Here is a 57,671-nt window from a genome sequence, read left to right as displayed (position 1 = left end):
GAGCATAGTCAGAAAAAGAATCTGGTTATGCTCTTTTGCAATTGGCGGGACTATAGAAGAGTGGAGTGAATTCAAATGAATCAGGTAAAAGGAGAAAAGCATTCGTTAATGGTGTTACTTGTTCTATTTATAGGCTACACCAGTGTATACGTGGATAAATATACTATTGGAATTTCGCTTGTGACTGTTTCTCAGGATTTAGGATTTGATCCAAGTCAAAAGGGGTTGATTTTAAGTGCCTTCTTTCTTGGTTACACACTTTTTCAAATTCCAATGGGGTATTTAAACAATCGGATTGGTGCTCGCCCTGTTCTTGCTATATCGATAATTATCGTTGGGTTGTTTCTTATTATTTTTGGTTTCGGCTATTCCTTGTTGTTTTTGGTTGTTATTCGTTTCTTATCCGGAGCGCTTGGACACGCAGGTTATCCCCCGTCTGTCAGCAATTATATTTCACTTCATATTCCGTTAAACAAGCGAGGTTTTGCTCAGTCCGCAATGCTTGCTTCCTCTGGTTTTGCGGCATTTATTGGGCCATTGTTAATCGCGCAACTGTTGCTATCAGTGGGTTGGCGCAATACATATTACTGGATTGGTATTGCGGTGATTTTGATTGGCTTTCTGATTTTAATTGTCGTACCTAAAGCGCCGAAAATAGACCTAAATGCTCAAAAAGAAAAAATCAAAGTACCTTTCTCAGAACTTTTGAAAGATAAACAGCTTTGGATTCTTTTGCTATCAGCGCTTTTTATAAATGCAGCGAACTACGGTTTAACAAGTTGGCTTGCTTCTTATTTGAATGAGGTTAGAGGGATTTCTATTAGCGAAGTGAGCTATATTAGCTCTTTAGCTGGCCTTTGTATTTTAATTGCAGGAGTTGTCGGTGGCTATTTCATTAGTCGTTTTTTCAAAGGAAAAGAGCCGATTATTATTTTCGCATTTTGTGTGCTTGGAGCGTTCGCGGTATACGGGGTGTATTTATTTGAACAATTAGCGCTATCGGTTATTTGCTTGTGTTTATGTAATATATTCCTAATCATGGCCTTTACAACGCTAATGGGATTGCCGCACAAGTTGTTTCAGCAGAGCCACATTGCAACAAAATACGCGGCTATAAACTCGGGCGGAGTTTTAGGTGGCTTTTTTGCACCGATGATTATAGGGGATTTGGTAAACGCGACTAACTCTTATCAATCGGCTTTTCTGTTCTTGGCGTTAACTTTATTAGCATCGGGATTGATTGTTTTAGCGATTAAAAAAGACCAATAAAATAAAAGGAGGAAAACCAGATAGCTCTGTTTTCCTCCTTTTTTAATTAAGCTAATCCTCCATTGGTGAAAATGACTTGACCATTCACCCAGCGTGCAGGTCCGGCTAAAAATGCTACGGTTTCTGCGATATCTTCAGGTTGTCCTAGGCGTTCTAAAGGTGTGGCTTTTGCTAAGTTGTCAATTGTTTTATCGTCTTTTCCAGTCAAAAATAACGGAGTGGCGGTCGGGCCAGGTGCTACTGCATTAACGGTTATATCTTTCCCACGAAGCTCGCGCGCCAGAATTAATGTGAGTGACTCAACCCCGGCCTTACTAGCAACGTAGGCCCCGTAAGTCGGAAAACTGGTTCGCGTTACCGAAGTGGAGAAATTGATAATCGCGCCGCCATCTCGAACTCTGAGGGCAGCTTGCTTGGAAACGACAAAAGTGCCCCGGACATTGGTTCGCTGAATCAGGTCAAATTCATCCATATCCAAAGTAGCAATCGGACTTAATTTCATAATACCTGCCGTGTTAATGACAACATCAATTCCACCAAACTGGCTTTCAATGAAATCAAATGCACGAATCATCTGCGCCTCGTCAGCAACATCGCCGCCAACACTAATCGCTTCTCCACCAGACTTCACAATGTTTTCAACAAGCGCCTCGGCTTTAGCCTTATTACCCGAATAATGAACCACAACTGCAAAATTTTGTTCGACCAATTTTTGGACGACGGCCTTACCAATACCGCCAGAACCCCCTAAAATAAATGCAACACGTTTATTTGTCATAATCTATTCGCTCCTTTAAATTCAAAATGGTTACTTTTTTTAATTTTAGTAACTTTATAGTTGGAAGTATACTCCTTTTAGTTACTTTGTCAAGGATTTGTAACTTTTCTGTTTTCCTGTATAATAAAAAGCAAAGAATGAGTTGAATCGAGGGGTTAAAATGGCGAGACTATCACAAGAAATTATTTTAAATATGGCAGAGAAAATCATTTACGAAAAAGGCATGGAAAAAACGACGCTGTATGATATTGCGAGTAATTTGAACGTCACACATGCGGCGCTTTATAAGCATTATCGAAACAAAGAGGATTTATTTCAAAAATTGGCGCTACGTTGGTTAGAGGAAACTTCGCGGGAGATTTTCGATTGGACACAGGAAGCAGGGCAAACACCAGATGATGCGCTTCACGACTGGCTTTGGCTCTTGGCCGATACTAAGAAAAAACGATACAAAACCGACCGAAAAATGTTTTTACTTTATACGGATTATATTGAACAAAATGAAGAATTAGTGAAAAACCACGTAGCCCATTTAGCACAAAAAGCCGAAGAAGTGAGCGGTCGAACGAACCAAGGAAACGCGATTATTACGGCGTTCACTTATTTTCATAATCCTTATTTTGCAAGCAGGTGGGAGCAAGCGGGTTATGCGGAGTTATTTGAGGATGTTTGGCAGATTGTGAAATAAAAATAAAGAGAGGGCTAATTTACATGACTGAAAATACAACTATTGCTAAACGAATATTGCAGTTTAATGAGGCGCTTGCGAATAGTTCGTTTGATTTGCCGGAGGGGTATCGCACCGTTAACCCATATTCTGGTGATCAAAGCGAACTAGTGCAAAAAATAACGACCACATTTTATCAGAAATACTATAATGATACTAAACTGCGCCGGATAATACTTGGAAGTTCTCCCGCACGGAGAGGTTCTGCTGTGACAGGCGTTCCTTTTGAAGACGCAAAACACCTTCAAAACGAAACCGGTATTTTTATTGATAAATTTTATATAAACCAGTCTTCCTCAGATTTTTTATATGATGTTATGACAGAATACGGCGGTTGTGAGGCATTTTATACTGATTTTTATATGAATTTTGTCTGCCCGCTTGGTATTGTTCGTATGAATGCAAAAGGCAATGAGGTTAATTGCAACTATTATGAGAATAAGAAACTACAAGAGGCGCTGAAGCCAATTATTTTAGAATCACTTCAAAACCAAATAGATTGCGGGATAGATACTTCGGTCTGTTACTGCATTGGCAGCGGCGAGAATTTTAATTTTTTATCGAAAATAAATGAGGAGCATCATTTTTTTGATACAATCATACCTTTGGAACATCCACGCTTTATTATGCAATATAATTCTAAAAATAAAGATGTATACATGGAAAAGTATCTATGCGCTTTAAAGAGTTGATGCTGAACTATTTAAAAAAGAACTTCTCAGCGAAAGAGAGGTTCTTTTTCATTCGTTAATTTTCTTTAAATCCAACCTCCATCAGCTTCTCTGTATCTTTAAATCGTTTTTCCGCAGTTCCCGCATCTAGGACAATCGAAATCACACGTTTTCCTCCACGTTCAGCTGTTCCAATAAAGCAATAGCCTGCTTCATCTGTAAATCCAGTTTTCAGTCCATCTAAGCCTTGAATCGAACCGAGTGAGTCATTGGTGGATTCAAGTTTGGCGCCTTTGTCAGTGGTGACACTAGATTTGGATGTTGTCTCTAACACTTCAGGATGAGTGGAAATTAATTTAGATGATAGCAAAAATAAATCCTTTGTGGTAGAAACAGCGGATTTTCCGTCAACATCAAGTCCGCTAGCACTGACAAATGTAGTCTTACTCGACATACCTAATTTTTTAGCCTGGTTATTCATTTCTTTGGGAAAATTAGCTCCGTCTAAACGATCTCCCAGTGTTTCCGCGGCATCATTTGCAGACATAGTGAGCATCGCGCTGTATAAATCTCTGACGGACCACGTTCTCTTTTGTGTAATCGCGTAAAGGGAAACCGCGGAAGGATCATCCAATCGAACAAGATCAAGCTTTTCATCCCACGATAATTCATTGTTATCCACAGCCTCTAAAACTAAAAAAGCTGTCATTAATTTGGTCAAACTGGCAATCGGCATTACTTTATCAGCGTTTTCTTCATATAACGGTTCACCATTTTCGACTGAATAAACCGCGGCGGCATTTGCTGACAAATATAGGTTTGGTTGCTTCGTGGAACAGGATGAGAGCAGTAGTAGCCCCATTAATAGCACCCAAGTTAGTTTATGTATTTTCATTTTTTCTCCTCCTTTTAACTTTAGTATAGATAAAAAGAATTGAGTTAAAGCCAAGGAAGTGGAAGGATAAGTTAAAGCTTTAACGAGAAAATTTAAGTTTTCTTAACTAGTAAGGATAAAACTATTGTTATTCACATGTGGATAAGTTAAAATGGTATGGATGAATTTTTATTAATGGTTTTTCTGTGGATATGTTAATAAGTCTATGGATAACCTTCAAAATACTAACAATTTAATTGCTTTGGTCAAAGCGGAGCGTAAGTTGTTGAAAATGCACAAAATCATGTGCCAAAATTTATTCAAAATAGGATAAGGCTTATTTGAGCTGAAATTCTAATGAGAAAGGATGAGTAAAGAATGGAATTTGATACTATTGCTGCAATCTCAACACCGCCGGGAGAAGGGGCCATTGCTATTATTAGATTAAGCGGTCCAGAGGCGATTCAGATAGCGGATCGTATTTTTTATGCCAAAAATAGCTTAAGTGAAGCAGAAAGTCACACCATTCACTATGGTCATATAAAAGAAGACGGCGAAGTAATTGAGGAAGTAATGGTCACAGTTATGCGTGCACCTCGTACTTTTACACGGGAAGATGTGGTAGAAATCAACGCGCACGGCGGAATTGTTTCCGTGAACCGCGTGTTGCAACTGTTACTTCGAAATGGGGCTAATTTAGCTGAACCAGGTGAATTCACAAAGCGCGCATTTTTAAATGGAAGAATTGATTTGTCGCAAGCGGAGGCTGTGATGGACTTAATTCGCGCCAAGACAGACCGGGCGATGGGCGTGGCAATTCGGCAAATGGACGGAAATCTTTCACGGTTGATTCGCAATTTACGTCAAGAAATTTTGGATGCACTAGCGCAAGTCGAAGTAAATATCGACTATCCGGAGTACGATGATGTGGAGGAAATGACCCAGCGAATGCTACTCGAGAAAACCGAGCTAGTTCGCGCTTCCGTCGAGCAACTTTTACAAACAGCAAGCCAAGGGAAAATTCTTCGTGAAGGCCTAGCAACGGCTATTATCGGTCGACCAAATGTTGGGAAATCATCTTTGCTTAACCAATTAATTCAAGAAGAAAAAGCGATTGTCACAGATATTGCTGGGACGACGCGAGATATTATAGAAGAATACGTCAATGTTCGTGGTGTTCCGCTGCGTTTAATCGATACAGCTGGAATTCGTGAGACAGAAGATATTGTGGAAAAAATTGGTGTAGAACGTTCAAGAAAAGCCTTGGCGGATGCCGATTTTATCCTGCTAGTATTAAATCAAAACGAAGAGCTGACAGTGGAAGATGAAGCGTTATTTGAAGCAGCCGCGGGTCATAATTATGTGGTCGTTTTAAATAAAACAGATTTGGAAACAAAGCTTGATATAAATAGAGTGCGTGAACTTGCGGGAGAAAACCCGATTGTTTCCACTTCTCTAGTAAACGATGAAGGTTTAGAGGCTTTAGAAGAAGCAATTAAAACACTATTTTTTGCTGGTGACATTGATGCGGGTGATGCAACATATGTATCGAACGTTCGACACATTGCGCTCCTTCACCAAGCACTTGAAGCTTTAAATGGCGTTACAACAGGGATTCAGCTCGGTATGCCAGTGGATATTGTCCAGATTGATATGACTCGTGCATGGGATTTACTAGGTGAAATTACTGGTGATTCTGTCCAGGATGAATTACTCGATCAGTTGTTCAATCAATTTTGCCTTGGAAAATGATTTTTTAGGAGATGTTTTTATAAAATGCAAACCTATGATGCAGGAACTTTTGACGTCATCGTTGTTGGTGCAGGCCATGCGGGTGTAGAAGCAGGTCTTGCCAGTGGTCGAATGGGCGCAAAAACACTGATGTTAACGATAAATTTAGATATGGTCGCTTTTATGCCATGTAATCCTTCTGTTGGAGGTCCAGCAAAAGGCGTGGTTGTGCGCGAAATTGATGCTCTTGGTGGCGAAATGGGTCGCAACACGGATAAAACGTACATCCAAATGCGGATGCTAAATACAGGTAAAGGTCCCGCTGTTCGCGCATTACGTGCTCAAGCAGACAAATGGGATTACCAACACGAAATGAAACACACAATTGAAAAAGAAGAAAATATCACTTTGCGCCAAGGTCTTGTTGACCGTTTAGTGATTGAAGATGGCGTGTGTAAAGGCGTTATTACAAACAGTGGCGCGATTTACTACGCGAAAACAGTCGTTATTACTACTGGAACTTTCTCACGTGGCGAAATTATTGTTGGTGAACTGCGCTATTCCAGCGGTCCAAACAACCAACAACCTTCTGTGAAACTTTCAGAGCATCTGGAAGAACTAGGTTTTGAACTACGTCGCTTTAAAACAGGAACACCCCCGCGTGTAAAATCAAGTACGATTGACTATTCAAAAACAGAAGAACAACCGGGTGACGATCATCCGCGGGCATTTAGCTTTGATACGGTGGAAATGTTGCTTGACCAACTACCGTGTTGGTTAACTTATACCAACGAAACAACCCACGAAATAATCCAAGCGAACTTACACCGTTCACCAATGTTTACAGCAACGAAGAAAGGCACTGGCGCAAGATATTGCCCATCCATTGAAGATAAAATTGTTCGTTTCAGCGACAAACCAAGACACCAAATCTTCCTTGAACCAGAAGGCAAAAATACCGAAGAAGTATATGTCCAAGGTCTTTCCACCAGTTTGCCAGAAGAAGTGCAACGCGAAATGCTAAGAACTATTCCGGGACTTGAAAATGTAGAAATGATGCGTGTTGGCTACGCTATCGAATATGATGCAGTTATGCCAGACCAACTGTGGCCATCACTTGAAACTAAATTAGTCGAAGGTCTTTTCACAGCCGGCCAAATTAATGGTACAAGTGGCTATGAAGAAGCAGCCGGCCAAGGCTTAATGGCAGGAATCAATGCTGCTCGTAAAGTCTTTGAAAAAGAACCAGTTATCCTTGGTCGCGACCAAGCTTATATCGGCGTTTTAATTGACGATTTAGTAACAAAAGGAACCGAAGAACCATATCGTTTACTTACATCTCGTGCCGAATACCGTTTGCTATTACGCCATGATAATGCAGATTTACGTTTAACAGAAATCGGTCATGAAATCGGCTTAATTAGCGACGAACGTTATGAACGCTTTTTAGCAAAACAAAGTGCCATCGAAGCAGAAAAAGAAAGACTACAAAAAACACGCATTAAACCAACTGCTGAAGTCCAAGCAATGCTAAAAGAAATCGGCTCAGGCGAGCTAAAAGACGGAATTCTAGCAGCAGATTTACTTCGCCGACCCGAAATAACTTACGACAAGATCGCCCAAATTGTTTCACGTGAAACATTTGTGACCGACGAAATCGCTGAACAAGTAGAAATTCAAATTAAATACGAAGGCTACATCCAAAAATCCAACCTTCAAGTAGAAAAAATGAAACGCATGGAAGACAAGAAAATCCCAGAAAACATCGATTATGATGCAATCAGCGGCCTAGCAACAGAAGCCCTAGAAAAATTAAAGAAAATCGAACCCCTTTCCATCGCCCAAGCGAGCCGTATCAGCGGAGTAAACCCAGCCGATATATCTATTTTGTTAGTTTATATTGAGCAAGGAAAGATAGCGAAAATAAGTAAATAAGAACACGGATTACTATAATTACTGAAACCGCATGTTCACGGAAACTTCAAACTTACCGTTTAAGTTGAAAGTTTCCGCTGAATAATGTGGTTTTTTCTTGTTTTTAATTAAGGTAGATTGGGATTACATAGAAGAAGACATACTGCAGAGGTGAATGTGTGAAAAAGAGGTGGTTTATAGCAATGGTAGTTGTAGTAATGATTGTTGCGGGATTAGGCGTGAAATTTTATATGGATGAAGAGAAATTAAATAAAGAAATGATAAATGTAGTATATAGTGATGAAGCGAAAAGAGTTTTTGAAAATGGGTTGAAAAATTTGGATGCTAAAGCATTGACTGGGAAGGGTGTAATTAACACATATGAAATTGATAAGAAAAGTATCAAACAAAACCCTATGGGAGGAATCAATGTTACTTTGCACGTTAATGGAGATTCTGAGTTATATGTTTTTTTTACATTGAATAAAGCTGATGACAAAAAACTAATTGATGATGGTGGCGGAAATTCTGCAAAATTAGGAAAATTATTAGACAACTAAGAAAATAAAAACAGAGGTGAATGTGTGAAAAAGAGATGGATAATACTATTTGGAATTGCAATAATGATTATTTTTGGTCTAGGGATAAAATTTTATATGGATGAAGAGAAATTAAATACAGAAATGATGAATGTGGTTTGTAGCAATGAAGCAATAGAAGTATTCAATGATGATATAAAACTTATTGATACGAAAGCATTTACAAAAGAAGGGCTAATTCAATCATATGAAGTTGACAAGGAAAGTATAGAGCCTAATCCAATGGGTGGAATAATAGTTGCATTAGTTATTAATAAGGATCCTGCTTTGAAATTAACATACACGTTGAAGAAAAATAATGAAGATTTAAAGAGTGGTGGAGCAAGCATATCTAAGGAGCTTACAAAACAATTGGGGCTTTTGAACGGTTATAAATGAATTTTTATAGAGCTGAGAGGCGATTAAAAGACTGAAAAAAAAGAAAGTGAAAATTTCTAACATGTGATAAAATAGACCTACAAATAAAAAGTCATACAACAGAGGTGAAGAGTTGAAAAAGAGATGGATAATAGTACTAGGAATTACAGTAATAACCATTTTTGGTTTAGGGGTGAAATTCTATATGGATGAAGAGAAATTAAATAAAGAAATGATGAATGTAGTTTATAGTGATGAAGCGAAACAAGTATTTGAAAAGAGGCTGACAAACTTGGATGCAAAAGCATTCACGAAAGAAGGTATAATTCAATCATATGAAATTAATAAAGAAAGTATAGAGAGAAATCCAATGAGAGGAATAAATGTTACTTTAATTATAAATAAGGATTTAGAGTGGTATATTACCTATACTTTAGGAAAACAGAACGACAAATTAGATGGTGGGGGTGCTAGCATCTCTAAGGAGCTTACAAAGAAATTGGAACTTAAGGGGAGTTAAGATAGTCCAGCCAATACTAACTAAGAAATTAAACAAACGTTAAAAGACTGAAAAAAAAGAAAGTGAAAATTTCTAACATGTGATAAAATAGACCTACAAATAAAAAGCATACAGCAGAGGTGAAGAGTTGAAAAAAAGATGGATAATAGCACTAGCAATTATAGTAATAACCATTTTTGGTTTAGGGGTGAAATTCTATATGGATGAGGAGAAATTAAACAAAGAAATGATGAATGTAGTTTATAGTGATGAAGCAAAACAAGTATTCGAAAAAAGGCTGACAAATTTAGATCCAAATGCTTTTACAGAAAAAGGTATAATTCATTCTTATAAAATTGAAGAAGGAAGCGTAGAGCACAACCCAATGGGAGGTATAGAAGTCGGATTAATAATTAATAATGATTCAGAACTAAATGTATCATATACCTTGAGCAAGAACAATGGAGAGTTAAGTGGTGGTGCTTCAGTTGTATCTGAAAAGCTTTCTAAACTATTAGGTCGTTGGGAGGAGTAGGGATGATGGGGCATGTAAATACTGATCAAGAGAGAGTGGAATTGGCAAAAAAAGAGTACAGCAAGTTAGAACTTAAGCAGGAGGTGAATATTTCAATATCCAATCGAGAAAAAAAGATAGGAAACGTATCCCAAACAATCAACAACAAAGCAGCCGGACAGCAAACCTATATCATCACAGAAAAATACACGCCGCCCACAGCTTCCCATATTGAGAGAAGCAAAGTAAAAGAGGTAACAGTTCTTTACAGAGGTTCCACTGCACCCACTCTGGCAAGTGGTCTTACGCCGTTTCATAAGGATAGTCTTGATGTGTGGACGGATTGGGGCGTAAATGATATTCCAACCGCAATCCAAATCACAAATGGCGGAGGCTCCACAGTAACACCCCAACTAAAAACCTCCGCAGAAACCTTAAAACAAACCATGAAACTCTACCCAAACGCCCAAATCTATGTATACGGTCATTCTCTAGGCTCCATGAACGCCCAGTACGCTATCGCAGACTTAGATAAAAAAGACATCAAACGCATCAGCGGCGGTTTCTTCTACCAAGGCCCGAATATCTACTCCAACCTAACGCCAAAACAACAAGATACCGTAAAAACAATAAACGCTTTAGATAGATTATTTAATTTTATTGATAGGAAGGATTATGTGGCAATTGGTTATGGTATTGGAGACCCGACAATTGGTCATTTAATAGAGGTTGAGTCGAAAAAAGCTGGTTTGGTTGAGCAGCATATGTGGGGTGGTTATCAGTTTGACAAAGAAGGAAACATTCTAACAAATAAAGAAGGAAGCCTTCAACTTGCCAAATACGCAACAGCTCAACAATTAGCAGCTATCAACATCATGCGAACCAGTTTTACAAAAAGCGGTGGTGGCCTATCCTCATCCGAAGAAATATTCTTGGATGCAGCGGAAGCACTAGCAATTACGCAAGGGATGAAACAAACGATTCAAGGCGAAATTAGAGCTTTAAAAGATGTTTTTGATAAAGAAATCGAGAATGCTGAAGAGTTGTGGCGCGATACGCTTTCAGATGCAAGGGATATCGGCTCCAATCTATATGAGTCAGAAATACTCGCCGCACTTGCTTGGGGCGGGGCGACTGAGCCGGAAATTGTGATAGACACAGTGCAAGACTGCGAAAAATCCTTAGTCGAAGCAACCAAAATAGAACAAGAGTATGATAAATTGCTAGAACGAATCAACGAAGCAATAAAAAGCCAGCTAAAAACCGACCAAGAATTAGCCAAACAAATAGGGAGCATGTATGGATAAACAAAGACAACTACTGCTAAAACTAGAAAATTTAGATGATGATTTTAATAGAAAAAGACGACAATTGGACGAAGCGATGGACGACGCATCTCAAGAAAAATGGCGGTTTCACCAAGAACTAGAAAACCTTTCTGAACAAATCAGGTATATCCATCAAAAAAGAGATTACGAAGCATCTGAAGACTTGCAAAAAGCCTACCATTTAATCAGTTCTATCCAAGAAGAAGGCGATTGGAAAGTAAAAAACACACTAACAAAGCTAGAAAATGAACACGAAGAGCATCAAGCACTTTATAAGAAACAAGTGAATTCTTATGAAGAAGAACTACATCAGCTAAAAAAGGATCGTGATCTATAACATGATAGATAAACTAAAAGCAGAATTATTAGAGTCACGCAGAAATCTAGAAAAAAATCTTATTGGGATGTTTGTGGCGAGCCAAACCCATGCAACATCAGAAAATCGCAAACGAATGTTCAAAATGATCAAACGGGACAAAATAGCAGATATAAAAAGCAATTGTCAGGGTTACATAGATGGACTTTCCACCACAGCAGAAGGAAAATGGGTAAATCAAGCCAAAAAAAGTTTTAAAGAGAATGCCAACAAGTTTGATAATTGTTAAACGTAATACGAACTTGCTAAAAAGAACGAAAATACTTATACTTGAAAATAATGAGCTAAAATATATGGTACAAGCCTGTTTAAAAGTATAAACCAAACCCGTCTACCATCCTAAACACGGCAAAAATCGCGAAAATAAAGTGAGGAAAAAATATGAATCCAGAGCAATTCCAAACAGCACTTGCTGAAAAAGGAATAGAATTAAGCGACACGCAACTAAAACAATTCCACGATTACTTCGAAATGTTAGTAGAATGGAATGAAAAAATGAATTTAACAGCTATTACTGATGAAAAAGAAGTGTATTTAAAGCACTTTTACGATTCTATCTCTGCCGCGTTTTATGTAGACTTTACTAAGTTCGATACGATTTGTGATGTCGGGGCTGGCGCTGGTTTTCCAAGTCTCCCAATTAAAATCTGCTTCCCGCATCTAGAAGTAAGCATCGTGGATTCCTTGAAAAAACGCATGACTTTCCTTGATGCGCTAGCAGAAAAATTAGGCCTAACCGATGTGCATTTTTATCATGATCGCGCTGAAACATTTGGTCAAAACAAAGCGCACCGCGAAAAATACGACCTTGTAACCGCACGTGCCGTAGCAAGAATGAGCGTATTATCCGAGCTTTGCATGCCACTTGTCAAAAAAGGCGGTTCGTTCCTAGTAATGAAAGCAGCCCAAGCCGAGCAAGAGCTGCAAACAGCCGAAAAAGCCATCAAACTATTTGGCGGAAAAGTCGAGGAACACTTCGCTTTCTCCCTACCAGTAGAAGAAAGCGAGCGCAATATCTACGTCATCACGAAAACAAAAGAAACACCTAACAAATATCCACGCAAACCAGGAACACCCAACAAATTACCAATCGAATAAACTAACAAAGTCCTTTCAAACGAAAGGACTTTTTATTTTTAACAGCAACGTCATTTTTTAAAGCTAGTTTCCGCAACTATCCACACTAAAATATGAAAATCATTTTCATTTAATTGATATTGATAAAATCATTTTCTTGTGATATAGTCTGTTTGAAAACGCATACTTTACACTGAAACACAGTATAGAGGAGGAGTATCAGTGGGCAATTCTGTTATGGAAAAAATCAAAGGCGGGTTAGTGGTTTCCTGCCAAGCTTTAGAAGACGAACCACTTCATAGTGCATTTATTATGTCGAAAATGGCTCTGGCCGCAGTTCAAGGTGGTGCTGTTGGTATCCGAGCAAATACCGCAAAAGATATTCGGGCAATTCAAAGTGAGATCGACGTTCCCATTATCGGCATTTACAAAAAAGACTACGATGATTCGGACGTATTTATCACACCAACCTTAGAAGAAGTCAGAGAAATATGTGAAACGGGAGTAGAAATTGTTGCGATGGATGCGACAACGAGAAAAAGACCACATAACGAAGACCTCAAAGACATACTAAACGCCATTCGAAAAGAGTTTCCAAACACGCTTTTCATGGCAGACACAGGTAGTATTGAAGACGTTTATTACGCTGATTCCCTCGGTTTCGACTTAATTGGCACGACACTTTACGGCTACACCGAAGAAACAGCGAATAAAAATATCAGCGACGACGATTTCTCCCATTTGAAAGAAGTTTTGAAAAGCACGAAGCGTCCAGTGATTGCAGAAGGGAAAATCGATTCGCCTAGTAAAGCACGACAAGTTCTTACGTTAGGTTGTTATGCCGTTGTTGTTGGCGGCGCAGTAACTCGGCCACAGGAAATAACCACCCGCTTTACAAATGAAATTAAAAAAATCTAAGAAGAAAGAGGTAAGTGATATGACAAAGCAAATCAAAGTTGGCGTAATTGGCGTTGGACAAATGGGGCAGTATCATGCAGAAATTTACCAAAAGCTTCCGCAAGTAGAGTTAGTAGCAATTTGTGAGTACAACGATGAAAGACGCGCCGAAATGGCAGAAAAATTTCAGTGTAAAGCATACAAAGACTACCACGAACTTCTAGCAAATACGGAGATTGAAGCTGTGAGCATTGTTTTACCTGATAATATGCACCGTGATTGCGTGGAAGAAGCTGTAAAATACAAAAAACACATTTTACTCGAAAAACCACTTGCAAAAGAACTGGAAGACGGCAAAGCAATGTATGAACTGACCAAAGACTACGACAAAGTGTTTACAGTTGGCTTTTTACTCAGATTTGATCCTCGTTTTAATATGATTAAACAGCGCCTCGATAATGGCGAATTGGGTGATATTATTCATCTTTATTGTCGTCGTAACAGTCCAATTACCGGGCCAAAGCGTTACATAGGTGCTTCTGATTTAAGTATGCACGTAATGATTCACGATATTGATTATATTAACTGGTACATGGATAGCGAGCCAGTCAAAGTTATCGCCAAAAGTCGCAGTGTATTGCTAAAAGAATACGGCATGAATGATGTGATTTATGCCATTGTTACGTACGAAAATGGCGCAATTGCTTGCCTGGAAGCTTGCTGGGTCTTGCCAGAAAATTCGCCAACCATCATTGACGACAAACTTGAATTAGTCGGAACAAAAGGCGTAGCATATGTAGACTCTTGCGACCACGGTGTTCGTTTTGTTAGTGAAAAAGGGGTATCTTATCCGGATTCAAGACATTGGTATTACACAAATGGCGAAGTTTCCGGCGACTTGGCAGAAGAAGTAATGGCATTTATTAATAACGTGGCGAATAACACAAAATCAATTATTACACCAAAAGAAGCGTATGATTCCTTACGAGTAGTAGATGCGATTGAACGTTCCATTGCTGAAGGAAAAGAAGTATCACTATAAAATAGCGCCACACATATGATTGGAGGGGGAAATATGTCTATTCGGGTACATGTACAAAAGTTTGGGAGTAAGCTAAGTGGTATGGTCATTCCGAATTTGGGAGCTTTTATGGCTTGGGGGATTTTAACTGCGATTGGGGTAGCAACAGGCTCTGAGATGTTAAAAGGGTTCATCGCACCAATGCTAAATTACTTGTTACCACTTCTTATTGCCTTTGCTGGAGGTCGAGCGGTTCACGGTTACCGAGGCGGAGTTATTGGTACTGTTGCGACAATGGGAGCAATTATTAGTTCGGATATAACCATGTTTATTGGCGCAATGATAATGGGCCCGCTCGCAGCTTGGATACTCAAAAAATTTGATGAACGTATTGATGGAAAAATTCCAGCTGGATTTGAACTATTAGTTAACAACTTTTCGATTGGGATAATTGGAGCGGGATTAGCACTATTTTCTTATGTGGCAATTGCTCCAATGGTCGAAGCTGTAACAAAAGTATTAGCAAGTGGCGTAGATGTGTTAATTAACAATCATTTGCTCCCACTAACGGCTTTAATTATTGAGCCGGCCAAGGTCTTATTCTTAAACAATGCGATTGGTCAAGGTATTCTTAGTCCACTAGCCACCTTGCAACTCGCAGAAACAGGGAAATCAGTGCTTTACTTACTAGAATCAAACCCTGGACCAGGACTTGGAATTCTACTTGGCTATATGTTCTTTGGTAAAGGAAACTCCAAAGCATCTTCCTACGGGGCAAGTGTTATTCACCTATTTGGTGGTATTCACGAAATTTACTTCCCATTCGTTTTAATGAATCCAATTCTTATTTTACCGCTAATTCTTGGTGGTATGACAGGAACATTTATTTTAACAATGACAAATGCGGGACTTGTTGGTGTGGCTTCTCCTGGTAGTATTATTACAATCATGATGATGGCAGCACCCGGCGATCACATTAAGATCCTTATTGCGGTGCTATGTGCGGCACTTGTTACATTCATTACTGCCATTCCATTTATTAAACGCATGGGTAACAAAGACTCTGAACTACAAGATGCAGCGAAGAAAATGGAAAGCCTTAAAGGCAAAAAGAGCAGTATTTCCTCCGTTTTCGAAGCTACAGTAGATGATTTTAATTTTAAAAATGTTAAAAGAATCGCTTATGCCTGTGATGCGGGACTTGGATCTAGTGCGATGGGCGCGACCGTACTACAGAAAAAAATCAAAAATGCTGGCTTAGAGGATATTAAAGTGTTCCATATCGCCATCCACGAATTGCCGACCGAATGCGATGTAGTCGTGACGCATAAATCCCTTATCGACCGAGCCAAAGAAAAGCAACCAGATGCGTATTATGTAGAAATAACGGATTACCTCGGCGCACCAGAATATCAAGAACTGATAGATAAAATAGTTGCAGACCGAGAACAAAAGAATTAACTTATTTGTAAGCGCTTCTTTTTAGGAGCGCTTTGAATAGTAAAATGGGTAGGAGGAAGACAATGTTAAAAGCGATTGTGATGGACTTTGACGGAATTGTTATTGATACAGAAGTAGTTTGGTATGAAATTTTTAAAGAATGGTTTAAAACGAAGCAGAATTATGACCTTTCTATCGAGGAGTTTTTGCAGTGCGTTGGGTCAAATGTGGACGATTTGTTTCGCGAACTCAACCGGACAGAGCAAATGGATATTAATCGACAAGACTTCGAAGCAGAAACACAAGCAACGTTTATTGAAAACAGTAAAAGTTTACCGGCCAAAGAAGGCGTGGAAAGCTTTATTCGTGAATTAAAAGAACGTGGATTAAAATTAGCACTTGCGACCTCATCGCAGCGACCAAAACCACTCTATCATTTGGAACGACTAGGCTTGCTCGGATATTTTGATGCGATTATTACGGCGGAGGATGTTACGCGAATCAAGCCGGATCCGGACTTGTTTTTAGAAGCTTTGAGAGCACTGGATGTTAAGCCATCGGAGGCTCTTATCGTAGAAGACTCGCGAAATGGCCTTTTGGCGGGAAATAGTGCGGGTGTCAATGTTCTTGTCATTCCAAATGAAGTAACAAAACATAGTGATTTAACCCCGAACTATTTGGAGCGAGAGTCGCTGGCGGAGGTAGATTTAACAGAAATAATGGCTGAATATAATAAATAAGGGGGCGCGAGCATGTTATTAGACCGAGTTACTTTAGAAGATATTGAGGTAAATTTAAAAGCAAAAGACTGGCGCGAAGCCATCCAAACATCAGCAAGACTTTTACTAGAGCGAGGTGCCATCAAAGAAAGTTATATCGACGGAATGATTCAAAGTGTAGAAAATAATGGACCATATATAGTGATTGCCAAACATATCGCCCTAGCACATACGCGACCAGAATTCGGCGTCATTCGCGGTGGCCTAACTTTTGCAACACTGGCTGACGGCGTGGCTTTTGGAAGCGACATGTTCGACCCGGTGAAACTAGTTATTACCCTTGCGGCAACAGACTCAGAAAGCCATTTAGAAGTGTTGTCAGAGCTTGCAGAAGTGCTCATGGACGAGGAAAAGGTAACCCGTTTGATCGAAGCAAATTCAAGCCAAGCGTTTTACGATGAGTTAACAAAAGAAGGATAATAATTTCACTAAAGAGGTGAAGAAATGGAAAATTATCTTTGTGTCGACATTGGTGGAACGAGTATCAAATATGCTAAATTTAATCAAGAAGGTAAGCGGGTGGGCGATCTTAAGTCTTGTGTGACGCCTATAACTGGCGGAGCGAATCAAATCATGCCCGCGCTTATTCGGATTGTCGAACAAGAAAAAACGAATGTAGCGGGCGTCTGTGTGGCCTCTGCGGGTGTTGTGGATTCTGTGAAAGGCAAAATTATTTATGCTGGCTACACGATTCCCAAATACACTGGAACTGAAATAAAAGCTGAACTAGAGCACCGATTTCATATTCCGTGCGTAGTGGAAAATGACGTAAATGCAGCCTGCCTTGGCGAGTTTTGGTTGGGTGGAGCACGGGGACGTGGGAGCGTGCTCTGTTTGACAATTGGAACCGGAATCGGCGGAGCAATGTTACTAAACGACAAACTAATAAATGGATCGTCTTTTACAGCATGTGAAGTGGGCTATATGCACCTTTCACAAGGGAGATTTCAAGATGTTGCTTCAACAAAAGCATTGATTAAACAAGTAGCCTCGCGAAAAAATATCGAGGAAAATGCGTTAAATGGTCGTCAAGTCATGGAATGGGCCTATAGCGGAGATGCAGATGTGCTGGCTGAAATAGAGCAATGGATTGAGAATTTAGTAGAAGGTGTAGTAAACTTAATCTATATTTTCAACCCAGAAGTGATTGTACTCGGTGGCGGATTAATGGAAGAAGAGTCATTCTTCAAACCGCGTCTAAAAGCGGCTATCTCAACCAAATTAATCTCACCGATGTTCGATACAGCAGATATTACTTTCGCAAAGCTGGGAAATGAAGCAGGGATGATTGGTGCGCTTTATCATTTCTTAAACCAGAAAGAGGCCGAAAAAGATGACGATTTTAAATGAAATCCAACAAAATTACAATCGATTACCGAATAAAGAAAAACAAATTGCGAAGTATATTTTAGAAAAAAGTGATGAACTCAAGAATATTAATATTAAAGAGCTAGCTGAAGAAACTGGCACATCCATTTCGACGATAACGAGATTTTGTCGCCATGTACGCTGTGATAGTTTTGTTGATTTGAAAATGCGGGTGAATACTGCAGCGACAATGGTTCCGTCACTTGGTTATGATGACCTTTTTGAAGAGGTTTATTCGTTCTACCATAAAGTAATTGATAACACGGTGAAGCTGATTGAACCAGCGAAGATCCGTGAAGTGGTGCAGTACATTCAAGAAGCTAAGCGAGTCTATATTTGCGGCGTCGGAAGTTCGGGGCTCACTGCCGTTGAAATGTCGCAGCGCCTTATTCGAATGGGGTTAAACGTCATCAGTGTCAACGATCCGCATATGATGATTATCACTAGCTCCATCACAACAAAAGAAGATTTTGTTATCGGCATTTCCAATTCAGGTAACACCCCAGAGCTAGTCACGGCGCTAAAAATCGCTAAGAAAAACAAAAGTAAAGTTGCTACATTTACCAGTTTTGAAAATAGTGAAATGACCGAAATCAGTGACGTCACTATTCCGGTTTACAATACTTTATTCGTAAGTAAAAGGTATTTTGCTAATAGCCAGTTTTCGATTATGTATGTGATGGATATTATTTCCATGATGTTGCTACAAAATGAGTCTTACCGCGACAATATGGAAAAAACCATCAATACCGTTACCGATGAATTTCATTAAGAAAATAGATAGGACTGTGAAACTTTAGCAGCTCTATCTATTTTTTCACATTTAAAGGACAGAATAAGCGTGTTTTTCTCTAGCATTTCTGCTAAAATAGTTTAAGAGACTTGCGGATAGCCAGATAATATATTAAGAAACCCCGAGATGTTCCGGAAAGGAAGGACCCAGATGCCTTTTTCACGTTTATTTGGAAAAAAAGAGAAGAATCAAATGGATGATATAGTAGAAGAAGGAGTACAACGCGTACAAGAACTTCCTATGGATAAAATTTTTCCGAACCAATTCCAACCACGGACAGTATTCGATCAAGATAAGATTGATGAACTTGCTCGAACTATCCGAATTCACGGCGTTATTCAGCCGATTGTGGTTAGAGAAATGGAACCGGATTATTATGAAATCATTGCAGGCGAGCGTCGTTTTCGTGCTGTGCTTTCTTTAGAAATGGAAAAAATTCCAGCAATTATTCAAAATTTAGATGATGAAGAAGTAGCAGCGATTGCGTTAATTGAAAACTTGCAACGTGAAGAATTGACGCCAATTGAGGAAGCGAAAGCGTATCGGAGTTTACTAGACATGCAGGACGTGACACAAGAAGCCCTTGCGCAACGTGTCGGGAAAAGCCAGTCTGCCATTGCAAACAAAATGCGACTTCTAAAACTACCAGAAACTGTCCAAGAAGCCGTTCTTAACAAACAAATTTCAGAGCGCCATGCTCGTTCGTTACTCGCATTAGAAACAGAAGAACAGCAAGTCGCAATTTTAGCCGAAATAGCTGAAAATCACTGGAACGTCAAACAAACCGAAGCAAGAATTCAAGAAATTTTGGGCGTGAAAAAACCAGTAGCTACTAAAAAAACCAAACCAAAACGCCAAGCTATTAGTCGTGACGTGCGTATCGCTATGAATACGATTAAACAATCGGTTACAATGGTTAAAGATAACGGAATGGACCTAGATTTCACCGAAGAAGAGACAGATGATTTTTATCAAATTACCATTCAAATTCCTAAAAAGAAATAAGAGGTGTAGCAGTGAGGTTTTTGAAGATAATTGGACATGCAGTTGGTGTCATTAGTTGTTTGATGGTACTTCCATCTTTCGTAATAGCGATTACAAGTGCTATTTTAAGTTTTAATCCACTATATATTACCTACTTTTTCACTAGCCCCTATGCCCGAGCAGTAGCCGTAGCAGAAGAGTCTGGTTGGGGAAGTGGCTTCAACATTCTATTAATTAATTACGGGGCATATCTCATCGCATTTGGCTATACTTTCTTTGCGATAGTGAAGATTTACAGTTGGTACCAAATCGCGAAAGAAGCGAAAAAATAGCTGCAAAACCTGCTTATTGAAGCGGGTTTTTTATTTTCAAAAAAGGAAAGCAACTCAATTCGAGTGGGTTTGGTTTATTTTGTAAAAAATAGAGAAAATAAGTGCAATTTTGAGCAGAAAAAAGTACAATAGAATTAGGTAAAGTTGTAAAGGAGGGAGTGATTCACTCAACTCTGAGTGGAATCACGAAACGAATGGCAAAAATCATTTTTGTGAAAGACGAACAAAATGAGTTCCAAGCGTATGATTTCTTACAAAATTTAATTGTGGAAGAACCACTAATGGCCACTTTAGTATTTCAAGGCCTGTTACAACTAGAAACAGCAGAAACGAGAAAACTTAGCACTGGTAAGCAAATTCTCCCCGATGTCCATTTAATTATCGGTAAAAGTCAAGCTTACTCACTACAAACAACTCGAGTGGAAACAACTGTAGACCAACCGATTCAAGAGATGAAAGCACATTTTAAAGATAAAAATTGTCGTTTAATTTACTTCACTGCTTTTAGTGGCGATGAAACCTATTATTGCTTCGTTAAAGGCTATTTTAAAGATAAAAACCCGTTCACGGATCAAATGAGTGCTTACCGCGAAGAAGTCAAACGCGTATTCTTGCGTCGTATTGAAGCGGAAACAAGCATTGGTCATGCAGACTATCAATTCGAAACACTAAAAAATAAAGCTTTAGCAAATGAAGGCATTGCTCATTACTTAGATAGTTTTTCAGCAAGCCTTGGTAAATATATTTTCTCTAAACGAATGGAGAAGAAATGGTCTCAACTAGATTTAGCGCTTAAATCAGATTTATCTCCTGTTATTATTGGGCGTTTAGAAGCAGGGGATCCAGATTTGACTCTTAGAATGTATCAAAAAGTCTGCACGGTTCTAGGTGTTAAGACAACATTCTCTGTAGATTGAAGATAGAAAAGTAATCAGCTTAGGTTGGTTGCTTTTTTATTTTAAAATGTTTCACGTGAAACATTTCTAGGTTTTAAGAATATCATTTTCACCATTTTTAAGCTTTCAAAATACGAATTTCAATTTATTTTTACTTTTTGTAAGACTAAATGACAATCTTTTGGTAGAATAGAAGATAAAAGAACCGGAAATCTCGGTACAAAATAAGGGTTGGTGAAAAAGATTGAGCAAAGTGATTGCACTAGCAAACCAAAAAGGTGGGGTTGGTAAGACGACATCATCGGTGAATTTAAGCTCGAGCCTAGCTTTTTTAGGTAAGAAAGTGTTACTAGTTGATATTGACCCACAAGGTAATGCATCAAGTGGCGTTGGTGTTAACAAAGGTGAAATTGAACATTGTATTTATGATGTACTAGTTGACGATGTAGCCATTCAAGATGTGTTGCAAAAAACAGACTTGGATAATTTGAATGTTATTCCAGCTACAATTCAACTCGCAGGTGCAGAAGTAGAGCTAGTTCCAGCTATCTCTCGTGAAATTAGATTGAAAAAAGCAATCGACTCAATCCGTGATGATTATGACTATGTGATTATTGATTGTCCGCCATCACTTGGGCTTTTGACTTTAAACGCATTAACAGCAGCAGATTCTGTTTTAATTCCTGTTCAATGTGAGTATTACGCGCTAGAAGGTTTAAGCCAGTTACTAAATACAATAAGAATCGTCCAAAAGCATCTCAATGAGGATTTACAAATTGAAGGTGTTTTACTAACAATGCTTGATGCTAGAACAAATCTAGGTATTCAAGTAATAGAAGAAGTGAAAAAATACTTCCAAAACAAAGTATTTAATACAATTATTCCACGGAATGTACGTCTAAGTGAAGCACCTAGTCATGGAAAACCGATTTTGTTATATGATGCAAAATCAAAAGGTGCTGAAGTTTATTTAGAATTAGCAAAGGAAGTGGTTGCACATGGCTAAAGGTCTAGGTAAAGGAATCAATGCACTATTTAATAATGTAGATACGAATGAAGAAACCGTACAAAATATCGCTATAAAAGATATTAAGCCAAATCCATATCAACCACGTAAAATCTTTGATACGAAAGCAATCAATGAATTACGTGACTCCATTAAAATTCACGGTGTTTTGCAGCCAATAATATTAAGAAATACAGATAAAGGATATGAAATTGTTGTTGGTGAACGTAGATTTCGTGCAGCAAAAGAAGCTAAATTAAAAGAAATCCCAGCAGTTGTACGTGATTTAACGGAAGAAGAAATGATGGAGCTTTCTGTCATTGAAAACTTACAACGCGAAGATTTATCTCCACTTGAAGAAGCGGAATCATATCAGTTCCTTATGAAAAAATTGGGCTTAACGCAAGCAAAATTAGCAGAACGCGTTGGGAAAAGTAGACCATATATCGCTAACTTTGTTCGTCTTTTGACATTACCTGAAGAAGTTCAAGTAATGTTACGTGATGGCTCATTGTCAGCTGGACATGGCCGAGTGTTACTAGGTTTGAAACTTAAGAAAAATATTATCCCAACGGCTAAAAAAGCTGTGGCGCAAGGGCTGACAGTACGACAATTAGAAGATGTGGTTAATAATCTAAATGAAAATGTTTCACGTGAAACAATTAAGCCGGCTAGAGTTCCTATCTTTATCCGTGAAAGCGAAAGCCAATTACGTGATAAATTTGGTACGGCTGTCTCGATTAAACGTCGCGATAAAAAAGGTAAAATTGAAATTGAATTTTTATCTGATGATGATTTAGATCGCATTTTAGAGATTTTAGATATTCAGTTTGATGATGAATAGGTTGTGATGTTTATGGAAAAAAAGCATTTCGATTTAAATGATATTGTGGAAATGAAAAAGCCTCATCCTTGTGGTACCAATCGATTTAAGATTATACGCATGGGGATGGATATTCGGATTAAGTGCGAAGGTTGTGGTCATAGTGTGATGATCCCCCGCCGCGAGTTCGAACGAAAAGTGAAGAAAATTTTAGTTAAAGCTGAACAATAATAGGGAACAGACGATGAATTAGGTCGTCTGTTCTTTTTTAAGCCTTTTAGTTGAAGTTTGTCTCTTCCTTCTTTAAAATATAAATAGTATCATTTAATAATTATTACAAATAAAAAATGATATAGAATTGTTATGGAGGTATATACATATGACAGATAGAAAAAATTTAACGACGAATCAAGGTGTGCCAGTTGGTGATAACCAAAATTCGATGACAGCGGGACGTAAAGGACCAACTTTGATAGAAGATTATGTGCTTATTGAGAAATTGGCACATTTTGATAGAGAGCGAGTACCAGAACGGGTTGTACATGCTCGTGGTGCTGGTGCTCACGGGAAATTTGTCACTAAGAAAAGCATGAAAAAATATACAATGGCTAAATTTTTGCAAGAAGAAGGAACGGAAACGGAGGTTTTTGCTCGTTTTTCAACAGTAATTCATGGGCAACATTCTCCAGAAACATTACGTGATCCACGCGGTTTCTCCGTTAAGTTTTATACAGAAGAAGGGAATTATGATTTTGTCGGAAATAATTTGCCGGTATTCTTCATTCGTGATGCGATTAAGTTTCCGGATGTTATTCATTCCTTGAAGCCTGATCCACGCACAAATATTCAAGATGGCAACCGTTACTGGGATTTCTTTAGCCTTACACCGGAAGCTACGACGATGATTATGTACTTATTCAGTGATGAAGGAACGCCGGCTTCTTACCGGGAAATACGTGGCTCTAGTGTTCATGCGTTCAAATGGATTAACGAAGAAGGCAAAACAGTTTATGTAAAACTGCGCTGGATTCCAAAAGCGGGAATAGTGAACCTTTCGACGGAGCAAGCTTCTCAAATTCAAGCAAAAGAATTTAACCATGCAAGTCGTGATTTGTACGAAGCAATTGAAAATGGAGACTATCCAGAGTGGGATTTATATGTGCAAGTGTTGGATCCGAAAGACTTGGATAACTTTGATTTTAATCCATTAGATGCAACAAAAGATTGGTTTGAAGATGTATTTCCTTATGAACACGTAGGAACAATGACGCTTGACCGCAACCCAGATAATATTTTTGCGGAGACAGAATCGGTTGGTTTTAATCCTGGGGTACTTGTACGTGGAATGCTTCCTTCTGAAGACCGTTTATTGCAAGGTCGTTTATTCTCTTACTCAGATACGCAAAGACATCGTGTAGGGCCAAACTACTTACAACTCCCAATTAACAGTCCGAAAGCGCCTGTCGCGAACAACCAACGTGACGGTCATATGCCGTTTAAACAACAAACAAGTTCGATTAATTATGAGCCAAATAGTTACGATACAGAACCAAAAGAAAATCCAGCGTTTATCGAGCCAGAGCAAGAAATCCGTGGTGATATTTCTGGGCGCCTGATTGCAGAAAAACCAAATAACTTTGGCCATGCAAAAGAAGTATGGGATCGTTATTCAGATGCAGAACGTGCTGCACTCGTGAAAAACATTGTCGATGATTGGTCACAAGTACGTGATGATATTAAAATCCGCAACTTACGTAATTTCTATCAAGTAGATCCGGAATTCGCTAGTCGAGTGGCTGCGGGAACTGGTGTTAATCTCGAAGCACATGTAGCAGATTTAAAATAAATCAAAGCGAAAATCCTTTTTAGGGTTTTCGCTTTTTTATGTTTCACGTGAAACTTTTTGGGCTAGAAGATTGGAGTAAAGGCATTTTTAACGATATTGCTTTTTATCGAAATACTTGCTACTATTTCTGGAAGACTTGTCGTTATCAGGTGATAGGCTTATAATCAAGATGAAATAGCTTAAATTAATTGTCGTGAGGAGTGGAGCTGCGTGAGTGCTTCAAAATTATCATTACCTAGATGGAAACAAATAGTTCATATGCTTTATTTGAAGATGGAGTTTATTAGCGGTGGAGAATTAGGGGAGGCATTAGCTGTTAACCCTCGGACAATTAGAAATGATATTAAAGTAATTAATCAAATACTGATGATAGGCGGAAACAGAATCGAATCACTTCCTGGTGTAGGATATCGTCTGGTCATTGGTGATGAAAAAGCACTGCGTGAAGCTCTTTTGGACGATTCGATAGGAAGAGCTAATATGAATATTGTACCGATGTTTGCAGAGGATAGAGCAGATTATATTATTCGATATTTATTACTCAAAAATGACTATGTAAAGCTGGAGACATTGTCAGAAGAGCTTTTTGTTAGTAAGTCTACGATAAACTTGGATATTTTAGAAGTGAAACGAAAACTCAAAGAAAATGAGTTGAAAGTGGAAAAACGGGCTGGCTATGGCATTAGAATTACTGGTGCAGAACTTGCTATCCGATTTTGCTTTTCAAGATATTTGTTAGTGGAATCTACAAGCCCGCTTATTACAGAAACAGAAATAAATTTTTTTGGAGAAGTTAATTTGGAAATGATGGAGCAGATTGTCGTTTCTAATATAGCGAAATATAATATTCACATGACGGACATTTCAGTTAAAAATTTGATTATTCATATCGCAATTGCTGTATGTCGTGTAAAAGATAATTGTTATGTACCTGCAACAGATTTGGAGGATATTGAATTTAGTATGCCGGAATTAAGGGCGGCTCAAGGTATTATAAAAGAAATAGATCTTTCAGAAGGAATTCGTTTCCCGGAAAGTGAGACTGCCTATCTGCTGCTACACCTTAGTTCGAAAAACAGAAAAAGTGACTTTAATAATTACCGAGAATATATCATCGTGGATAAGATGTTAGAAAAGATTAAAGAGCTGTACGGTTATGATTTTAAGCAAGACCAGAAAATGATTTCCAATATCGCTTTGCATTTAAAGCCAGCTATTAACAGAATTAAATTTAATATGAATATACAAAACCCGTATTTAAAAAATCTAAAAGCTAATTATCCACTAGCTTTTGAATTAGGGTTGGTTGCTAAAGAAGTCCTTGAGCAGGAGTTAAAAACAAATGTAGACGAAGCGGAAGTAGGATATTTGGCTATTCACTTTTTGTATGGCTTAGATAAGGAAATAGGGTCTGAGAAGCAAAAAGTATTGATTGTTTGTGCTTCTGGTTTAGGGACGTCGCAACTTTTGGAATCTAAAGTACGAAAAGAGTTTGAGAATACGCTTGAAATAGTCGGCGTGTACTCATTTAAAGAATATGAGCAGAGTGGAACGGCATGTGACTTTGTTATCTCTACAGTACCACTGCGAATGAAGTTACATCCATTTATTCAAGTATCGCCATTTTTGACAAAGGCGGATATTCGTAATATCACTGCGTTAATGAAGCAAGATGAGACGAAGAACCAATTTGAAGTGGACAAGGTTTTTAAGGAATCGTTATTCTTAATTAGTGATAAAAAGGACAAAGAGCAAGTTCTGGTAGATTTAGCGAGTCTTTTGCTGGAAAATAATATTGTTGGCGAGGACTATTTACCATCACTTTTTGAGCGCGAAGAAATTGTGCCGACTTATTTAGGTAATGGACTTGCGGCACCACACCCAATTGAAGCAAACGTCCAAGAAACAGCTATTGGAGTATGTATTTTTACTGGCGGTGGGGTAAAGTGGAATGAGGAAGATCAGGCACAAGTGATTTTCATGTTAGCGGTAAAAAACAAGCAACAACAGCAGCTTGCGACGGTGTATGAGCTTATTAGCAATTTAGTAGAAAGTCCAAAAGCAATGGGAGAGCTAAAACGTGTGACAAGTTTTGAAGAATTTATGCGTGTGTTACAAACGATATAACCAAAAGGTTCGTTAGACTTTCTTAGAGAGAAAAGTTAACGGGCCTTTTTTTATTTCCGCATGTAAAATACAGATGCGGAAAAAGACTAGATTTATTTAACAAAAAGAAAGCGCTACACTTATTGTAATATCAAAGGAGGTATAAAAAATTGAAAAAGTTCATCGAGAAATTAAGTTGGTTATCGCAGAAGCTTGGAAATCAAATTCATTTAAAGTCTATGCGTGATGCATTTGCTACTATTTTACCTTTTATTATGTTAGCAGGATTCATGGTTTTAATTAATAACGTGATTATTAAGCCGGATGGTTTTATGTCGGCGATCATCAGTTCCGAAACACTTACGACTTGGCAGGGGCTAGGTAACAGTATTGTGAACGGGACTTTAGGAATTATTACTATTTTGATTGGAGCTTCAGTTGCTTACTTTTTAGCGCAAAACCGGAAGTTTGAAAATCCGTTTGCACCTGCATTAATGACCATTGCACTGATTGTTATTTTTATCCCAGCTGTGACAGAAATTGTGCCAATTGGTGCAGAGAAATCTGTGGAAGTTGCTGGAGTATTGCCAATAGCCTTGATGGGTTCGGCGGGAATGTTCGTTGGGATTGTAACGGCGCTTCTTGCAACAGAAGTATTCATTCGTCTTTCTAAGAGTGAGAAAATGAAAATCCATATTTCTGGGGATAGCGTACCTCCAGCCGTAATTAAATCATTCAATGTGCTTATTCCGACAATGTTAACAATACTTATTTTTGCGTTTATTTCATTCTTAGTAGTGACATTATTCAGCTTGAATTTGTATTCTTTAATTAGCGCAATTATTCAAGAACCATTAACATTCTTAGTTACAAGTGTTCCAGGGTTCCTAACGTTAATGACGATTTCACAAATGCTTTATTCTATCGGTATTGCTGGAAGTGGGATTTTAGGGCCGATTATGGACCCAGTTCTTTTGGCAAATATGCAAGAAAATATGACAGCATTTGCGAATCACACAGAGATTCCGCATATTATTAATACTACTTTCCGTGATGTTTTTGGCGTTATGGGCGGCGGCGGAAATACTATTGCGCTGTTAATAGCAATTTTTATTTGGTCAAAACGAAAAGATTATCGCGAAATAGCTACTTTATCGGCAGCTCCTGGTCTATTTAATATCAATGAACCGGTAGTATTTGGCCTTCCGATTGTTTATAACTTGAGTTTGATGATTCCGTTCATTATTTCAACACCGCTTTGCTTATGTTTAGCCTACTTCGCGACAAAGCTGCATATGATTTCAGAAGTAGTCGTAATGGTTCCGTGGACGACACCAGTTGTTGCTTCCGGCTTCCTTGCAACAGGTGGGGACTGGCGTGCTGCAGTATTCCAAATTTTCTTGATTGGCGTCTGCGTACTTCTTTACCTACCATTCTTAAAAGCCAATGACAGAATTAAAGCCTAATTGGAGGGATTTTTATGAAAAATATTATGTTGATGTGTAATGCGGGAATGTCTACAAGCGTTTTAGTGAGGAAAATGGAACGCGTTGTAGAAGAACGTAATTTAGAACTGACTATCTGGGCTATTTCAGAAACGGATTTCGAAAAAAATTGGCGTAAAGCTGATGCGATTTTACTTGGACCGCAAGTGAATTATATGAAAGATAAGGTTATAGAAACAGTTGGTGATAATGTATCGGTGGCAGTTATTGATATCGTTGATTATGGTCGAATGAATGGTGAAAAAGTATTAGATTTAGCAATTAGTTTATTGTGACATTCTTAGTTTTTTAGCAAGGAGGAGAAAGAATATGGCTGTTTATTTGGATAAGGAGAAACCAGTTTCAGAACGTGTAGAAGACTTACTTTCCAAGATGACCTTAGCAGAAAAATGTGGTCAACTAAACCAAAGAATGTATGGCTGGGAAGCTTTTTCAAGAGATGGCGAAACGTTTCATATCACGGAAAAATTTAAAGAGGAAGTAACTAGATTTGAAGGTATAGGCGCTTTATACGGTCTGTTCCGCGCTGATCCATGGTCCAAAATGAATAAGGACACGGGTGTAAGTCGGAAAAATGCTGGCAAAGTAGCTAATAAAATTCAACGCTATGTGATAGAAAATACGCGCCTAGGGATTCCTGTACTATTAGCTGAGGAAGTTCCGCACGGTCACCAAGCGTTAGATAGCGAATCTTATCCGGTAAATTTAGCTCGTGCTGCTTCTTTTAATCCAGAGTTGCAAAAACAGGTCGCAAGTGCGATTACAGAAGAAATTTCCGAAAAGGGAGTTCATCTAGCACTTGCTTCAGCATTAGACATACTTCGAGACCCACGTTGGGGACGCGCTGAAGAGTGTTACGGTGAAGATCCATACCTTGCAGCGGAATTAACAGCGGCAATTACAGAAGGCTTTCAAGCGAGTGGGAAGATTGCTGTTATTTTAAAACATTTTGCGGCACAAGGCGAGCCGATTGGCGGGCATAATTCTGGACCAGTTTCTATTGGCGTAAGGGAACTTAGAGAAATTTTCTTGGAACCAATGCGCGCGGGAATTAGAAGTGGTGCTCTTGGCGTCATGGCAGCTTACAACGAGATTGACGGGGTGCCATGCCACGCGAACAAAGAGCTTTTAACAACTATTTTGCGAGAAGAAATGGGATTCTCCGGGATTGTTATGGCAGATGGGTGTGCCCTTGATAGATTATTAAAACTAAATCCTGATCCAAAAAAAGCCGCAAAAATGGCTCTTGAAGCCGGTGTGGATTTGAGTTTGTGGGATGAAGTGTTTCCATTTCTTGAAGAAAGCGTGGAAAAAGGCATCCTTGATGAAAAGGTCGTTGATGATGCTGTGAGGCGAGTGCTTCAAGTGAAATTCCAATTAGGGCTATTTGAACAACCGTTTGTAGAAGAAGAAATTCAAGCACCGAAGTCTGATTGGAAACAACTAAATTTACAAGCCGCTAGAGAGGGTATTTGTCTTTTGAAAAACGACTTCGAAACATTACCTCTAGTAGGCGAACGGAAAAAAATAGCTGTTGTTGGTCCTAGCATAGATGCGCTTTATAATCAGTTGGGAGATTATACAGCTCCGCAAAATGAATCAGAATGTGTCACTGTGTTAGAAGGGATAAAAAAACTGCTTCCTAAAAATTGGGAAGTCGTTTCTGAAAAAGGTACTGAAATTCGTGAAGAGCTTCCGGATGGCATTCAAAGAGCAGAAGTGGTTGCTAAAGAGGCAGACGCCATTGTTATGGTGCTCGGTGGTTCAAGTGCGCGGAATTTTGACATGGAATTTTTAAATAATGGCGCGGTAAGCTCTAAGGGCCCGAACATGGATGCCGGTGAAAATGTGGATGTTGCTGATATCACGCTTCCACAACCGCAATTAGATTTGTTTTACGCAATGAAGCGTACTGGAAAGCCTGTAATTGTCGTAATGATTCAAGGTAGACCAATCGCTATCCCAGAAATTAGTTCGACAGCGGATGCGATTCTCACAGCTTGGTATCCAGGAAGTGTTGGTGGAACGGCGATTGCTGAGGTTCTTTTCGGTCATTACAATCCTTCAGGTAAATTACCAGTCAGCATACCAAGATCCTCCGGGCAGATTCCTATTTACTACAATCAAAAGGCAGTGGAGTATAAAGAAGACTACTTTGATTTAACTGGTAAGCCGCTCTATCCATTTGGTTATGGTTTAAGTTATAGCACTTTTGAATATCAAGATTTACAGATAAAACAAGAATCTATAAAAATAGCAGAACTCCTTGGCGGGCAATCTGTAGAAGTGAAAGTAACTTTAAAAAACACCTCTAATGTAGCCGGTGAAGAAGTTGTGCAACTTTATCTTCATGATATGGAAGCAAGTATTACTAGAAGAAAAAAAGAATTAAAAGCATTTAAAAAGGTTCGTATTGCAGCGAAACAAACAGCTACAGTGACATTTAAGCTAGATAAATCAAGTTTTGAAATATGGTCAATTAACAATAAATATGAGGTGGAGCCCGGTGGTATAGAAATTTTCGTTGGTGGAAGTTCTGATACTAAATTAACAGGGCGAGTTTCAATCATAGGAGGCTAGCGAAAATGGAAGGAATGGAACTCGCATCATTTCAAATAATTAGTTCTGTTGGCGCCGCAAGAAGTTGCATTATTGAGGCGATGAAATTCGGAAGACAAAGAAAATTCATAGAAGCATATAAAAAAATTGACGAGGCTAATGAATTTCTTAGCGAAGGTCATAAAAATCATGTGCAACTAATTCAAAAAGAGGCAGATGGCGGAGACGTACAAATTTCTATCCTCTTCATGCACGCGGAAGATCAATTTATGACAACTTATACATTACGCGATGTAGCTTATGAGATGATTGCTATTTGGAAAGAGATGAAGTAATTAAAACGAAAATCCTTTACTGATTAAAGGGTTTTCGTTTTTTGGTGGGTGGCTTTTTGTTTGAAAAACCTTTATAATATACGTTAGTGAAAAAATGTCTATTTGACAGGCATTTTCAAAATGAAGTTAATGAAAAGGAGTTTATATATAATGGCACTTACAGCTGGTATTGTCGGGCTTCCTAATGTTGGGAAATCGACACTTTTTAATGCAATCACAAAAGCAGGAGCAGAGGCTGCGAATTATCCGTTTGCGACGATTGACCCGAACGTAGGAATTGTTGAAGTTCCTGACCACAGATTAAACAAACTAACGGAACTTGTAAAACCGAAAAAGACCGTTCCAACAACTTTTGAATTTACAGATATCGCCGGAATTGTAAAAGGTGCTAGTAAAGGGGAAGGACTTGGAAACAAATTCTTATCCCATATTCGTCAAGTGGATGCAATATGCCATGTAACTCGTTGTTTTGATGACGAAAATATCACCCACGTAGAAGGCCGAGTAGACCCGCTAGACGATATTTCTACAATCAACTTAGAACTTATCTTAGCGGACTTAGAAACAGTAGAGAAGCGCATTGGACGCGTTGAGAAGCTATCTAAACAAAAAGATAAAGATGCTGTGGCTGAATATAACGTTTTAGTTAAACTACGTGAGGCTTTCGAAAATGACAAACCAGCTCGTGCGATTGAATTTAACGAAGAAGAAGAGAAAATCGTTCGCAACCTTTTCTTACTTACAAGAAAACCAGTTTTATATGTAGCAAATGTAAGTGAAGAAGATGTTTCTAGTCCGGACGATAACAAATATGTACAGCAAGTACGCGAATTCGCTGCGAGCGAGAACTCTGAAGTTATCGTAGTATGTGCTCGCGCTGAGGAAGAAATTGCTGAACTTGAAGACGAAGATAAGCTAGAGTTTTTAGAAGCGCTTGGAATTGAAGAATCTGGTTTAGACCAATTGATTCGTTCTGCGTATACATTGCTTGGCTTAGCGACTTACTTCACAGCAGGCGTTCAAGAAGTTCGCGCTTGGACATTCATCAAAGGTATGAAAGCTCCACAATGTGCCGGAATCATTCATACTGATTTCGAACGTGGATTCATTCGCGCTGAAGTTGTTGCATATGACGCTTTACTTGAATATGGCTCAGAGCAAGCAGCCAAAGAAGCGGGAAAAGTACGCTTGGAAGGTAAAGAATACGAAATGAAAGATGGAGATGTTGTTCATTTCCGCTTTAACGTTTAATATGTTTCACGTGAAACAATCTTTTGACAAGTAAGTATGTCAAAAGATTGTTTTTTAGGTTAGTTCATAAATTCTGCGTTACTGATATACTTCAAAAGAGTATTAAGCTAATTTTTGAACAGATTTATACTTTAAATATAGAAAGTGAAAATAATAATAAATATGTTTCACGTGAAACAAACAATCAATTAAGCGATTTTGTCAATATATATAAGGGAATGTTTAATTTATTTGCACTAATTAATTCACAAAATATACAATTTGCAGAGAGCGGAATGATGCTATAATTAACTATAAATTTTATTATAGGAGTGTTTTTTTTTGATACAGTTAATGGTTATAGCATTTTTTGTTATTCTTCTAGTAATTATGCCAAAGAATAACAAAGAAGAAAGAAAAGCAGCGCATTTACTAATTGATAAATATGGTATTCAAGTTGCAAAGAAGAATAATCCGGTTCGTCAAATGGCATTACTGGAAGTAGCGCTAGGTATTTCTACTTATAGAGGTAGCCGTAAGAAAACCTTTATTTTTATTGGTAGTTTTTTTGTAATCGCATTTATTTTAGGTTATCTAACGTACTTTTTTGGAATAAACCGAAATATCACAGCTACAATCATTGTAGGTATTATTTTAACTTTATTTTTAATTGCCGGAACAATAATAATGTTTGTAATAGCGATTCGCCAAGCATCTTCATTACGTACAGACGCATGGGCTAAAATCTTAACCACAATTGACCCTCAGTTTCCCGTTGAATTCCTAAATGAGAAGAAATGGCAAAAAGCCTTCCTTGCTCAAATGGAAAGTATGAACGAACAATTAGCATAATCAGAGAAGTATTAGACTTTTAGAGGTTTAATACTTTTTTTATTCCCCGGGAAATAAATAGTATTTTATATTGTGATAACATTTAAAATAAAACTGGCACCGTTTCAAGATAGAAACGGGGCCAGTTTTTTGCTAAGGGTTATTTCTAGCAGCTATTTTTATACAGAGCAAGGCAATTAGAAGTAATACTAGGCAAAATGCGGGAAATACAAGTATTGATCCTGAATGCAAAACGCCAATGAAGAAAGTACAAAGACTGACAATTACATAATATCCTAAGCTTAAAAAGGCGCCAGCTGTACCGGCAACTTCTTGAAATTTCACTAGTGCTAGACTTAAACAATTTGGTAAAGACATGCCAATTCCTACTAAGATAATAGAAATGAAGAAGATGTAGAATATAACTTGGATAGTAAGCGGGAACAGCGCAACCATGCTAAGAAATAGAGTGCCAATAAGAGCTAGCAAAATTCCTTCTTTAATGATTTTATGAGGTGAATTCTGCTTTAAGCGCCAGTTCGATAGCCAAGCTCCTAAAATAGTTGCCGTAGCCACTGCGCACCCCATGAAGCCATACTGACTCTGATTAAAATGAAACCTCTCAATAAAAATAGTAGGAGCTTCAGAGTAGTAACTAAACAATATTCCATTAAAAATACCAATTAGCACTCCAAAAGCAATTGTATAGCGGTCAAAAATCATTTTTTTACCAATTACTACCATTTTCTGCACACTGAATGGGGTGGCGTTCGCTGTTTTTGTTTCTGGTAGTCGTTTTAAACTCCAGAACAGCAATATCATTCCCATAACTACTAAAAATAAAAAAACCACGCGAAAGCCGTAATATTGTCCGATAAATCCACCAATTAATGGCCCAATTGCCGGTGAAAATGCCAAAGCGGCTGAGATTTTTGCAAATAAATGGTGGCGATCATTACCGTGGTAGTTGTCACGCAAAATGGTCTGTGTTGTAACAGAACCCGTACTTGCGCCAAATGCTTGAACAAAGCGTCCGATAAAAAGCATTGTAATATTATTTGAAAAAAGGCAGACGAAGCAACCAAGAATATAGATAAATATCCCAAAGTTCATTGCTTTTCGTCGACCTAAAAAATCGGAACTAACGCCCCAAAAGAAGACACCAACTGCAAAAGCAAGAAAGTAGATGCTTAAAGTCATTTGAGCCAAATTTAATGAGACGCCGTAGCTCGTAGCAATCTCCGTTAAAGAAGGCGTATAAATAGTTTCGCTAATTTGTGGAAACCCCACAAGGCACACAAGTAATGCTAAATTTATTTTCTTTGTTTCGATGTTTTTTTCCATAAAATTCTCTCCTGAATAAGTTATTTATCTGGGAAAAAAACATCTTTCACAGGGAAATGGTGGGACCATGATTTTAATACGCTCGTAAAAAAGCATGCAGTCACCCCTTTCTATTTTAAACGGAGAAGGTTCCGTTTTTTCGTTAAAGTTTATTGTAGTATAAATGGGTGGAAAGATAAAGTGTTGGTGGACGATTGAATAAATATACACTGATATTTACTTGAATTCAGCATTTAAGTGAACAAGTTCAAATATATGTGGTTAAGTTAAGCTGGTATATGAAACTTTTGTGACTATCAAGCTTGAGGCTGAATAGAAACATGTATAATGAGCTGTCTAGCGCTTTTTTATTCTGAAAATGGAGTTTTTGTAACACGATATGTGTAGAAAATGCACTAAGACACTATAACTTTAGCCATTTAGGATAAGAATGGAGTCGTTCATTACATTTTGGTTATACATTACTTTTTTGTGTTACATTGGGAATAGTTGGAATATTATAAAAGTAAAAATTTGGAGGTTTCATAGGGAAGGATATATTCTAACCTGTTTATTTGGTTATGCAATATAACTATTAATTGGAAAGAGGGGGAGAATACAATGAAGAGAAAAGTATGTGTTTTAGCGATAGCATTGCTTACAGTGTTATCACCGATGGGCGCCTTAGCTGCTCAAAATCTAAATGAAGGAGAGACTAGCTTAGATTCACTAATGAGCGCAAATAAAACAGGTGAAAAAGTGATTTTTTCTGAGACCACAACAGGAAAAAAACCTCTATTAAAAGCAGCGCAATCAGCTGGAGGCGGTACTTTCTGGGTTACATGGGGACAAGATAGACATTATTCAAATTATCAGCATTATAAAAAAATGCATAGATCAAGTGCCTCTAATTTCAGGACGACAGTAAGAAGTAGGTGGGAACCAAAGAGCAATCTAGCAAGTGTTTGGATTAAATCATCGCTATGGGGTAATAAAGCTAATTGGGCTACAAAATAATTACTATAAAGCTAAGAAATTATTATGTTTCTTAGCTTTATAGTTAAACTAAGGATGATTTAATGAAAAAACTTCTTTCCATTATCATATTAGTAACACTTGTCATTGGTAATATAATGTTTTTTACTTTTATTAGTAATACTTTGTCGCGTGATTTTCTTTTTAAAGACCAGACAGAAGTGCAGTTTAAATATAAAGATGACTTTCAGGTTTTAGAAGTTAATAATTCTATAAAGCAATTTTCAGAAGCGAACAATATTAACATAGCGCAGTATACATTTTTAGATGAACGCGATTTGAATATTTATGCCTCTAATCCCCAGTATTCACCAAATATAAAGCTTAAAAAAGGAGATTATCCCGATAAAAATCGGTTTTTGGTGAATCGGGAAAGTGGCGATGAAAAACAATCGGGTGTGATTTATCATCCTTCTAAGTATTGGTCTTTAAAGGTTTATGACTTTGGACAGATTAAAAATGTGAGTCTAAGTGATACTTTTTATGTAAGCGGCTTAGATAACCAGGATACGTATCAGGCTTTTTTAAAGGAATTTGAACAGTACGGGGAAATAACTACGAAAAGTGTTGATGTGAGCTGGTGGAAATATATTAATATCCCGTTACTTATGACTTTGCTTTTGTGTTTTGCTATTTTGTTTGTTTTTACATATTACTATTTAAGATACTCTAAACAACGGTTATTAGTTAATCGTATATGGGGGAATTCTGAATTAGTTACATTAATGTCTTTGTTCAATAAAACTATAATATTTACTTTGTTTAGTGTGTTAGCAATTCTGATAACTTTTGTTAGTATTGTTTTAGCAAATGGGCTAGCCACGTACTTAGTGGAGATAGTGTGGAAGTTGCTTTTATTTAATGTACTTTTATTTATTTTTATTCTGTTTCCAATGTATTTCTTTGGATTACTTAGAATAAAGAAAATTGATCAAGCAAAATCAGACCAGCGTATGCAATCATCAAGACAGCATTTGGCAATCAATCTAGTTATTAAATTTGTGCTGCTCTGCTTATTTATAGGTACTTTTATTGCTTCTTATCAATCACTTCAGACATTAAATACAAGACTAGCTAATATTGATGTATGGGAAGCTACAAAGGACATTTTTAAAGTAAAAGTAGGGGTTTTACCTGAGGGGATTCAAGATAACTTAAAAGCTGATAAAGAGCTAAACAACAATTTAAGTGCTTTTTATGAAGAAGGTACATCTAAGAAAGAGATGTTTTTAATGTATTCGAATAATTTTCAGCGAAGTGAAACTAATACTTTTTTCTATGAAACTTATTTGAAAAAGGACTCTGAAATAAACTCACCTGAGGGTAATAGCGTAGAAATTGATTTTAATTACTTAAAATTAAATCCGATTAAAAGTATAAAAGGTCAGAACGTGGAAAAAGAAGCGATAATCAGTGATAAAGTTTTGAATATTATTGTTCCTAATAGTAAGAAGGGACTAGAGAAAGATATAAAAAACACTTTTCTCGATTACTTCTATTTTCAAAAAGTAGAAGTGGCGAATATTTATAACAAAGCTTTAGACCTGCCTGCTGTGGCGCTAAGTAAGGAAGACTTAAGTGTTAATATTATTTATGCAGAAAATAATCAAGATTATTTTTCCTATGATAGTAATACTGGGGATTTTAGGACTGGAAATATCACGGATCCAATTGCGATTGTATATACGGGAAATATTGACTCATCTAGTATTGGCGCTCATGTAACTTCTTCTGTATATTTTATTGATAAATCGAATGGTGACGCTTTTAACGCTATCTTACCACTTATTAGTAATTCAAATGCAAGAGAAATTACCCATGTAAGGAGTGTTTATCAAGAAGTTTCAAGCGAAATAACTACTTTGAAATGGCAAATATATCAGCAATTGATAGGTACGATTATCTTAGCCCTATGCTTATGCTCTTTTATGGTACTTCTTGTACTGTCCTATTACGGGGAGAACTTATATAAGCAACTAATTTATCATGTATTTGGCTATTCGTTTTGGAAAAGTAGTAAATGGTTTAGTATAAGCAATTTGTTTGTGAGTGTTTTTTCTGGAATCCTCATTTTTATTCTTAGCAAAGAACCGGTTGCCCTATATTTTAGCGTTGTTATTCTCATAATAGAACTATGTGCCATTTATTTCATAAAGGAAAAAGCGATTTATAAAGATTTTAAAGCCATACTTAAAGGTGAAAAATATGATTGAATTAGTTAATGTCAGTAAAAAGATACAAGATAAATTGATTTTGGAAAAAGTCTCTCTTTCTATTGGAGCTGGTGAATTTATTGCAGTCGTCGGCGAGAGTGGTAGTGGGAAGACCACGCTGCTAAATGTTATCGGACACCTAGATTCAAAAGATAGTGGGCAAGTTATTATTAACGAGATGGAATATCAGCCGAAAAAAGAGGTTATGACTCTAAAAAAAGAGGTGTTAGGTTTTATATTCCAAAATTATCTATTGATGGAAAATGAAACAGTGTTAGAAAACTTATCCATTACAGGTGGGAAAAATCGCAAGCTGATGATAGAGCATTTAGAAGAAGTAGGAATGGATGAAAGCTATTTAGCAAAAAAAGTATACCAATTAAGCGGTGGAGAAAAACAACGGATTGCTATTGTGCGAATTTTACTCAAACCATTTCAGTTATTACTTGCGGACGAACCAACAGGCAACTTGGATGATAAAAACAAACACAAAATCATTGAATTATTTTTAGCATTGAAAAAACAAGGTAAAACAATCATTTGTGTCACACATGACCCAGAAATATCTGCAAAAGCAGATCGAATCATTTACATTGAAGGAGGCGAAATAAGATGAAAATTATCGGTATTTCTTTAGTAAATAGTCTTTTAATACTCTTAGTGGTGCTTATTCATAAAATTTTCTTTAGGGTATTATTGCTTGGATATGAAAACTTGGTTATCTATTGGGGCTCCTTTGTTTTAATCTATTTCATTTTAAATTTAATTACAAATAAGATACTGTTACCTAGGGGAGGAATAATCGAAAATAGTTAAGGGTAGAATGGTTTTAACAAAACCCATTGACAGCGATTTCATATGGTGGTACTATATCCATGAGGCTTGTTACCGGTAATGCGGGCAATACCAGATATTAGTTTTTTTGGCTGATATGTGTGGTATTGCTCTTTTTATTTTGCTTCAAATAGGTGGTGATTTGTTTGAGAATTGAGAGGATTTTAAATAATAATATTGTAAGTGCGATTGACGAGGATGCGCAGGAATTGCTGATTTTGGGAAAGGGGCTTGGCTTTAATTCTAAAGTTGGCGATCCAATTAATGAATCGAAAATCGAAAAAGTTTTTGAGTTGAAAGATGACACAATGGATAAGTTTAAAATGATTGTAAATGAAATTCCAATACAATTTTTAGAAGTAACTGACGATATTGTGAAGCTTTTCAAAATGAAAACGACGAAAGATATTAGTGATGTCATCTATATTTCTCTTTCGGATCATCTGTACTTTGCCACGCAACGTTTGCAAGAAAACGTGGTTATCGAAAATCCGCTCTCGTGGGAAGTGAAACGCTTTTATCAGGAAGAATACGCAGTGGCCAAAGAGGCTGCGAAAATGGTGGAAAGTAAGCTTGAAATAGAGCTTCCTGATGCAGAAATTTCTAATATAGCGCTACATTTTGTTAATGCGGAAGTAGATAGTGATATGAACGACGTCACACACATTATGCAGTTAATTCAAGAAATTATTTCTATTATTAAATATCATTTTAACATTGAATTTGATGAAGAAAGTACGAATTATTATCGTTTTATGACCCATCTGAAGTTTTTCTGTCAACGCGTAATTATTGGCGAGACAATTGACGAAATGGATGAATTTCTTTATCAAACAGTGAAGAAAAGTAGAGGCGCTATTTTCGAATGTATTGATAAAATTGGTGTGTTTTTGGAAAAGAATTATCAATTTACGATGAGTCATTCGGAACAGTTTTATCTGGCGCTTCATATTGAACGGCTTTTAAAAAGAAAAAATAACTAATAGGCTTGTTACCGCGATTTGCGGGCAATACCTGGATGATTGTATGCTTTTTTAGGTGCATTTCATTCAGGTTTTTCTATTATATTTAGGAGGATTAGCATGGACTACAATCAATTAGCAAAAGAAATTTTACAGGCAGTCGGTGGGAAAAATAATGTGAATGAAGTTTATCATTGCATTACCAGACTACGGTTTCAATTAAAAGATCAATCGAAAGTAAATGAAAAACAATTAAAAGATTTGGATAAAGTGATGGGGACGAATGTTGCGGGGAATCAATTCCAAGTAATTATCGGAAATGACGTGCCTAAAGTGTTTGACGCATTAGTGACAGAAAATCCTGCTTGGAAAAACAAAGAAACGACAAATAAAACGACACGGCAAAAAGGAATAAAAGGATTTTTCTCGAATATCTTTGATGCACTTTCGGGCGTGTTTGCACCAATTCTTCCTGCGATTGCGGGAGCTGGTTTAATCAAAGGTTTCATGGCATTATTTGTTTCACTTGGTTGGTTAGCAACAGATACAGAAACTTACCGTATCTTGTTAGCTATCGGTGACGGGGTATTTTACTTCTTGCCAATTTTAGTTGCTGTAAGTGCCGCGCGTTACTTTAAAGCGAATATGTTTGTCGCGCTTGGAATTGGAGCGGCGCTACTTTATCCGGATTTAACGGCTTTACTTAGTGCGGGGACAACGCCACACTTTATCGGGTTACCAGTAACTCCAGTGACGTATGCTTACTCTGTTATTCCGATTTTACTTGCAATTTGGATTATGTCGTATGTGGAAAAATGGGTGGACCGGATTATTCCAACCTCGTTAAAACTGTTGTTTGTCCCATTAATTACAATGTTTATTGTTGTTCCTTTGACGCTTGTTGTTATTGGGCCACTAGGTACATTTGTTGGAGACGGTGTATCTGGCGGAATTAACTGGTTATTAAATAATGGTGGAGTTATTGGCGGTATCTTGATTGGTGGTGCCATGGCCATTATCGTTATGACTGGTATGCACTATGCAATTGTTCCATTTGTTATTAGTAATTTAGCAAAATATGGTTATGATAAATTTTTACCGTTAACTTATATTTCCAATATGAGCCAAGCAGGAGCGACTTTCGGTGTATTTTTCCGGGCAAAAGATAAAAAACTGAAATCATTAGCATTTTCAACTGGTTTAACTGCATTAATGGGTGTCACGGAACCGGCAATGTACGGGATAAATGTGGTATATAAACGTCCTTTCATGGCGTCGTTAATTGGTGGGGCTGCTGGTGGCGGCTTTGCAATGATGTTTGGTGTAAAAGCGTATGTCTTAACTGGTAACGGTGGTATTCCAGGACTTCCAGGTCTTGTCGGAGATACTTTTGTTTATGCATTAATTGCGATGGCCTTAGCATTTATCGTGGCTTTAATTTTCTCTTATATTTTCGGTATTGATGAGCAAATGGTAGAAGCAACTCCTGTAGCAGAAAAAATAGCAGCTGGGACAGAAGTTTTGCAAGCTCCAGTTACTGGTGAATTAGTAAAAATGAGCCAAGTAAATGATACTACTTTTGCAGATGAAATTATGGGTAAAAGTATTGCGATTAAGCCAAATGAAGGTAAACTTTATGCTCCAGCTAACGGCACAATCATTTCGCTTTTCAAAACAAAACATGCGATTGCTATGCAGTCAGATAATGGCGCTGAAATATTATTACATGTAGGCATTGATACAGTGAAGCTTGATGGTAATTACTTCACGGCACATGTTGCGACGGGTGATGTAGTGGAACAAGGAGATTTATTAGTAACGTTTGATATGGAAAAAATTGCAGAAAAATATGATACAACAACGATGATGGTAATTACAAATACTAATGAATATGCTTTGGTAGAAGCTAAGGATAGTGGAACGGTAACGAAAGGGAATCAAGTAATGGAATTAAGGAGTGAGCAAAATGAGTAATACGAAGTTTCCAGATGGCTTTATGTGGGGCGGGGCGACCGCGGCTAACCAGTTTGAAGGTGGTTATAATTCAGGCGGAAAAGGGCTTGCCTGTGCGGATTTATTCACTGGTGGAACGCATACAGAGCCAAGAAGAATTACCGCACAATTAGAAGAATCCACTTTTTATCCAAGTCATGAAGCAGTGGACTTTTATCATCATTATAAAGAGGATATTAAGTTAATGGCAGAAGCTGGATTTAAAGTGTTCCGGATGTCCATAAACTGGACTCGTATTTTCCCGACAGGAAAGGAAGCAGAGCCTAACGAGGAAGGATTACAGTTTTATGAAGATGTTTTTAAGGAGCTGAAAAAATATCAGATTGAACCGTTAGTGACGATTGCTCATTTTGATATTCCGCTAGCATTAACGAATGAGGTGAACGGCTGGGCGTCGCGTGATTTGATTGATTACTATCTTCATTATTGTGAAGTGATTTTTAAACGCTATAAACATTTAGTAAAACACTGGTTGACGTTCAATGAAATAAATACTGCAACAATGGAAATTGGGAATTATTTATCGCTTGGCATTCGTCATGCGGAGGGAGATTTCCTTCATCAAAAAGATGACCCAACAGTGAGATATCAAGCCCTTCATCATCAATTTGTTGCTAGTGCAAAAGCGGTAAAACTAGGCCATAGCATCAACCCAGAATTCATGATTGGCTGCATGATTGCTTATATGCCACGCTACCCGCGTACTTGCGAACCAACTGATGTCTTGTTGGCTAAGCAAACGGAAGCAATGCACAGCCATTTCTGCGGCGACGTTCATGTCAAAGGGTATTATCCTTTTTATGCAAAAACATTCTTTAAAGATAATGGTATTGAGCTTGAATTTGACCCAGAAGATGAACAAGTTTTGCGAGAAGGCACGGTTGATTTTTATACTTTTAGCTATTATTTAACGCTTTGTGCATCCAACGATCCTGCCTATAAAAATTCGGGAAAAAGTGTTATTGGAGGGGCTGAAAATCCTTATTTAAAAACAAATGATTGGGGAATGCAGACAGATCCTGTAGGGCTTCGGATTGCACTGAATGATTTATATACTCGCTATAATATTCCGCTTATGGTAGTTGAAAATGGTTTAGGAGCCTTTGATAAATTGGAAGACGATGGGACGATTAATGATCCGTATCGAATTGATTATTTCAAAGAACATATTCTTCAAATGCATAAAGCAATTCAAGATGGTGTAGATTTGATTGGATTTACTATTTGGGGTTGTATTGACCTAGTGAGCGCATCTACAGGGGAAATGGCCAAACGTTATGGTATTATTTATGTGGATAAATACGATGATGGAACCGGTGATTATTCGCGTAAAAAGAAAGCATCCTATTATTGGTATAAAGATGTGATTAGTTCAAATGGTGAAATTGGATTGAGAGAGTAATATAAAATCCCAGCTACGAAACTAGTAGCTGGGATTTTTTTATTCAAATAAGAAATCTAAAATCTTATCACCAATTTTTTTCTTCTCCCCTTGATAAGGGAAGCAGTGCATGTGCATCGCGGGATTGAAATTAAGCTCGATGATAGCATGCTTATCACGGTCGATTGTTTCACGTGGAACAATTATGTCTACGCCGCAAATTTTGGCGTCAAGTACTTGTGTCGCACGAATAGCTATCTCTTTGAAGTAATCGTCCATCTCTTCAGTATAGTCAATGCTGTCGCCACCTGTGCTGACGTTGGAGTTTTCGCGAAGGTAGATAATCTCTTCTGCTTTAGGTATGCTGTCCCAAGAAAGGTTTTGCATAGAGAGCATGAGCGTTTCTTCTGGACCAGTACGGATTTTTTCAAGTGGTTTCAAATGGTCTGTTCCGCGCAAAGGATCAGTGTTCTTTTCTTCAACCAGCTCGCGCACTGTATGGATTCCGTCGCCGGTTACGTTAGCGGGGACACGTTTTAGTACAGCTTCAACTTTGTCGTTAATAACTAAGAAGCGGAATTCGTCGCCAGGAATGAACTCTTCGATAATAACGGAGCTATCATAGCTAAATGCGATATTTAAAGCTTCTTGGTAATCTTCCAGCGTGAATTTATTTTTAAAAATACTGATACCCCACCCGTAGTTGGTGGATTTTGGTTTAACGACAATTTGTTTATCCTCAAATAGGGAGAAAGCTTCTAGTGCAAGGGCTTGGTCGCTAAAACTGTCGCCAAATGGAACGCGAATATCATGTTCTGCAAGTACAAGTTTAGTAACTACTTTATTTTCCATCATTAAAACGGAAACGTAGTTGTCTTTGGATGTTTTGCTCGCTTGTTTTACATACTCCACATGGTCGCCTTTTTGGAAGCGAAGGAAGTTTTCGGCCCGGTCTAATACATCGACTTTGATGCCGCGCGCGATGGCGTCTTTCCAAATGATTTGGGTGGAAAGCTCCATGTCTTCTGCGCCAATCAATTTGTAGGCTAAAGCTTCGGTTTCTTCCATGTAAGTTTTGGCTTGGTTTAAATGGAAGTCAACGTAGCCTTCTTTTGTTACTTGTTGTTTCACTTGTGCAGCAATCGTTTTTTCAGGGTGTAGCAGACGTTCTTTTTGTTTTTCGATGATTGCTTGGAGTTTGGTGTCTTCTGGTCGCAAGCTTTGGATGAAATCGCTCATCTTATTAAGCTCTAAAAGCCCGGCCTCTACGACAGATATTTCTTCATTATCACAATTTTTAAGGGCAGGTTGCGCGAGACCATTTAGCGCAATATTATTTTCATTTTCATCGGCTAATTGTTGGTTGTTGGAGCATAATTCGCGATCTTCTGAAAGCAAACCTTTAATTAAAAATAGGTGAATAAAAGCAAGCTCGTCTTTAGAAATACCATTCGACTCTAATGGATTCAGATCAATAGAGCGAATTTCTAAATATTCCACGCCGTGCTCCGCTAAACTTTCGACTGTTTGGTCGGTATGCGCATTTTTCAAACGAATCGGGTTGTAAAATTCACGCATACTCTCGATTTTCCCTGCTTCGATATAGTTAGAGATGCTAGAAATATAAGCGTCGAAAGAATTGTAATCAACGTAAAGAGCTTCTTTGTTTTTATAACCAGCATTACTATTTCGAAGAGAAATTCCATCACGAAGCGCGCTACTACCGTCCGGAAGGGATTCATCGTGCTTCGTTTTCGAGAAATCAGCAAGGTAAACCGGACTTGCGCCAGTTAAATAAATAAGCAACCAGCGATTTTTCATAAAGTATTTTGCGACTTTTAAATATAGCCGATTTTTAAAATCTTGCTTTGATTCTTCTGGAAGACTAATTTTGTCATAAAGCCCGTCAATTAAAGCTTCTGGGAATGAGAAGTTATAATGAATGCCAGATAATAATTGGATTTTTTTACCGTAGCCTTTTGCTAAATGTTCGCGGTATTTTCTATCCGGGCTATCAGGCGTTTTATATTCAGCAATTGGAATATCTTCTTCGGCTGGTAAAATGGGTGGATTACTAGACGGCCAAAGTAGTTCGTTTTCTGAGCGCAACGAAACGATATTATGAAGATTTTCAAGCCATTCATATACAGAGTCAATCGAGTCCGTTACCGGGGTAATCATTTCAATCTGACTTTCCGAAAAATCGGTTTTAATATATGGGTTATCCTCTTTTGGACCAAAAATAGCGGGATGTGGCGTAAGAGCCAATTTTCCATCAGAAGTTACGCGAATATTTTCTTTTTCTAAACCAAAATGTCCAGAAAATAAAAGCTTCCGGAGCTTAGGGTCTTCTTTAAAAGAATCAAGCATGGTCATATCAAGTTTTATCATGTTTTCACCTCAGGGGTTTTAAATAAGTTCATATAGGGATATTTTACCGCAATATGTGAAATTAGTATAATGATTGGTTTGTAACTTTTTATAGCGAATTGGTAGAAAATTTTTAAAAATGTAGAAAAAATATTCCGGAGCTTATATAATGAGTGAAAGAGGTGGAATAATGAAAATTCGGAACTTAACTAAAAAGATGGACGATAACTTGGTTTTGAAGGATGTTTCATTTGATTTAAAAGCAGGGGAGATTACTGCATTAATTGGCCGCAATGGCGTTGGGAAAACAACTCTATTTTCAACGATGACGGGAATTTATTTGCCTGATGAGGGCGATGTTTTCTTAGGTGAAGAGAGTATTTTTAAGCACCCGGAAGTGAAGCAACAGCTGTTTTTCTTGGAAGATAATATGAATCATTTTAATACATATAGTGTACAGACGGTTGTTAAGATATATCGACAAATTTATACGACTTTTGATGAGGCTTTTTTTAATGAATTAATGCAGCGATTTGAACTGCCAATGAAGGCTAAGTTAATGTCTTTTTCAAAGGGACGGAAAGCCTTATTTTTTATTATTTTAGCTGTTTCACTTAATGTTCGATTCTTGCTGCTAGATGAACCGATGGATGGGCTAGATATCATTATTAAAAAGCAGATTTTAGCAACGATAAAGGACACGGTGAAAAAACGAGGAACAAGTGTAGTGATTGCGTCTCATCGTTTGGAAGAACTCGAGGCTATTGCGGATCGAGTGATTGTTCTAAAGGGCGCGAGCGTGGAACTGGATTATTATTTAGAAGATATGCGGACCGATGCGGTGAAAATACAAGTTGCATTTAAAACGAAAAAAATACCTGATTTTGTGAAAAATAACGCGCAATTATTGTATCGTAATGGGCGGATTTACACGCTTCTAGTGACTGAAAATGCTAGCAGTTTTCTTGCCGAATTGCGCTTAGAAGAACCGGTTTTGCTAGAAGAAATGTCGATCTCGATAGAAGACATTTTCACGGTGCATTTAGCAAATGATAAAATAGATTATTACGAGATTTAAAACAGACAGGAGGGACAAGGCTAATAATGTTTAATCGAGGTTTATGGTACCGAGAATGGCGTAATATGAGATGGATGCTTTTGGGTGTTGTGATACTATTTTTCTTAGGAATTACTTTGGGACTAATGTCAGACGCAGATAGATGGAATAGTCAAAAAGAGTACTACGAATCAAGTGAGTTTTTAAAGCAACAGAAAGAAAATCCTGAATTTAAAACTTCTGATGAGGAAATGAAAGCTAGTTTGACAGTGGCGTATTTAGCGGTTCCAATGTATACAAATTTTGTTCAAGATGAGTTTGTAGATTACATGCCATTTATGTTTTATTTTCAAGTAGAAATGTTTTTTACATTGATTAAGGTGAGTGTTTTTATTTTAGGGGTTTTGGCAGTTATTTTTGAGCGCTACACAAGAGCGAATCGTTTTACGGCATCATTACCATATAAACGGACGCACATAGTTGGGGTTAAAATGATGATGGGAATAGCGACCATTGGGCTGAGTTATCTTATCTCGATGGGAATTGGGTTGACATACTTCATGTCGCATGTTCCAAAAGAATATATTCAATTAGATGCACCAAAATTTTGGGTGGATATAGTTGGTGGATTATTTACTTATTTACTTATATTTTTAGTAGCTATTTTAATTGGTTTATTGATAGGTTCGCCTATTGCTGCGGCTTTTGTGGCATTTGGTGTGATGTTACTGCCGAGCGTGTTAAATCCTACTTTAGATAACATGTATAACTTTATTTGGCCGCATGGCGGAGATAAAGGGATGTCTAAACTGCTACGATTTGAGGATTATGTGAACATATTTTCTCCGTTTTCGTTTGAGTCCGCCTCGTTTGGGGCTGTGATTTTTAGCGTAATATTAAGTGTACTCATGGTTGTTGCTATTTTAATCTTATATAAGAAGCAGCATATTGAACGAAGTGGTTATTTATTTGCATTTTCTTGGGTTAAATGGCCGTTTTTAGTGTTGTTTTCGTTATTTGTTGGGATGACTGCAGCTAATTTGGCAGTAACAGATACAGAGCTTGGTTTCGTTGGCTATTTAGCTTGGGGAATTGGCGCGACGATTGGTAGTTTTATTTTAGCACTCTACATTTTAAACAAAATGCGCGGGCTTTTTCAATTGTCTAAAACGAATTAAAAAAATAGCTTTTTTATAGCAGGTAAGTCCGGTATAATAGAGGATAGAATGAGCGAGGGAGGATTTAGCATTGACGACAGAAACAGAAACGATTAAACCGCAGTTAGCTGAATTGAAAGCTAATTTAACGAAGCGGAACTTGCAATATGTGATGGAAGTAGAAAAACATTTGCGAGAAACTCATTACAGCGCAGAACAACAAGAGATTATTGTTTATGAAATGAGCGAAAAGATTTTAGCCGAACAGAAAAAAGGCATAACAGCGAGAAAATTATTTAATTTAACACCAACAGAATATGTTGTTTCTTTAGATGTGAAAGCTGCTACAGTGGAGCAAAATACGGACAAATGGTGGCTAGTACTTGACGGTGGACTCCTTGTACTTGGAGCGATGATGCTGATTTCCGGAATTAGTGCTTATTTCCAAAAAAATGCGCAGACTTTGGGAATTATCGTGTTGTTAATCACTGCAGTTGTCGGTGGTTTCGCAATGCTTATCTTGCGTAAATACGCTTCAAACATGCGTGCAGGCCAAAAAGGTGGAACGATAAAATACTTACTAGTAGCAGTTGGAGTCATTGCAGTGTGGATGTTTGTAATGACGATTGTACAAGTAACTATTCCTCCAAATATCAATGTAGCGTTAAGTCCGATTGTTAACACAGTTGGTGGTGCAATTATTATTGCCCTACGTTTCTATGTGAAGAAAAAGAAAAATATTCCATCCTTATAATAAGATGGACACGGACAGGTGACCTAGATTGCATAATGCGAGTTGGGTCGCCTGTTTTTATTTCCCGGGAAATACTGATACAGATGAGGTGAATAAACTTATGTTTTCGTATGAAGTGATTAGACAATTTACAGAGACAGAGCATCATTTATACCGGTACATAATGGACAATCGGGACAAAGTTATGTTTATGAGAGTGCGCGAGCTTTCGGAAGTGACGCACGTCTCGCCGGCTTCGATTGTTCGATTTACAAGAAAATTAGGCTGTGAAGGCTTTTCGGAATTTAAAGTGAAGCTAAAACAAGAAGCGACTCGTGAGGTAAAGAAAAAAACCGCGGATACAGTGGAAGTTTTAGAGGAATTCTTTGAACGAACAATGAACCGTGATTATGATCATGTGTTAGACGCGGCGGCGGAGATCATCAATGAAGCCGATTTAGTCGTGTTTTTCGGAATTGGGACTTCAGGGATTTTGGCAGAATATGGCAGTCGTTTTTTCTCCAATATGAAGAAGCGGACTTTTTATATTAAAGATCCATTTTATCCTAACCCGGGAGAGCAATTTAAAAATAAAGCAGTGATGATTATTCTTTCTGTGTCAGGCGAGACGGATCAGGTGCTTGAGCAGGCGCAAAATATGCAGCAGTATGGCAGTCGGATTATTAGTATAACCAATACGAGCCACAATACGCTCGCGGGCTTGTCTGATGTTAATATTCCGTATTATGTAACTCAAGAAATGGTTGATAAGACGAATATTACGACGCAAATCCCGGTACTTTTTTTACTGGAAGCGATGGCGAAGAAAAATTATAATCAAGAGCAAGAAGAATAATAAAAAGCGTGTAGGTTTTCATGACCTACACGCTTTTCTTTAGCTTATTTTTTTATATACATGCACGAACTCAGTGACAACTTCTCTTAAAGTTTCGGTTGTGATGAGTAAGTCTTCCGCATGGATTAAAAGTAATTGGATTTCCACTTTTTCACCGGAAGCTTCTTTTTGGATTAGCTTATGATGCTCGTGGTGCCCATTTGCAAGAGTTTCGCTACCTTCTTGTAGTTTTGCTTCTGCTTCCTCGAAATTGCCTTCACGAGCCGCACGAAGCCCTTCTAAGTAACTGCTTCTCGCAGAACCAACTTGGCTAATCATGCCAAAAATTACTGTTTCCATTTCATTCATGTCTATTTTCCTCCTGTAAAAAGTGATACACTGCGCCGAGTAGGCCAGCTTGGTTTTTATGTGTTGCTGTTTCGATAATTGTGTCACGCAGCCCAAAGCTCTCCATATGATGCTTTAGCTCCGTGATAAAAGTAGGGCGACTTGTAATTCCACCACCAATAAAGATATGCGTTGGATCGAACAAGTAAATTAAATTATAAAGCCCCGTACAAATTCCAGTATAAAACTCAGTAATAAGACGTTCTGAGACGGCGTCGTGTCCATCATACTTAGCAAAAATTTCTTCGCCAGTAATCTCTTCCAAAGGGCGCCCAGTAAGTTCCGCGTATTGTCTGCGAAGAACAAGCATTGTGGTAGTCTCATTTAGCGTATATTTGCCAGGACGGAAAGCCCCTGGACGTTCGCTAAACATATAACCAAACTCGCCAGCCCGGAAACGACCACCACGAACTAATGCGCCATTGGAAAAAATTCCGCCGCCAATCCCAGTTCCGATTGTTAGACAAAGAAAATCATCCAAATTTTGTCCTTTACCAAGCCATTTTTCGGCAAGAAGGGCGCAATTGGCGTCATTTTCAATGGCAACAGGAATTCCGGTTTCTGCTTCAAGCCATTCTTTCAAATTAAAGTTATCAAATCTACGGATAGCGCCGCCCATTGTAATAAGTCCGGTTTTTGGGTTCACATAGCCAGGCGCGCTGACTGCAATTCCGGTTACATCCTTATTTTCAGTAAGAAATAATGTCATTTCTGCTAAAATTTGGTCGCCGTCGCTACCGCTGATTTCGGCGGATTTTGTTAGTATAATTTCACCATGCGGCAAAACGACCCCCATTTTAAGGGCCGTTCCACCGATATCAAAAGCTGCAATTTTCATTTTGTCACATCCTATTGTTCCGTTGAGGCTGTTGCATTTTTGTCCATTGCAGCATCACTCGCGGCAATTTTGTTAGATACAAGTACGAATGGTAGATAAATGACTGTCGCGACGGCTAGACAGAGCAAGCCGACCAGAAGCGCGAGCCAGTTTCCTCCTGTACCAAGAAATGGAATCAGTGGTCCTGGAGTTGTCCAAGGCACTTGATAGGCGACAGGTGGAATAAGTTTTGTTGAGATAAAGAAGTAACCAATTAATGTATTGATTGCTGGTGTAATGATGAAAGGAATAACCATAATTGGGTTTAATACGATTGGTAAACCGAAAATAACTGGTTCATTGATGTTGAAAATCCCTGGTGCAAGAGAAAGTTTCGCGATATCTCGGTAGTCTGCACGACGAGAAGCGATAAAGATAGCAATCAGTAAACCTAGAGTCATACCAGATCCGCCGTAGTTTGCAAATCCGTCATTTAGGCCAGCCCATGTTGCTGGGTATGGAGCTCCCCAAGCAGAACCGTGCTGTGCTACGTAAGATAAGTTGTCTAAGTTTGGTTCAGTGAAGATGGTGTCACGAATAGCCGCAACAGTGTTAGGCCCGTGAATACCAAGAACCCAAAGTAAGTTAGAAACAAGCCCGATGATAATTACAGAGAATACGTTAGTTCCCATGTCTTTAAGTGGCGCTTGAATAACTGTGTAAACAAGGTCGTTTAAACCTTCTGGAGCGATTAAAGTGATTAAGTAGTTAATGACAGAGAAAAGAATAGTGATGATGATAACTGGAATTAATACTTTAAAAGAACGAGCAACTGCTGGTGGTACTTGGTCAGGCATTTTGATCATTAAACGAGGGGATCTAGCTAGACGGCTAAATACTTCCCCAGTAATAATCGCTACAATAATAGCAACGAAAAGACCTTGTGCGCCTAAGAATTTGATTGTCATGTAAGATGCATTGTCAACTACTGTGTAAGGTGTATACACGATAAAGAATGCACCTATCGAGGTAAGTCCACAGAGCAAATCATCCTGTTTAAAGAAGATGGCGAGATTCCGTGCGACTAAGAATACGATCAGAATGGCCATAATATTGGTCGAACCTTGCATTACCGGCGAAAATACAGCCTGTGCATCGGCTAAATTAGGGAAAATTTTCCCTAGGAATAAGATTTTTGCAATAAAGCCATCTGGTGATAATACTGCGAAGTTAATCAAAGTGATAATTGAACCAGCCATAATTAATGGGAAAACTAAAATAAATGCATCACGAATTGCTGCAATATGGCGCTGCGAGTTCAATTTATTCGCAACTGGTACTAAAACACGTTCCATGCCGTGTTCAAATTTTGACATTATACTCATTTTAAAACCTCCCTATTTTGAATGAATCTCCCTTAACCAATCTCCGCGAAAGCTTTTTCAAGAACGGCTTTCCCGTTTAACATACCATAATCTTTCATATCGATAACAATAACAGGAATGCGACCCTGTACGAGTTCATCTACTTGCGGTTTTTGGTAACGGACTTGAGGTCCAAGCATCACGATATCCATTTTGTCCACAACGCTGCTAGCTTCTGATACTGGTAATGCTTCGATTTCAATTTCTTCCCCAATAGAGGTTGCGTGCGCTTTCATTTTAGTAACGAGTAAGCTTGTCGACATTCCGGCCGCACATACAAGTAATATTTTTTTCATTAAAATTTCCCTCCCAAAATGGTTGAAGCAGAGAGAACAAGGCTTATTTGCCCTGTTCTTCTACTAAATTAGCTCCGTTTGCTTCGATGGTCTTTTTATACCAGTAAAAACTATCTTTTTTATAGCGTTTTAATTCTTTTTCATCGTTTTCGTCGCGGTCTACATATACGAAACCGTAACGTTTTTGGTAGCCGTTTAACCAGCTTAGTAAATCTGTGAAGCTCCAAGTGCAGTAACCGAGCATCTCTACGCCGTCCGTGATTGCTTCTTGGATTGCTAGAGCATGCGCGCGAATGTATTCAATTCGGTACTCATCATGGATTTTATGGTCTTCCGTCAAGCTATCATACTCACCAAGACCATTTTCTGTAATCATGATTGGTAATTTATAGCGGTTAGTAATTCTACGTAAGCCAATGCGCAAGCCAGTTGGATCAATATCCCAGTCCCAATTCGTTTTCTCTAAGTATGGATTATTGGTGTTTTTGTATAACCCCGGTACACCAGTTTCCTCGGAAGTGCCTTTTTCGCCAGTTGTATTCATTTTCCCAGAACCAACGCCGTCTTTCCCATTAAATGCATGAGTCATTGAGCGGTAATAGTTAACTCCCATGAAATCAGGTTTTCCTTTTTTCAGAAGCTCCGTATCGCCTGGTAAGATTTCCGGTGCAAGACCGTGCTCTTCTAGCCAGTTCCAAGTAGCAGTCGGATATTCACCCCATGTGTAAACATCCATCCAGAAATGGGCATTGAATTCTTCGGAGTTTTCAGAAGCTAATACATTTGCTGGGTTAGCATCGATGGAGTAACTTGGTCCATAAGCAAAACTTGGTCCAATTTTTCCGGATGTACCTAGCTCGCGGAATTTAGCAATTGCAGAAGCATTCGCCAAGTTCGCATTGTGATTTGCCGCAAACATACGCTTGTCGTCAGAAACGCCAGGTGGGTGATACGCTAATTTGTAACCGTGTGAGATAAATACGTTCTGTTCATTAAGTGTTACCCAGTATTTAACTCGGCCGTTAAAGCGTTTGAATAGAAGGGCAGCGTAGTTAGTGAAATCTTCTACGACTTTGCGCGACTCCCATCCACCATATTCGTCTTGAAGCCCTTGCGGAATATCCCAGTGATAAAGTGTAACGACTGGCTCAATTCCATAAGAAAGAAGTTCATCAATCAAATTATCATAGAATTTAAGTCCTGCTTCGTTAACTTCCCCGTTACCATGCGGGATAACGCGACTCCATGCGACAGAGAAACGATATGCTTTTAGGCCCTGTTCAGCCATTAGTGCGACATCTTCTTTATAACGATGGTAATTATCCACCGCTACATCTCCGTTTGTTTCTTTGAATGTTGTTCCAGGAATACGAACAAATTCATCCCATACAGATGGTCCTTTGCCATCCTCATCCCAGGCACCTTCTACTTGGTACGCTGCAGAAGCTGATCCCCATAGAAAATCTTTTGGGAAAGGTTTCAACTTATTATGTTCCATTATGGCACCTCCAAAAATTATGTGCGATTAGTCTGTTTTAGTTTTGCTTGCCTTATTAATGTAAACGGTTTCGACTAATTGGTAAATAGATTTTGGTGCTTTGGGTTCGTGTTTCATATCAATGGTATAAGTTTCTGAGCTGAAACGCTGTGTTTCGTGCATGTGATTGGAAGAACAATTGACATTTGGGGAAGTATCCCTTATTCTATATGTATTAATGAAAAGAGGTGAGATGACATGTTTCTTTCGAATGCACGATCTAATATAGCTAAATTCTTATATATTGTCCGTGCAATTTTTTCCGGTATTGCAGTTACATTGGCGAAGTCTGCCCAAAAAACTGTATAACTAGAAAAAATGAGAGAAGCATGGAGTCACGCAATCGGTTTGTATAGTGCTAAATTAGTATTATACTTATAATTGGCGTCGGGCGCTTGTCTGACGCTTTTTTTGTTGTCTGAAAAATTGTTTCACGTGAAACAATTTGCCATGCTTCCTTGGATAAATGGAGGATAAAATGACAATAGTAGCAATGAATGATGTAGTTAAAAGTTTTACCGGAGATATTATTTTAGAGAAAGTATCACTTCAATTAGAAGAAGGTGAGCGCGTCGGTTTAATTGGTCGTAATGGCGAAGGGAAAAGTACTATTTTGAAGATTTTAAAAGGAACTGAGGGCGTTGATAGCGGGATTGTGACGAGCAAAAAGGGCGCGAAAATTGGGCTTTTAGAGCAATTATCGACGGTGGATCCCAATATAATAGTAGAACAATATTTACGAACTAGTTTTGGTGAGTTAGAGGAGCTGGAAAAAGAATTACGAGCATTAGAAGGAGAAATGGCAACAAATTCCAGCGAAAAATTAATGAACCGCTACGGAGATAAAATGGCTTTATTTGGCGAGCTTGGCGGCTATGAGATGGATGCCAATTTGAATAAAGTGGTGAATGGTCTTGGTATTGGATCGCTACTGTCGCAACGATGGGGAGACTTGAGTGGTGGTGAGAAGACGAAGGTTGCATTAGCGCATTTATTATTACAGAAAACAGATTTATTACTCTTAGATGAACCGACGAACCATTTGGATTTGATGGCGGTAGAATGGTTGACCGCGTTTTTACAACATTATTCGGGAACCGTATTAGTTGTATCTCATGATCGCTACTTTTTAGATGAAGTAGTCGAGAAAATGGTGGAGCTTGAGAACCGCGAATTAATCGTTTATCATACGAATTTTTCTGGATATTTGAAAGAACGAGAAGAACGGCTATTGCGGGAATTCCAAGATTACAAAGACCAACAAAAGAAAATCAAAAAGATGCAGCAAGCCATCAAACGATTGCGCCAGTGGGCAATGCAAGCCAATCCGCCAAACGATGCCATGTTCCGAAGGGCGAAAAACATGGAACGCGCATTAGAACGGATGGAAAAAGTAAAGCGTCCAGTGTTAACGCAAAAACAAATGCAATTACAATTCGATGAAGCTGGTCGAAGTGGACAAGAAGTTGTGGTTATGGAAAACTTAAGCAAGTCATTTAGCGAAAAAGCAATCGTACAAGATGTTTCTTTGCAAATTAGGCAAGGAGAACGAGTAGCGATTATCGGTGAAAACGGCGCCGGCAAATCTACTTTGCTTAAAATAATGGAAGGGAAAGTTGTTCCTGATGTTGGCATGATTAAGGTTGGTGCAAGTGTGAAAATCGCGTCGCTTTCTCAGCAAATGGAAGAGCTGAATGAAAAGCTGACTGTACTGGATGCATTTCGGGATAAGGTTGCTGTGACAGAAGGAGAAGCACGACAAATGCTAGCAGGCTTCATGTTTTATGGAGAGATGGTTTTCCGAAAAGTAGGGAACATTAGCGGCGGAGAACGTATGCGACTTAGGTTAGCGCAATTTATTAATATGCCAGTGAATACGCTGATACTTGATGAGCCGACTAACCATTTAGATATCGCCTCGCGTGAAATTTTAGAAGAAGCAATTCGAGCATTTAGCGGCACAATTATCACTGTATCGCATGATCGCTATTTTATTGATCAGCTATGTTCTAAAGTAATTTGGCTGGAGAATAAACAATTAACCGTTTATGAAGGTAATTACAGTTATGCAACTAGTAAGCGAAGATAATCGACTTGCTGGAAATCACTTTCAAAATAAATTAGAATGAAGAAAAGAGGTGATGGTATGGAGATAACAGTTGTAAAAGGTGATATTACGAAACAAGATGTAGATGTCATTGTAAATGCTGCTAACCCCGGACTTTTAGGTGGCGGCGGAGTGGATGGCGCTATCCATCAAGCGGCGGGTCCAGATTTATTAAAAGAATGTCAAGAGGTTATTAATCGCATTGGGACTTGTCCTGCGGGTGAGGCGGTCATTACGTCTGCCGGCGATTTACAAGCAAGTTACATTATTCATGCTGTAGGTCCGATTTGGAAAGACGGAGAGCATCAAGAAGCGAATAAACTGGCATCTTGTTATTGGAAAGCGCTAGATTTAGCGGCTGGAAAAGAATTAACTTCGATTGCATTTCCTAATATTTCTACGGGTGTGTATGGTTTTCCTAAAAAACTAGCAGCTGAGGTAGCGCTTTATACCGTTCGCAAATGGGCGGAAGAAGAGTATGACACAAGTATTGAAGAAATACGCTTTGTTTGTTTCGATGAAGAAAATTTGAAGTTATACAACAAATTAATAAACAGTGAAGTCGTTTAAGATAACAATCTTAGGCGGCTTTTTCAAATGTTTCACGTGAAACATTTTTTACTATATTTTCTGAATAAAACAACAACGGAAAACCTTCTTGACATAGCTCCAAGCTTCTTGTAACATCATATTCAATAACTAAAAATATACATTGGCTATTTCAGCATGATTATAGAAGACAAGTCGCATGATGTGGATATTTTCCACCATTTTTTCTTTATGAAAATAAGGATAAGATGATGCGTTTTTTCTATATAAAAAAGCGAGTACCAATAAAAAAGGAGTGTTTGCGACCCATGTGGGAAACAAAATTTGCAAAAGAAGGCTTAACATTTGATGATGTTTTACTTGTTCCAGCGAAATCGGACGTATTACCAAATGATGTAGATTTAAGTGTAGAAATGGCTCCATCACTCAAATTAAATGTACCAATTTGGAGTGCCGGAATGGACACAATTACAGAAGCTAAAATGGCAATTGCAATTGCGCGCCAAGGCGGAATCGGTGTTGTTCATAAGAATATGAGTATTGAACAACAAGCAGAAGAAATCGAGAAAGTTAAACGCTCAGAAAGTGGCGTTATTATTGATCCATTTTATCTGACTCCAGATCACCAAGTTTTTGCTGCAGAGCATTTGATGGGTAAATATCGTATCTCAGGTGTTCCAATCGTGAACAACGAGAAAGAGCGCAAACTAGTTGGGATTTTAACTAACCGCGATTTACGTTTTATTTCCGATTATTCTACAGTAATTAAAGATGTTATGACAAAGGAAAACCTAGTGACAGCGCCAGTTGGAACTACGCTAAAACAAGCTGAGCAGATTCTGCAAAAACACCGCATCGAGAAATTGCCACTTGTTGACGAAGCAGGCATTCTAAAAGGGCTTATCACTATTAAAGATATTGAAAAAGTAATTGAATTCCCGAACTCTGCTAAAGACAAGCATGGTAGACTACTTGCCGCAGCAGCTGTTGGAATTACGAATGATACTTTTGTACGTGTAGAGAAATTAATCGAGGCGGGTGTTGATGCGATTGTTATTGATACTGCGCACGGACATTCAGCGGGAGTTATTAATAAAATTTCCGAAATCCGCCAAACTTTCAAAGATGTAGTAATTGTTGCCGGAAACGTTGCAA

At 38.2% G+C, this 57,671-nt stretch carries 57 protein-coding genes and 1 pseudogene (1 of these 58 only partly in view); 48 read left to right on the top strand and 10 right to left on the bottom strand.

What is annotated here, in order from left to right:
* Positions 1-75: 75 nt before the first annotated feature.
* On the top strand, positions 76-1,269 hold the full coding sequence (locus GL301_RS14250) for an MFS transporter (protein ID WP_003727601.1): 1,194 nt from the start codon (positions 76-78) through the stop codon (positions 1,267-1,269).
* 46 nt (positions 1,270-1,315) lie between these two features.
* Here the strand turns inward: GL301_RS14250 and GL301_RS14245 are convergent, their stop codons facing one another.
* Positions 1,316-2,047, bottom strand: coding sequence for an SDR family oxidoreductase (locus GL301_RS14245; protein ID WP_010959110.1), 732 nt, complete (start codon positions 2,045-2,047; stop codon positions 1,316-1,318).
* Positions 2,048-2,207: 160 nt separating this feature from the next.
* On the opposite strand from GL301_RS14245, the gene GL301_RS14240 reads away from it, so the two are divergent.
* Both GL301_RS14240 and GL301_RS14235 read left to right on the top strand, forming a co-directional pair.
* Positions 2,208-2,735 carry a TetR/AcrR family transcriptional regulator gene (locus GL301_RS14240; RefSeq protein WP_003727603.1) on the top strand — a complete coding sequence of 176 codons (528 nt, stop codon included), beginning with the start codon at positions 2,208-2,210 and terminating at the stop codon, positions 2,733-2,735.
* Positions 2,736-2,758: 23 nt separating this feature from the next.
* Positions 2,759-3,466 (top strand): SMUG2 DNA glycosylase family protein, encoded by a 708-nt coding sequence (locus GL301_RS14235; RefSeq protein ID WP_003725842.1) that lies wholly within the window; start codon positions 2,759-2,761, stop codon positions 3,464-3,466.
* A 55-nt stretch (positions 3,467-3,521) separates the two neighbouring features.
* On the opposite strand, the gene GL301_RS14230 is transcribed toward GL301_RS14235, so the two are convergent.
* Positions 3,522-4,340, bottom strand: a complete 819-nt coding sequence (locus GL301_RS14230; RefSeq protein WP_003725841.1) for a D-alanyl-D-alanine carboxypeptidase PBPD2 — start codon at positions 4,338-4,340, stop codon at positions 3,522-3,524.
* 357 nt (positions 4,341-4,697) lie between these two features.
* Between GL301_RS14230 and mnmE the strand changes: the two genes are divergently transcribed.
* The 31 genes from mnmE (at position 4,698) to GL301_RS14075 (ending at position 33,486) form a co-directional block, all read left to right on the top strand.
* A complete protein-coding gene (gene mnmE, locus GL301_RS14225) occupies positions 4,698-6,071 on the top strand; it encodes a tRNA uridine-5-carboxymethylaminomethyl(34) synthesis GTPase MnmE (RefSeq protein WP_003727605.1) in 1,374 nt (457 codons plus the stop codon).
* Positions 6,072-6,095: 24 nt separating this feature from the next.
* Positions 6,096-7,985 carry a tRNA uridine-5-carboxymethylaminomethyl(34) synthesis enzyme MnmG gene (gene mnmG, locus GL301_RS14220; RefSeq protein ID WP_003725839.1) on the top strand — a complete coding sequence of 630 codons (1,890 nt, stop codon included), beginning with the start codon at positions 6,096-6,098 and terminating at the stop codon, positions 7,983-7,985.
* A 158-nt stretch (positions 7,986-8,143) separates the two neighbouring features.
* Entirely contained in the window at positions 8,144-8,524 is a 381-nt protein-coding gene (locus GL301_RS14215; RefSeq protein ID WP_003734206.1) for a DUF1310 family protein, read from the top strand.
* Positions 8,525-8,548: 24 nt separating this feature from the next.
* Positions 8,549-8,941: a DUF1310 domain-containing protein gene (locus GL301_RS14210; protein ID WP_070298314.1), complete on the top strand. Its 393-nt coding sequence runs from the start codon at positions 8,549-8,551 to the stop codon at positions 8,939-8,941.
* A gap of 112 nt (positions 8,942-9,053) precedes the next feature.
* On the top strand, positions 9,054-9,440 hold the full coding sequence (locus GL301_RS14205; protein ID WP_003734208.1) for a DUF1310 domain-containing protein: 387 nt from the start codon (positions 9,054-9,056) through the stop codon (positions 9,438-9,440).
* A 127-nt stretch (positions 9,441-9,567) separates the two neighbouring features.
* Positions 9,568-9,954 carry a DUF1310 family protein gene (locus GL301_RS14200; RefSeq protein WP_003727610.1) on the top strand — a complete coding sequence of 129 codons (387 nt, stop codon included), beginning with the start codon at positions 9,568-9,570 and terminating at the stop codon, positions 9,952-9,954.
* A 5-nt stretch (positions 9,955-9,959) separates the two neighbouring features.
* Entirely contained in the window at positions 9,960-11,240 is a 1,281-nt protein-coding gene (locus GL301_RS14195) for an Mbeg1-like protein (RefSeq protein ID WP_070242490.1), read from the top strand.
* Positions 11,233-11,598, top strand: a complete 366-nt coding sequence (locus GL301_RS14190) for a hypothetical protein (RefSeq protein ID WP_003727612.1) — start codon at positions 11,233-11,235, stop codon at positions 11,596-11,598. Before GL301_RS14195 ends, GL301_RS14190 begins: the two co-directional genes overlap by 8 nt.
* Position 11,599: 1 nt before the next feature.
* Positions 11,600-11,866, top strand: coding sequence for a hypothetical protein (locus GL301_RS14185; RefSeq protein ID WP_003725834.1), 267 nt, complete (start codon positions 11,600-11,602; stop codon positions 11,864-11,866).
* Between the two features lie 152 nt (positions 11,867-12,018).
* Positions 12,019-12,735 (top strand): 16S rRNA (guanine(527)-N(7))-methyltransferase RsmG, encoded by a 717-nt coding sequence (gene rsmG, locus GL301_RS14180; RefSeq protein WP_010959101.1) that lies wholly within the window; start codon positions 12,019-12,021, stop codon positions 12,733-12,735.
* A gap of 201 nt (positions 12,736-12,936) precedes the next feature.
* The gene (locus GL301_RS14175) at positions 12,937-13,632 is read left to right on the top strand and encodes an N-acetylmannosamine-6-phosphate 2-epimerase (RefSeq protein WP_014929278.1); all 696 of its coding nucleotides are present in this window, start codon (positions 12,937-12,939) and stop codon (positions 13,630-13,632) included.
* A gap of 19 nt (positions 13,633-13,651) precedes the next feature.
* A complete protein-coding gene (locus tag GL301_RS14170) occupies positions 13,652-14,653 on the top strand; it encodes a Gfo/Idh/MocA family protein (RefSeq protein WP_003722159.1) in 1,002 nt (333 codons plus the stop codon).
* A gap of 33 nt (positions 14,654-14,686) precedes the next feature.
* Positions 14,687-16,093, top strand: a complete 1,407-nt coding sequence (locus GL301_RS14165) for a PTS mannitol transporter subunit IIBC (RefSeq protein WP_003725344.1) — start codon at positions 14,687-14,689, stop codon at positions 16,091-16,093.
* Positions 16,094-16,155: 62 nt separating this feature from the next.
* Positions 16,156-16,812 (top strand): HAD family hydrolase, encoded by a 657-nt coding sequence (locus GL301_RS14160; protein ID WP_003734213.1) that lies wholly within the window; start codon positions 16,156-16,158, stop codon positions 16,810-16,812.
* Positions 16,813-16,824: 12 nt separating this feature from the next.
* A complete protein-coding gene (locus GL301_RS14155; protein ID WP_003725342.1) occupies positions 16,825-17,271 on the top strand; it encodes a PTS sugar transporter subunit IIA in 447 nt (148 codons plus the stop codon).
* Between the two features lie 24 nt (positions 17,272-17,295).
* Positions 17,296-18,201 (top strand): ROK family protein, encoded by a 906-nt coding sequence (locus tag GL301_RS14150; RefSeq protein ID WP_003725341.1) that lies wholly within the window; start codon positions 17,296-17,298, stop codon positions 18,199-18,201.
* Positions 18,185-18,991: a MurR/RpiR family transcriptional regulator gene (locus GL301_RS14145; RefSeq protein ID WP_003725340.1), complete on the top strand. Its 807-nt coding sequence runs from the start codon at positions 18,185-18,187 to the stop codon at positions 18,989-18,991. Before GL301_RS14150 ends, GL301_RS14145 begins: the two co-directional genes overlap by 17 nt.
* 171 nt (positions 18,992-19,162) lie before the next feature.
* Positions 19,163-20,017: a nucleoid occlusion protein gene (gene noc / locus GL301_RS14140; RefSeq protein WP_003725339.1), complete on the top strand. Its 855-nt coding sequence runs from the start codon at positions 19,163-19,165 to the stop codon at positions 20,015-20,017.
* 11 nt (positions 20,018-20,028) lie between these two features.
* Positions 20,029-20,328 carry a hypothetical protein gene (locus GL301_RS14135; protein WP_003725338.1) on the top strand — a complete coding sequence of 100 codons (300 nt, stop codon included), beginning with the start codon at positions 20,029-20,031 and terminating at the stop codon, positions 20,326-20,328.
* A 158-nt stretch (positions 20,329-20,486) separates the two neighbouring features.
* Positions 20,487-21,245, top strand: a complete 759-nt coding sequence (locus GL301_RS14130) for a helix-turn-helix domain-containing protein (RefSeq protein ID WP_003727618.1) — start codon at positions 20,487-20,489, stop codon at positions 21,243-21,245.
* 223 nt (positions 21,246-21,468) lie between these two features.
* Entirely contained in the window at positions 21,469-22,230 is a 762-nt protein-coding gene (locus GL301_RS14125) for a ParA family protein (RefSeq protein WP_003722150.1), read from the top strand.
* On the top strand, positions 22,223-23,074 hold the full coding sequence (locus GL301_RS14120) for a ParB/RepB/Spo0J family partition protein (RefSeq protein WP_003725335.1): 852 nt from the start codon (positions 22,223-22,225) through the stop codon (positions 23,072-23,074). Before GL301_RS14125 ends, GL301_RS14120 begins: the two co-directional genes overlap by 8 nt.
* A gap of 6 nt (positions 23,075-23,080) precedes the next feature.
* Positions 23,081-23,284 (top strand): DUF951 domain-containing protein, encoded by a 204-nt coding sequence (locus GL301_RS14115; protein WP_003725334.1) that lies wholly within the window; start codon positions 23,081-23,083, stop codon positions 23,282-23,284.
* A gap of 148 nt (positions 23,285-23,432) precedes the next feature.
* Entirely contained in the window at positions 23,433-24,899 is a 1,467-nt protein-coding gene (locus tag GL301_RS14110) for a catalase (RefSeq protein ID WP_003725333.1), read from the top strand.
* Between the two features lie 210 nt (positions 24,900-25,109).
* A complete protein-coding gene (locus tag GL301_RS14105; protein ID WP_003725332.1) occupies positions 25,110-27,026 on the top strand; it encodes a BglG family transcription antiterminator in 1,917 nt (638 codons plus the stop codon).
* Positions 27,027-27,175: 149 nt separating this feature from the next.
* Positions 27,176-28,471: a PTS sugar transporter subunit IIC gene (locus tag GL301_RS14100; protein WP_003722142.1), complete on the top strand. Its 1,296-nt coding sequence runs from the start codon at positions 27,176-27,178 to the stop codon at positions 28,469-28,471.
* A 14-nt stretch (positions 28,472-28,485) separates the two neighbouring features.
* Positions 28,486-28,785 (top strand): PTS sugar transporter subunit IIB, encoded by a 300-nt coding sequence (locus tag GL301_RS14095; protein WP_003734216.1) that lies wholly within the window; start codon positions 28,486-28,488, stop codon positions 28,783-28,785.
* Between the two features lie 34 nt (positions 28,786-28,819).
* A complete protein-coding gene (locus GL301_RS14090; protein WP_003727619.1) occupies positions 28,820-31,090 on the top strand; it encodes a glycoside hydrolase family 3 N-terminal domain-containing protein in 2,271 nt (756 codons plus the stop codon).
* A 5-nt stretch (positions 31,091-31,095) separates the two neighbouring features.
* Positions 31,096-31,404, top strand: a complete 309-nt coding sequence (locus GL301_RS14085) for a PTS sugar transporter subunit IIA (RefSeq protein WP_070298313.1) — start codon at positions 31,096-31,098, stop codon at positions 31,402-31,404.
* Between the two features lie 150 nt (positions 31,405-31,554).
* Positions 31,555-32,655: a redox-regulated ATPase YchF gene (gene ychF / locus GL301_RS14080; RefSeq protein ID WP_003722138.1), complete on the top strand. Its 1,101-nt coding sequence runs from the start codon at positions 31,555-31,557 to the stop codon at positions 32,653-32,655.
* A gap of 321 nt (positions 32,656-32,976) precedes the next feature.
* Complete coding sequence (locus tag GL301_RS14075; RefSeq protein ID WP_003730731.1) at positions 32,977-33,486, top strand: hypothetical protein; 510 nt, start codon at positions 32,977-32,979, stop codon at positions 33,484-33,486.
* 132 nt (positions 33,487-33,618) lie between these two features.
* On the opposite strand, the gene GL301_RS14070 is transcribed toward GL301_RS14075, so the two are convergent.
* Positions 33,619-34,809 (bottom strand): multidrug effflux MFS transporter, encoded by a 1,191-nt coding sequence (locus GL301_RS14070; protein WP_003725328.1) that lies wholly within the window; start codon positions 34,807-34,809, stop codon positions 33,619-33,621.
* A gap of 600 nt (positions 34,810-35,409) precedes the next feature.
* On the opposite strand from GL301_RS14070, the gene GL301_RS14065 reads away from it, so the two are divergent.
* The 7 genes from GL301_RS14065 (at position 35,410) to GL301_RS14035 (ending at position 43,247) form a co-directional block, all read left to right on the top strand.
* Positions 35,410-35,805, top strand: coding sequence for a lactococcin 972 family bacteriocin (locus tag GL301_RS14065; protein WP_009928573.1), 396 nt, complete (start codon positions 35,410-35,412; stop codon positions 35,803-35,805).
* 62 nt (positions 35,806-35,867) lie between these two features.
* Positions 35,868-38,036, top strand: a complete 2,169-nt coding sequence (locus tag GL301_RS14060) for a bacteriocin-associated integral membrane family protein (RefSeq protein WP_010959097.1) — start codon at positions 35,868-35,870, stop codon at positions 38,034-38,036.
* Positions 38,029-38,652: an ATP-binding cassette domain-containing protein gene (locus GL301_RS14055; protein WP_003725325.1), complete on the top strand. Its 624-nt coding sequence runs from the start codon at positions 38,029-38,031 to the stop codon at positions 38,650-38,652. The genes GL301_RS14060 and GL301_RS14055 overlap by 8 nt, the downstream gene beginning before the upstream one ends.
* Positions 38,649-38,852: a bacteriocin-like WGxF protein gene (locus GL301_RS14050; protein WP_003725347.1), complete on the top strand. Its 204-nt coding sequence runs from the start codon at positions 38,649-38,651 to the stop codon at positions 38,850-38,852. Before GL301_RS14055 ends, GL301_RS14050 begins: the two co-directional genes overlap by 4 nt.
* A 164-nt stretch (positions 38,853-39,016) precedes the next feature.
* Entirely contained in the window at positions 39,017-39,853 is an 837-nt protein-coding gene (gene licT, locus GL301_RS14045) for a BglG family transcription antiterminator LicT (protein WP_003727625.1), read from the top strand.
* Between the two features lie 99 nt (positions 39,854-39,952).
* Positions 39,953-41,806, top strand: a complete 1,854-nt coding sequence (locus tag GL301_RS14040; protein WP_003730734.1) for a beta-glucoside-specific PTS transporter subunit IIABC — start codon at positions 39,953-39,955, stop codon at positions 41,804-41,806.
* Positions 41,799-43,247, top strand: a complete 1,449-nt coding sequence (locus GL301_RS14035; protein WP_021496583.1) for a glycoside hydrolase family 1 protein — start codon at positions 41,799-41,801, stop codon at positions 43,245-43,247. The genes GL301_RS14040 and GL301_RS14035 overlap by 8 nt, the downstream gene beginning before the upstream one ends.
* 39 nt (positions 43,248-43,286) lie before the next feature.
* Here the strand turns inward: GL301_RS14035 and gshAB are convergent, their stop codons facing one another.
* Entirely contained in the window at positions 43,287-45,617 is a 2,331-nt protein-coding gene (gshAB, locus tag GL301_RS14030; RefSeq protein ID WP_003725321.1) for a bifunctional glutamate--cysteine ligase GshA/glutathione synthetase GshB, read from the bottom strand.
* 169 nt (positions 45,618-45,786) lie between these two features.
* Here gshAB and GL301_RS14025 point away from each other — a divergent pair, with 169 nt between their 5' ends.
* The 4 genes from GL301_RS14025 (at position 45,787) to GL301_RS14010 (ending at position 49,399) form a co-directional block, all read left to right on the top strand.
* Positions 45,787-46,674, top strand: coding sequence for an ATP-binding cassette domain-containing protein (locus tag GL301_RS14025; protein ID WP_003725320.1), 888 nt, complete (start codon positions 45,787-45,789; stop codon positions 46,672-46,674).
* A gap of 26 nt (positions 46,675-46,700) precedes the next feature.
* Complete coding sequence (locus GL301_RS14020) at positions 46,701-47,831, top strand: permease (protein ID WP_003725319.1); 1,131 nt, start codon at positions 46,701-46,703, stop codon at positions 47,829-47,831.
* A 70-nt stretch (positions 47,832-47,901) separates the two neighbouring features.
* Positions 47,902-48,564 (top strand): DUF1129 domain-containing protein, encoded by a 663-nt coding sequence (locus GL301_RS14015; protein WP_003725318.1) that lies wholly within the window; start codon positions 47,902-47,904, stop codon positions 48,562-48,564.
* A 100-nt stretch (positions 48,565-48,664) separates the two neighbouring features.
* Positions 48,665-49,399 (top strand): MurR/RpiR family transcriptional regulator, encoded by a 735-nt coding sequence (locus GL301_RS14010; RefSeq protein ID WP_003722126.1) that lies wholly within the window; start codon positions 48,665-48,667, stop codon positions 49,397-49,399.
* A gap of 39 nt (positions 49,400-49,438) precedes the next feature.
* Here GL301_RS14010 and GL301_RS14005 read toward each other — a convergent pair whose 3' ends face one another.
* From GL301_RS14005 to GL301_RS13980, 6 genes and pseudogenes are all read right to left on the bottom strand, one after another.
* Positions 49,439-49,747 carry a PTS sugar transporter subunit IIA gene (locus GL301_RS14005; protein ID WP_003725346.1) on the bottom strand — a complete coding sequence of 103 codons (309 nt, stop codon included), beginning with the start codon at positions 49,745-49,747 and terminating at the stop codon, positions 49,439-49,441.
* Positions 49,740-50,624 carry a beta-glucoside kinase gene (bglK, locus tag GL301_RS14000; protein WP_010959095.1) on the bottom strand — a complete coding sequence of 295 codons (885 nt, stop codon included), beginning with the start codon at positions 50,622-50,624 and terminating at the stop codon, positions 49,740-49,742. The genes GL301_RS14005 and bglK overlap by 8 nt, the downstream gene beginning before the upstream one ends.
* 11 nt (positions 50,625-50,635) lie before the next feature.
* On the bottom strand, positions 50,636-51,988 hold the full coding sequence (locus tag GL301_RS13995; protein ID WP_003725316.1) for a PTS sugar transporter subunit IIC: 1,353 nt from the start codon (positions 51,986-51,988) through the stop codon (positions 50,636-50,638).
* Between the two features lie 32 nt (positions 51,989-52,020).
* A complete protein-coding gene (locus GL301_RS13990; protein WP_003725315.1) occupies positions 52,021-52,323 on the bottom strand; it encodes a PTS sugar transporter subunit IIB in 303 nt (100 codons plus the stop codon).
* A 43-nt stretch (positions 52,324-52,366) separates the two neighbouring features.
* Positions 52,367-53,821: a glycoside hydrolase family 1 protein gene (locus GL301_RS13985; protein ID WP_003727629.1), complete on the bottom strand. Its 1,455-nt coding sequence runs from the start codon at positions 53,819-53,821 to the stop codon at positions 52,367-52,369.
* Between the two features lie 27 nt (positions 53,822-53,848).
* Positions 53,849-54,157: pseudogene (locus GL301_RS13980) on the bottom strand (hypothetical protein).
* Between the two features lie 181 nt (positions 54,158-54,338).
* Between GL301_RS13980 and abc-f the strand changes: the two are divergent.
* The 3 genes from abc-f to guaB all read left to right on the top strand — a co-directional run.
* The gene (gene abc-f / locus GL301_RS13975) at positions 54,339-55,949 is read left to right on the top strand and encodes a ribosomal protection-like ABC-F family protein (RefSeq protein ID WP_010959094.1); all 1,611 of its coding nucleotides are present in this window, start codon (positions 54,339-54,341) and stop codon (positions 55,947-55,949) included.
* A gap of 57 nt (positions 55,950-56,006) precedes the next feature.
* Positions 56,007-56,537 carry an ADP-ribose-binding protein gene (locus tag GL301_RS13970; protein WP_070298312.1) on the top strand — a complete coding sequence of 177 codons (531 nt, stop codon included), beginning with the start codon at positions 56,007-56,009 and terminating at the stop codon, positions 56,535-56,537.
* 287 nt (positions 56,538-56,824) lie between these two features.
* A protein-coding gene (gene guaB / locus GL301_RS13965; protein ID WP_003722118.1) for an IMP dehydrogenase crosses the window boundary here: on the top strand, positions 56,825-57,671 show its 5' portion. It continues 620 nt past the right edge of the window; 847 of the gene's 1,467 nt are visible here — the first part of the coding sequence; its start codon is at positions 56,825-56,827; its stop codon lies off the right edge, out of view.

It is taken from the genome of Listeria sp. LM90SB2, from assembly GCF_028867355.1.
Classification (GTDB): Bacteria; Bacillota; Bacilli; order Lactobacillales; family Listeriaceae; genus Listeria; species Listeria monocytogenes_B.
The sequence above is the reverse complement of the archived record's forward strand: the minus strand, read 5'-3'. Positions and strand labels throughout refer to the sequence as shown.

Bases quoted from the DNA above. Each gene is read 5' to 3' on its own strand.
- GL301_RS14250 (WP_003727601.1), top strand. From the start codon at position 76: ATGAATCAGGTAAAAGGAGAAAAGCATTCGTTAATGGTGTTACTTGTT.
- GL301_RS14245 (WP_010959110.1), bottom strand. From the start codon at position 2,047: ATGACAAATAAACGTGTTGCATTTATTTTAGGGGGTTCTGGCGGTATT.
- GL301_RS14240 (WP_003727603.1), top strand. From the start codon at position 2,208: ATGGCGAGACTATCACAAGAAATTATTTTAAATATGGCAGAGAAAATC.
- GL301_RS14235 (WP_003725842.1), top strand. From the start codon at position 2,759: ATGACTGAAAATACAACTATTGCTAAACGAATATTGCAGTTTAATGAG.
- GL301_RS14230 (WP_003725841.1), bottom strand. From the start codon at position 4,340: ATGAAAATACATAAACTAACTTGGGTGCTATTAATGGGGCTACTACTG.
- mnmE (WP_003727605.1), top strand. From the start codon at position 4,698: ATGGAATTTGATACTATTGCTGCAATCTCAACACCGCCGGGAGAAGGG.
- mnmG (WP_003725839.1), top strand. From the start codon at position 6,096: ATGCAAACCTATGATGCAGGAACTTTTGACGTCATCGTTGTTGGTGCA.
- GL301_RS14195 (WP_070242490.1), top strand. From the start codon at position 9,960: ATGGGGCATGTAAATACTGATCAAGAGAGAGTGGAATTGGCAAAAAAA.
- GL301_RS14190 (WP_003727612.1), top strand. From the start codon at position 11,233: ATGGATAAACAAAGACAACTACTGCTAAAACTAGAAAATTTAGATGAT.
- GL301_RS14185 (WP_003725834.1), top strand. From the start codon at position 11,600: ATGATAGATAAACTAAAAGCAGAATTATTAGAGTCACGCAGAAATCTA.
- rsmG (WP_010959101.1), top strand. From the start codon at position 12,019: ATGAATCCAGAGCAATTCCAAACAGCACTTGCTGAAAAAGGAATAGAA.
- GL301_RS14170 (WP_003722159.1), top strand. From the start codon at position 13,652: ATGACAAAGCAAATCAAAGTTGGCGTAATTGGCGTTGGACAAATGGGG.
- GL301_RS14165 (WP_003725344.1), top strand. From the start codon at position 14,687: ATGTCTATTCGGGTACATGTACAAAAGTTTGGGAGTAAGCTAAGTGGT.
- GL301_RS14160 (WP_003734213.1), top strand. From the start codon at position 16,156: ATGTTAAAAGCGATTGTGATGGACTTTGACGGAATTGTTATTGATACA.
- GL301_RS14155 (WP_003725342.1), top strand. From the start codon at position 16,825: ATGTTATTAGACCGAGTTACTTTAGAAGATATTGAGGTAAATTTAAAA.
- GL301_RS14150 (WP_003725341.1), top strand. From the start codon at position 17,296: ATGGAAAATTATCTTTGTGTCGACATTGGTGGAACGAGTATCAAATAT.
- GL301_RS14145 (WP_003725340.1), top strand. From the start codon at position 18,185: ATGACGATTTTAAATGAAATCCAACAAAATTACAATCGATTACCGAAT.
- noc (WP_003725339.1), top strand. From the start codon at position 19,163: ATGCCTTTTTCACGTTTATTTGGAAAAAAAGAGAAGAATCAAATGGAT.
- GL301_RS14120 (WP_003725335.1), top strand. From the start codon at position 22,223: ATGGCTAAAGGTCTAGGTAAAGGAATCAATGCACTATTTAATAATGTA.
- GL301_RS14115 (WP_003725334.1), top strand. From the start codon at position 23,081: ATGTTTATGGAAAAAAAGCATTTCGATTTAAATGATATTGTGGAAATG.
- GL301_RS14110 (WP_003725333.1), top strand. From the start codon at position 23,433: ATGACAGATAGAAAAAATTTAACGACGAATCAAGGTGTGCCAGTTGGT.
- GL301_RS14095 (WP_003734216.1), top strand. From the start codon at position 28,486: ATGAAAAATATTATGTTGATGTGTAATGCGGGAATGTCTACAAGCGTT.
- GL301_RS14090 (WP_003727619.1), top strand. From the start codon at position 28,820: ATGGCTGTTTATTTGGATAAGGAGAAACCAGTTTCAGAACGTGTAGAA.
- GL301_RS14085 (WP_070298313.1), top strand. From the start codon at position 31,096: ATGGAAGGAATGGAACTCGCATCATTTCAAATAATTAGTTCTGTTGGC.
- ychF (WP_003722138.1), top strand. From the start codon at position 31,555: ATGGCACTTACAGCTGGTATTGTCGGGCTTCCTAATGTTGGGAAATCG.
- GL301_RS14070 (WP_003725328.1), bottom strand. From the start codon at position 34,809: ATGGAAAAAAACATCGAAACAAAGAAAATAAATTTAGCATTACTTGTG.
- GL301_RS14065 (WP_009928573.1), top strand. From the start codon at position 35,410: ATGAAGAGAAAAGTATGTGTTTTAGCGATAGCATTGCTTACAGTGTTA.
- GL301_RS14060 (WP_010959097.1), top strand. From the start codon at position 35,868: ATGAAAAAACTTCTTTCCATTATCATATTAGTAACACTTGTCATTGGT.
- GL301_RS14055 (WP_003725325.1), top strand. From the start codon at position 38,029: ATGATTGAATTAGTTAATGTCAGTAAAAAGATACAAGATAAATTGATT.
- GL301_RS14050 (WP_003725347.1), top strand. From the start codon at position 38,649: ATGAAAATTATCGGTATTTCTTTAGTAAATAGTCTTTTAATACTCTTA.
- GL301_RS14040 (WP_003730734.1), top strand. From the start codon at position 39,953: ATGGACTACAATCAATTAGCAAAAGAAATTTTACAGGCAGTCGGTGGG.
- GL301_RS14035 (WP_021496583.1), top strand. From the start codon at position 41,799: ATGAGTAATACGAAGTTTCCAGATGGCTTTATGTGGGGCGGGGCGACC.
- gshAB (WP_003725321.1), bottom strand. From the start codon at position 45,617: ATGATAAAACTTGATATGACCATGCTTGATTCTTTTAAAGAAGACCCT.
- GL301_RS14025 (WP_003725320.1), top strand. From the start codon at position 45,787: ATGAAAATTCGGAACTTAACTAAAAAGATGGACGATAACTTGGTTTTG.
- GL301_RS14020 (WP_003725319.1), top strand. From the start codon at position 46,701: ATGTTTAATCGAGGTTTATGGTACCGAGAATGGCGTAATATGAGATGG.
- GL301_RS14010 (WP_003722126.1), top strand. From the start codon at position 48,665: ATGTTTTCGTATGAAGTGATTAGACAATTTACAGAGACAGAGCATCAT.
- GL301_RS14005 (WP_003725346.1), bottom strand. From the start codon at position 49,747: ATGAATGAAATGGAAACAGTAATTTTTGGCATGATTAGCCAAGTTGGT.
- bglK (WP_010959095.1), bottom strand. From the start codon at position 50,624: ATGAAAATTGCAGCTTTTGATATCGGTGGAACGGCCCTTAAAATGGGG.
- GL301_RS13995 (WP_003725316.1), bottom strand. From the start codon at position 51,988: ATGAGTATAATGTCAAAATTTGAACACGGCATGGAACGTGTTTTAGTA.
- GL301_RS13990 (WP_003725315.1), bottom strand. From the start codon at position 52,323: ATGAAAAAAATATTACTTGTATGTGCGGCCGGAATGTCGACAAGCTTA.
- GL301_RS13985 (WP_003727629.1), bottom strand. From the start codon at position 53,821: ATGGAACATAATAAGTTGAAACCTTTCCCAAAAGATTTTCTATGGGGA.
- abc-f (WP_010959094.1), top strand. From the start codon at position 54,339: ATGACAATAGTAGCAATGAATGATGTAGTTAAAAGTTTTACCGGAGAT.
- GL301_RS13970 (WP_070298312.1), top strand. From the start codon at position 56,007: ATGGAGATAACAGTTGTAAAAGGTGATATTACGAAACAAGATGTAGAT.